The 47,894-nt window shown below is 68.6% G+C and carries 42 protein-coding genes, 5 tRNA genes and 2 pseudogenes; 21 read left to right on the top strand and 28 right to left on the bottom strand.

Going from position 1 to position 47,894, the window contains the following annotated elements:
- Window positions 1-117: 117 nt before the first annotated feature.
- From CSC71_RS13185 to CSC71_RS13160, 6 genes are all read left to right on the top strand, one after another.
- Window positions 118-1,230 (top strand): polyamine ABC transporter substrate-binding protein, encoded by a 1,113-nt coding sequence (locus tag CSC71_RS13185; protein WP_162374840.1) that lies wholly within the window; start codon window positions 118-120, stop codon window positions 1,228-1,230.
- 112 nt (window positions 1,231-1,342) lie between these two features.
- Window positions 1,343-2,491: an ABC transporter ATP-binding protein gene (locus CSC71_RS13180; protein ID WP_162374836.1), complete on the top strand. Its 1,149-nt coding sequence runs from the start codon at window positions 1,343-1,345 to the stop codon at window positions 2,489-2,491.
- Entirely contained in the window at window positions 2,488-3,402 is a 915-nt protein-coding gene (locus CSC71_RS13175) for an ABC transporter permease subunit (RefSeq protein WP_162374835.1), read from the top strand. Before CSC71_RS13180 ends, CSC71_RS13175 begins: the two co-directional genes overlap by 4 nt.
- Complete coding sequence (locus tag CSC71_RS13170; protein WP_162374834.1) at window positions 3,399-4,268, top strand: ABC transporter permease subunit; 870 nt, start codon at window positions 3,399-3,401, stop codon at window positions 4,266-4,268. Before CSC71_RS13175 ends, CSC71_RS13170 begins: the two co-directional genes overlap by 4 nt.
- Window positions 4,269-4,313: 45 nt before the next feature.
- Window positions 4,314-5,675 (top strand): NAD-dependent succinate-semialdehyde dehydrogenase, encoded by a 1,362-nt coding sequence (locus CSC71_RS13165; RefSeq protein WP_162374833.1) that lies wholly within the window; start codon window positions 4,314-4,316, stop codon window positions 5,673-5,675.
- Between the two features lie 90 nt (window positions 5,676-5,765).
- Window positions 5,766-6,626 carry a pirin family protein gene (locus CSC71_RS13160; RefSeq protein WP_162374832.1) on the top strand — a complete coding sequence of 287 codons (861 nt, stop codon included), beginning with the start codon at window positions 5,766-5,768 and terminating at the stop codon, window positions 6,624-6,626.
- A 168-nt stretch (window positions 6,627-6,794) separates the two neighbouring features.
- Here CSC71_RS13160 and aqpZ read toward each other — a convergent pair whose 3' ends face one another.
- The 8 genes from aqpZ to CSC71_RS13120 form a co-directional block, all read right to left on the bottom strand.
- A complete protein-coding gene (aqpZ, locus tag CSC71_RS13155) occupies window positions 6,795-7,517 on the bottom strand; it encodes an aquaporin Z (RefSeq protein ID WP_162374831.1) in 723 nt (240 codons plus the stop codon).
- Between the two features lie 107 nt (window positions 7,518-7,624).
- The gene (locus CSC71_RS13150) at window positions 7,625-8,488 is read right to left on the bottom strand and encodes a pirin family protein (protein WP_162374830.1); all 864 of its coding nucleotides are present in this window, start codon (window positions 8,486-8,488) and stop codon (window positions 7,625-7,627) included.
- Window positions 8,489-8,612: 124 nt separating this feature from the next.
- A complete protein-coding gene (locus CSC71_RS13145; protein ID WP_162374829.1) occupies window positions 8,613-9,437 on the bottom strand; it encodes a SixA phosphatase family protein in 825 nt (274 codons plus the stop codon).
- 63 nt (window positions 9,438-9,500) lie between these two features.
- Window positions 9,501-10,190, bottom strand: a complete 690-nt coding sequence (nfi, locus tag CSC71_RS13140) for a deoxyribonuclease V (protein ID WP_162374828.1) — start codon at window positions 10,188-10,190, stop codon at window positions 9,501-9,503.
- A 49-nt stretch (window positions 10,191-10,239) separates the two neighbouring features.
- Window positions 10,240-13,707: a transcription-repair coupling factor gene (mfd, locus tag CSC71_RS13135; RefSeq protein WP_162374827.1), complete on the bottom strand. Its 3,468-nt coding sequence runs from the start codon at window positions 13,705-13,707 to the stop codon at window positions 10,240-10,242.
- Window positions 13,708-14,005: 298 nt separating this feature from the next.
- The gene (locus CSC71_RS13130) at window positions 14,006-14,278 is read right to left on the bottom strand and encodes a DUF4242 domain-containing protein (protein ID WP_162374826.1); all 273 of its coding nucleotides are present in this window, start codon (window positions 14,276-14,278) and stop codon (window positions 14,006-14,008) included.
- A 19-nt stretch (window positions 14,279-14,297) separates the two neighbouring features.
- Complete coding sequence (locus CSC71_RS13125) at window positions 14,298-15,347, bottom strand: class I SAM-dependent methyltransferase (RefSeq protein WP_162374825.1); 1,050 nt, start codon at window positions 15,345-15,347, stop codon at window positions 14,298-14,300.
- 106 nt (window positions 15,348-15,453) lie between these two features.
- The gene (locus tag CSC71_RS13120; protein ID WP_162374824.1) at window positions 15,454-15,999 is read right to left on the bottom strand and encodes a GNAT family N-acetyltransferase; all 546 of its coding nucleotides are present in this window, start codon (window positions 15,997-15,999) and stop codon (window positions 15,454-15,456) included.
- A gap of 55 nt (window positions 16,000-16,054) precedes the next feature.
- On the opposite strand from CSC71_RS13120, the gene CSC71_RS13115 reads away from it, so the two are divergent.
- Window positions 16,055-16,966 carry a cation diffusion facilitator family transporter gene (locus tag CSC71_RS13115; protein ID WP_162374823.1) on the top strand — a complete coding sequence of 304 codons (912 nt, stop codon included), beginning with the start codon at window positions 16,055-16,057 and terminating at the stop codon, window positions 16,964-16,966.
- A 6-nt stretch (window positions 16,967-16,972) separates the two neighbouring features.
- Here the strand turns inward: CSC71_RS13115 and CSC71_RS13110 are convergent, their stop codons facing one another.
- The gene (locus tag CSC71_RS13110; protein ID WP_162374822.1) at window positions 16,973-17,830 is read right to left on the bottom strand and encodes a 23S rRNA (adenine(2030)-N(6))-methyltransferase RlmJ; all 858 of its coding nucleotides are present in this window, start codon (window positions 17,828-17,830) and stop codon (window positions 16,973-16,975) included.
- 36 nt (window positions 17,831-17,866) lie between these two features.
- On the opposite strand from CSC71_RS13110, the gene creB reads away from it, so the two are divergent.
- From creB to CSC71_RS13075, 7 genes are all read left to right on the top strand, one after another.
- A complete protein-coding gene (creB, locus tag CSC71_RS13105; RefSeq protein ID WP_162374821.1) occupies window positions 17,867-18,583 on the top strand; it encodes a two-component system response regulator CreB in 717 nt (238 codons plus the stop codon).
- A 1-nt stretch (window position 18,584) separates the two neighbouring features.
- Complete coding sequence (gene creC, locus CSC71_RS13100) at window positions 18,585-20,018, top strand: two-component system sensor histidine kinase CreC (protein ID WP_162374820.1); 1,434 nt, start codon at window positions 18,585-18,587, stop codon at window positions 20,016-20,018.
- Window positions 20,019-20,109: 91 nt separating this feature from the next.
- Window positions 20,110-21,414, top strand: coding sequence for a cell envelope integrity protein CreD (gene creD / locus CSC71_RS13095; RefSeq protein WP_162374819.1), 1,305 nt, complete (start codon window positions 20,110-20,112; stop codon window positions 21,412-21,414).
- A gap of 8 nt (window positions 21,415-21,422) precedes the next feature.
- Window positions 21,423-21,809, top strand: coding sequence for a hypothetical protein (locus CSC71_RS13090; RefSeq protein ID WP_162374818.1), 387 nt, complete (start codon window positions 21,423-21,425; stop codon window positions 21,807-21,809).
- 52 nt (window positions 21,810-21,861) lie between these two features.
- Window positions 21,862-22,464 (top strand): GNAT family N-acetyltransferase, encoded by a 603-nt coding sequence (locus CSC71_RS13085; RefSeq protein WP_162374817.1) that lies wholly within the window; start codon window positions 21,862-21,864, stop codon window positions 22,462-22,464.
- Window positions 22,461-23,345, top strand: coding sequence for a carbon-nitrogen hydrolase family protein (locus CSC71_RS13080; protein ID WP_162374816.1), 885 nt, complete (start codon window positions 22,461-22,463; stop codon window positions 23,343-23,345). Before CSC71_RS13085 ends, CSC71_RS13080 begins: the two co-directional genes overlap by 4 nt.
- 203 nt (window positions 23,346-23,548) lie before the next feature.
- Window positions 23,549-25,138 (top strand): M20/M25/M40 family metallo-hydrolase, encoded by a 1,590-nt coding sequence (locus CSC71_RS13075; RefSeq protein ID WP_246192214.1) that lies wholly within the window; start codon window positions 23,549-23,551, stop codon window positions 25,136-25,138.
- 80 nt (window positions 25,139-25,218) lie between these two features.
- Here the strand turns inward: CSC71_RS13075 and CSC71_RS13070 are convergent, their stop codons facing one another.
- Window positions 25,219-25,764, bottom strand: a complete 546-nt coding sequence (locus CSC71_RS13070) for a phosphatase PAP2 family protein (RefSeq protein WP_162374838.1) — start codon at window positions 25,762-25,764, stop codon at window positions 25,219-25,221.
- Entirely contained in the window at window positions 25,748-26,887 is a 1,140-nt protein-coding gene (locus CSC71_RS13065) for a glycosyltransferase family 4 protein (protein ID WP_162374837.1), read from the bottom strand. The genes CSC71_RS13070 and CSC71_RS13065 overlap by 17 nt, the downstream gene beginning before the upstream one ends.
- 155 nt (window positions 26,888-27,042) lie before the next feature.
- Between CSC71_RS13065 and CSC71_RS13060 the strand changes: the two genes are divergently transcribed.
- A complete protein-coding gene (locus tag CSC71_RS13060; RefSeq protein WP_162374815.1) occupies window positions 27,043-28,341 on the top strand; it encodes a M20/M25/M40 family metallo-hydrolase in 1,299 nt (432 codons plus the stop codon).
- A gap of 102 nt (window positions 28,342-28,443) precedes the next feature.
- Here the strand turns inward: CSC71_RS13060 and CSC71_RS13055 are convergent, their stop codons facing one another.
- From CSC71_RS13055 to CSC71_RS13025, 7 genes are all read right to left on the bottom strand, one after another.
- A complete protein-coding gene (locus CSC71_RS13055; protein WP_162374814.1) occupies window positions 28,444-29,052 on the bottom strand; it encodes a DNA-3-methyladenine glycosylase I in 609 nt (202 codons plus the stop codon).
- Window positions 29,053-29,125: 73 nt separating this feature from the next.
- Window positions 29,126-29,791 carry a glutathione S-transferase family protein gene (locus CSC71_RS13050; protein WP_162374813.1) on the bottom strand — a complete coding sequence of 222 codons (666 nt, stop codon included), beginning with the start codon at window positions 29,789-29,791 and terminating at the stop codon, window positions 29,126-29,128.
- A gap of 94 nt (window positions 29,792-29,885) precedes the next feature.
- The gene (ppx, locus tag CSC71_RS13045) at window positions 29,886-31,412 is read right to left on the bottom strand and encodes an exopolyphosphatase (protein ID WP_162374812.1); all 1,527 of its coding nucleotides are present in this window, start codon (window positions 31,410-31,412) and stop codon (window positions 29,886-29,888) included.
- A 92-nt stretch (window positions 31,413-31,504) separates the two neighbouring features.
- Window positions 31,505-33,601, bottom strand: coding sequence for a polyphosphate kinase 1 (gene ppk1 / locus CSC71_RS13040; protein WP_162374811.1), 2,097 nt, complete (start codon window positions 33,599-33,601; stop codon window positions 31,505-31,507).
- Window positions 33,598-34,941 (bottom strand): phosphate regulon sensor histidine kinase PhoR, encoded by a 1,344-nt coding sequence (gene phoR, locus CSC71_RS13035; protein ID WP_162374810.1) that lies wholly within the window; start codon window positions 34,939-34,941, stop codon window positions 33,598-33,600. The genes ppk1 and phoR overlap by 4 nt, the downstream gene beginning before the upstream one ends.
- 103 nt (window positions 34,942-35,044) lie before the next feature.
- A complete protein-coding gene (gene phoB / locus CSC71_RS13030; protein WP_162374809.1) occupies window positions 35,045-35,734 on the bottom strand; it encodes a phosphate regulon transcriptional regulator PhoB in 690 nt (229 codons plus the stop codon).
- 102 nt (window positions 35,735-35,836) lie between these two features.
- Window positions 35,837-37,486: a M48 family metalloprotease gene (locus CSC71_RS13025; RefSeq protein WP_246192216.1), complete on the bottom strand. Its 1,650-nt coding sequence runs from the start codon at window positions 37,484-37,486 to the stop codon at window positions 35,837-35,839.
- A 184-nt stretch (window positions 37,487-37,670) separates the two neighbouring features.
- Between CSC71_RS13025 and grxC the strand changes: the two genes are divergently transcribed.
- Together grxC and CSC71_RS13015 are read left to right on the top strand one after the other, a co-directional pair.
- Window positions 37,671-37,949 (top strand): glutaredoxin 3, encoded by a 279-nt coding sequence (grxC, locus tag CSC71_RS13020; RefSeq protein ID WP_162374807.1) that lies wholly within the window; start codon window positions 37,671-37,673, stop codon window positions 37,947-37,949.
- The gene (locus tag CSC71_RS13015; RefSeq protein ID WP_162374806.1) at window positions 37,946-38,344 is read left to right on the top strand and encodes a carboxymuconolactone decarboxylase family protein; all 399 of its coding nucleotides are present in this window, start codon (window positions 37,946-37,948) and stop codon (window positions 38,342-38,344) included. Before grxC ends, CSC71_RS13015 begins: the two co-directional genes overlap by 4 nt.
- Before the next feature lie 22 nt (window positions 38,345-38,366).
- Here the strand turns inward: CSC71_RS13015 and CSC71_RS13010 are convergent.
- From CSC71_RS13010 to CSC71_RS12980, 7 genes are all read right to left on the bottom strand, one after another.
- A tRNA-Leu gene (locus CSC71_RS13010) sits at window positions 38,367-38,451 on the bottom strand.
- Between the two features lie 458 nt (window positions 38,452-38,909).
- The gene (locus CSC71_RS13005; protein WP_162374805.1) at window positions 38,910-39,494 is read right to left on the bottom strand and encodes a hypothetical protein; all 585 of its coding nucleotides are present in this window, start codon (window positions 39,492-39,494) and stop codon (window positions 38,910-38,912) included.
- 6 nt (window positions 39,495-39,500) lie between these two features.
- Window positions 39,501-39,686 (bottom strand): hypothetical protein, encoded by a 186-nt coding sequence (locus CSC71_RS13000; RefSeq protein ID WP_162374804.1) that lies wholly within the window; start codon window positions 39,684-39,686, stop codon window positions 39,501-39,503.
- Window positions 39,687-40,092: 406 nt separating this feature from the next.
- A tRNA-Lys gene (locus CSC71_RS12995) sits at window positions 40,093-40,168 on the bottom strand.
- Between the two features lie 74 nt (window positions 40,169-40,242).
- A tRNA-His gene (locus CSC71_RS12990) sits at window positions 40,243-40,319 on the bottom strand.
- Window positions 40,320-40,349: 30 nt separating this feature from the next.
- Window positions 40,350-40,426 (bottom strand) — tRNA-Arg (locus CSC71_RS12985).
- 40 nt (window positions 40,427-40,466) lie between these two features.
- A tRNA-Pro gene (locus CSC71_RS12980) sits at window positions 40,467-40,543 on the bottom strand.
- A gap of 154 nt (window positions 40,544-40,697) precedes the next feature.
- Here CSC71_RS12980 and CSC71_RS12975 point away from each other — a divergent pair.
- Window positions 40,698-41,459, top strand: a complete 762-nt coding sequence (locus CSC71_RS12975) for a Bax inhibitor-1/YccA family protein (protein ID WP_162374803.1) — start codon at window positions 40,698-40,700, stop codon at window positions 41,457-41,459.
- A gap of 52 nt (window positions 41,460-41,511) precedes the next feature.
- Here CSC71_RS12975 and CSC71_RS15770 read toward each other — a convergent pair.
- The 3 genes and pseudogenes from CSC71_RS15770 to CSC71_RS12965 form a co-directional block, all read right to left on the bottom strand.
- A pseudogene (locus tag CSC71_RS15770) lies at window positions 41,512-42,117 on the bottom strand (Na+/H+ antiporter NhaC family protein); the annotation flags it as partial.
- A 75-nt stretch (window positions 42,118-42,192) separates the two neighbouring features.
- Window positions 42,193-42,594: pseudogene (locus tag CSC71_RS15765) on the bottom strand (Na+/H+ antiporter NhaC family protein); the annotation flags it as partial.
- A 377-nt stretch (window positions 42,595-42,971) separates the two neighbouring features.
- Entirely contained in the window at window positions 42,972-43,979 is a 1,008-nt protein-coding gene (locus tag CSC71_RS12965; protein WP_162374801.1) for an isocitrate dehydrogenase, read from the bottom strand.
- A 326-nt stretch (window positions 43,980-44,305) separates the two neighbouring features.
- Between CSC71_RS12965 and tig the strand changes: the two genes are divergently transcribed.
- From tig to clpX, 3 genes are all read left to right on the top strand, one after another.
- Window positions 44,306-45,601 (top strand): trigger factor, encoded by a 1,296-nt coding sequence (gene tig, locus CSC71_RS12960; RefSeq protein ID WP_162374800.1) that lies wholly within the window; start codon window positions 44,306-44,308, stop codon window positions 45,599-45,601.
- A 61-nt stretch (window positions 45,602-45,662) separates the two neighbouring features.
- Complete coding sequence (gene clpP, locus CSC71_RS12955) at window positions 45,663-46,289, top strand: ATP-dependent Clp endopeptidase proteolytic subunit ClpP (protein ID WP_162374799.1); 627 nt, start codon at window positions 45,663-45,665, stop codon at window positions 46,287-46,289.
- A 133-nt stretch (window positions 46,290-46,422) separates the two neighbouring features.
- Window positions 46,423-47,706, top strand: coding sequence for an ATP-dependent Clp protease ATP-binding subunit ClpX (gene clpX / locus CSC71_RS12950; protein WP_162374798.1), 1,284 nt, complete (start codon window positions 46,423-46,425; stop codon window positions 47,704-47,706).
- Window positions 47,707-47,894: the final 188 nt, after the last annotated feature.

Here is a 47,894-nt window from a genome sequence, read left to right as displayed (position 1 = left end):
GAGGAGGAAAGAAGGGGGAGTGGAAGAAGGGGGCGGCGGGCCGGGGGGGGGGGGGAGAGCGAAAGCGAGACCGCCGGGGGGGGGAATGGGAGGGGGAAAAGGGACCGGAGAACTGGGCTGGGGGCTGGGGCCGCTGGACCCTGCGCCGCCGGGGGGGGAAAGAGGGGGGGGGGAGGGGGGGGCGCCCCCGCCCCCGCCGGCGGCGACAAGGTCGTCAACGTCTACAACTGGTCGGACTACATCGCCGAGGACACCAACCCGAACTTCGAGAAGGCCACCGGCATCAAGGTGACCTACGACGTGTTCGACAGCAACGAGGTGCTGGAAACCAAGCTGCTGGCCGGTTCCAGCGGCTACGACGTGGTGGTGCCGACGATCAACTTCCTCGGCCGGCAGATCCAGGCCGGCGTGTTCCTGCCGCTGGACAAGACCAAGATCCCGAACTGGGCCAACCTCGACCCGGCGGTGATGAAGAAGCTGGAGGCGCAGGACCCGGGCAACCAGTACGCGGTGCCGTACATGTGGGGCACCACCGGCATCGGCTACAACGTCGACAAGGTCAAGGCCGCGTTCGGCAACACCGACATCGCCGGCAGCCTGGACATCGTGTTCAAGCCGGAAAACATCGCCAAGATGAAGGATTGCGGCGTGACCTTCCTCGACACGCCGGACGAACTGATCCCGCTGGCGCTGAACTATCTGGGCGAGGATCCCAACAGCGAGGACCCGGCGGTGGTCGAGAAGGCGGTGCCGCTGCTGAAGTCGATCCGCCCGTACGTCACCAACTTCCATTCCTCGCAGTACATCGACGGGCTGGCCAACGGCGACACCTGCCTGGTGGTCGGCTGGTCCGGCGACGTGATCCAGGCCCGCGACCGCGCGGCCGAGGCCGGCAACGGCGTCGAGATCGCCTACGCGATCCCGAAGGAGGGCGCGCCGCTGTGGTTCGACATGCTGGCGATCCCGAAGGACGCGCGCCACGTCGATGCGGCCTACGCGTACATCAACTACCTGCTGGATCCGCAGGTGATGGCCAACAACTCCAACTACATCGCCTACCCGAACGCGGTGCCGAAGGCGAAGGCGCTGATGGACAAGGAGATCACCGGCGACCCGACCATCTATCCGCCGGCGGAAGTCGAAGCCAAGCTGTACACCGTGAAGATCCGCCCGCCGCAGATCAACGACCTGTACACCCGGATCTGGACCGACCTGAAGACCGGACACTGAGCGGCCGGCGCTGCACCAGCGGGGCGTGCGGGAAGGGCCGCCCCATCGATCGACGGGGCGCCGCGCCCGCACGGGCCGGCGCCGGAACGGCAACGGGGGACGCATGGCGGCAATGGATGCAACGGGATCCGGCGCGGTGCAGGCGGCCGCGCCGCAGGCGGAAACGTCGGGCGCCGACGAATACGTGCGCATCGTCGACGTGCGCAAGGAGTTCGACGGCTTCGTCGCGGTGGACAACACCAGCCTGAGCATCCGCAAGGGCGAGATCTTCGCCCTGCTGGGCGGCTCGGGCAGCGGCAAGTCGACCCTGCTGCGCTGCCTGGCAGGCTTCGAGAAGCCGACCGCGGGCAAGATCTGGCTCGACGGGCAACTGCTCAACGACCTGCCGCCGTACGAGCGGCCGATCAACATGATGTTCCAGTCCTACGCGCTGTTCCCGCACATGAGCGTGGAGCAGAACGTCGGCTTCGGCCTGAAGCAGGCCGGGATGGCCAGGGACGCGATCGCGGCGCGCGTCGCCGAGATGCTGGCGCTGGTGCAGCTGGGCAAGCTGGCCAGGCGCAAGCCGCACCAGCTTTCCGGTGGCCAGCAGCAGCGCGTCGCGCTGGCGCGCTCGCTGGCGCGCGGGCCGAAGCTGTTGCTGCTCGACGAGCCGATGGGCGCGCTGGACAAGAAGCTGCGCACGCAGATGCAGCTGGAACTGGTCAACATCATCGAGAAGTCCGGGGTGACCTGCGTGATGGTCACCCACGACCAGGAAGAGGCGATGACCATGGCCACGCGCATCGCGCTGATGGAGCACGGCCGCATCCGCCAGGTCGGCACGCCGGACGAGATCTACGAAGCGCCGACCAGCCGTTTCGCCGCCGAGTTCATCGGCTCGGTCAACCTGTTCGAAGGCAGGATCGAGGACGACGAAGTCGACTTCGTCACCATCCGCACGCCCGCGTTCGAGTCGCTGATCCACGTCGGCCACGGCATTTCCGGCTTCGAGGGCCAGGACGTGGCCTTCGGCGTGCGCCCCGAGAAGGTGTGGATCACCAAGGAGGAACCGGAGCAGCGGCACAACAAGGCGCGCGGCACCATCGAGGACATCGCCTACTACGGCAGCCATTCGATCTTCCACGTGCGCCTGCCCAGCGGGGTCAAGGTGCTGTCGAACTTCGCCAACCAGCAGCGCTGGGCCAGCGAGGGCCTGACCTGGGGCGACCCGGTGTGGGTGTCGTGGGACGACAACGACGGCGTGGTGCTGACCTCATGAAGCCGGGCGCGCTGCGCAAATGGCTGCCGGGGCCGCGCTGGGCGGTGATCGCGGTGCCGTACCTGTGGATGCTGGTGTTCTTCGCCATCCCGTTCCTGATCGTGCTGCGCATCTCGTTCTCGATGCGCGACCTGGTCCGTTCGCCGCCGTACACGCCGATCGTCGAGTACGTCAACGGCGCGCTGACCTGGCGGCTCAACTGGGACCACTACATCACCCTGGTCACCGAGTCGCTGTACGTGCAGGCCTACGCCAGTTCGGTGTGGATCGCCGCGGTTTCCACGCTGCTGTGCCTGCTGATCGGCTACCCGATGGCCTACGCGATCTCGCGCATGTCGCCGGCCGCGCGCAACGTCGCGATGATGCTGGTGGTGCTGCCGTCGTGGACCTCGTTCCTGATCCGCGTCTACGCCTGGGTCGGCATCCTCAAGAACAACGGCCTGCTCAACAACCTGCTGATGAAGGCAGGCATCATCGACGAGCCGCTGAAGATCCTGTACACGCCGCTCGCCGCCTACATCGGCATCGTCTACTGCTACCTGCCGTTCATGGTGCTGCCGCTGTACACCAACCTGGTCAAGCACGACCAGCGCCTGCTCGAAGCCGCCTACGATCTCGGCGCGAAGCCGTGGCAGGCGTTCCTGAAGGTGACCCTGCCGCTGTCGAAGGCCGGCATCGTCGCCGGCTGCATGCTGGTGATGATCCCGGCGGTGGGCGAATACGTGATCCCGGAAATGCTTGGCGGCCCCGATACGCTGATGATCGGCCGGCAACTGGTCAACGACTTCAGCGCGTCCACCGACTGGCCGCGCGCGTCGGCGGTGGCGATCGCGATGCTGCTGTTGCTGCTGGTGCCGATCATCGTCTTCAACCGGGTGCGGCAACGCGAGCTGGAGGACAGGCTGGCATGAGCGGCGCCGCCCACGGACGTACCCGCTGGTTCGGCTGGACGGTGCTGGTGCTCGGCTTCGCCTTCCTGTACCTGCCGATCCTGATCCTGATGGTCTATTCGTTCAACGAGAACCGGCTGGCCACGGTATGGTCGCGCTTCTCGTTCAAGTGGTACGTCGCGCTGTTCAACGACCGCGCGATGCTGCAGGCGGCGTGGCTGAGCCTGAAGGTGGCGTTCTGGACCGCGTGCGCGGCGGTGGTGCTGGGCACGCTGGCCTCGCTGGTGATGACGCGGATGCGCAGCTTCCCGACCAAGACCGCGTTCGCCGCGCTGATCACCGCGCCGCTGGTGATGCCTGACGTGATCCTGGGCCTGTCGATGCTGCTGCTGTTCGTCTCCACCGGCGGCCTGGTCAATTCGCTGGGCATGGGCCACTTCGAGGCGAAGGGCGTGTACTCGATCTGGATCGCCCACGTCACCTTCACCCTCGCGTTCGTCACCGTGGTGATCTCCTCGCGCATGGCCGAACTGGACAAGTCGCTGGAGGAGGCGGCGATGGACCTGGGCGCGAACCGGATCAAGGTGTTCTTCCAGATCACCCTGCCGATCATCGCGCCGGCGCTGCTGTCGGGCTGGCTGCTCGCCTTCACCCTGTCGCTGGACGACGTGGTGGTGGCCAGCTTCGTCTCCGGCCCCGGCTCGACCACGCTGCCGATCAAGGTGTTCTCGTCGGTGCGGCGCGGCTTGAACCCGGAGGTCAACGCGGTGGCCACGATCCTGGTGCTGCTGGTTTCGCTGGGCGCCGTCGCCGGGTGGTGGTGGATGCAGCGCGAGGAGAAGCGCCGCCAGCGCGACATGCAACTGGCGGTGCAGGGCAACGGCTGACGCGACAACGATGCGCTAACGCGCGCCGTCGCACACTATCGGACCATGAGCATCGAATCCGTCAATCCCTGGACCGGCCAGGTCGAATACCGCTACGAATGGCGATCCGCCGCCGAAGTCGACGCGACGCTGCAGGCCGCGCGGGAAGCATTCCCCGCGTGGGCCGCGCTGCCGCTGGAGCGGCGCGGCGAACTGCTGAAGCGGGCCGGCGAACAGCTGCGCGCGCGCCGCGACGACATCCAGCGGCTGATGACCGCGGAGATGGGCAAGCTGCGCCGCGAGGCGCTGGCCGAGATCGAGAAATGCGCCGGCGCCTGCGACTACTACGCCGGGCATGCGGCCGCCTACCTGCGCGAGCAGCCCATCGCCACCGAGGCCGCGAGCAGCTACGTGGCCTACGAGCCGATCGGCTGCGTGTTCGCGGTGATGCCGTGGAACTTCCCGATCTGGCAGGTGTTCCGCTTCCTTGCACCGGCGTTGATGGCGGGGAACGTCGCCGTGCTCAAGCACGCGGTCAACGTACCGCGCTGCGCCGACGCGATCAAGGCGGCGCTCGATGCGGCCGGCTTGCCGCGTGGCGTGTTCGACGTGCTGCACATCGACAACGGGCAGGCGGCGGAAGTGATCCGCGACCCGCGCATCGCCGCGGTCACGCTGACCGGCAGTGAGCGCGCCGGCGGGTCGGTCGCCGCCACCGCCGGCAGCGTGCTGAAGAAGTGCGTGATGGAGCTGGGCGGCAGCGACGCCTTCGTCGTGCTCGACGACGCCGACCTCGACGCCACCGTCGCCGCCGCGGTGAAGAGCCGCTTCGACAACGCCGGGCAGACCTGCATCGCCGCCAAGCGCTTCGTCGTGGTCGAGGCGGTCGCCGGCGAATTCGTGCGCCGTTTCGTCGAGGCCGCGTCGAAGCTGCGCGTCGGCGACCCGAACGCCGAGGCGACCCCGCTGGCGCCGATGGCGCGCCGCGACCTGCGCGACGAACTGCAGCGACAGGTGCAGGCCAGCATCGCCGCCGGCGCCAAGCCGCTGCTCGGCTGCGAGCCCGACGCGTCGTATGCCGGCTACCCGGCGGCGATCCTCGACGGCGTCGCGCCGGGCATGCCGGCGTATTCGGAGGAACTGTTCGGCCCGGTCGCCGGCATCCTGCGCGCGAAGGACGAGGCCGACGCGGTGCGGCTGGCCAACGACACCACGTTCGGCCTCGGCGGCAGCGTGTGGACGCGCGACCGCGCGCGCGGCGACCGCGTCGCACGGCAACTGCAGTGCGGCGCGGCCTTCGTCAACGCGATCGTGCGCAGCGACGTGCGCCTGCCGTTCGGCGGCTGCAAGCGTTCCGGCTTCGGCCGCGAACTGGCCGAGCACGGCATCCGCGAGTTCACCAACATCAAGAGCGTCTACGTGGCCTGATGCGCTGCGCCGGTGGAACGGATGGTTGCGCGGCCGGCCGTTCCGGCGCGCCCGTCCGCCGGCATATTGTGCGGACATCCAGGAGGTCCCATGAACGCCATCGCCCAGACGCAACCCGCCCGCATCGTCCGCAAGGTGCGCGGCATGCCCACGTCCGATGGCGCGGGAGTCAAGCTGACCCGCGTGATCGGCGGCCCGGAGCTGCCCGACCTCGATCCGTTCCTGCTGCTCGACGAGTTCGGCACCGACAAGGCCGAGGACTACATCGCCGGCTTCCCGGCCCACCCGCACCGCGGCTTCGAGACCGTCACCTACATGCTCGACGGCCGCATGCGCCACAAGGACAACCACGGCAACGAAGGCCTGCTGACCTCCGGCGCGGTGCAGTGGATGACCGCCGGCCGCGGCCTGGTCCATTCGGAGATGCCGGAACAGGATTCCGGGCGCATGCGCGGCTTCCAGCTGTGGGTCAACCTGCCGGCGAAGGACAAGATGACCGCGCCGAAGTACCAGGAATTCGCCCCGGAGAAGATCCCGGTCGCGCAGCCGAAGCCGGGCGTATCGGTGAAGGTCATCGCCGGTGCGGTCGGCGATGTCGCCGGCCCGATCGCACAGCCGGCGACCGATCCGGTCTACCTCGACATCGCGCTCGACGCCGGCGCGGCGTGGGAGTACGCGCTGCCGGAAGGCCACAACGCCTTCCTCTACGCCTACGAAGGTACGGCGACGGTGGGCGAGGGCGACGACGGCCGCACGCTGGAAACGCGGGAACTCGCGGTGCTCGGCGGCGGCCCGTCGCTGTCGTTGCGCGCGGGCGCGCAGCCCGCGCGGGTCATCCTCGTCGCCGGCCGTCCGATCGGCGAGCCGGTGATGCGCTACGGCCCGTTCGTGATGAACACCAAGCAGGAACTGATGCAGGCCTTCGTCGATTTCCAGGAAGGCCGGTTCTGAAGTGGCTGAATCCCTCTCCCGCAGTGCGGGAGAGGGAAACGCGCGAAGCGCGAGGGTGAGGGTTCGGCTTTTTGAAAGCAGGCTCGCTGCGCTCGCGCCCTCATCCGCCCTTCGGGCACCTTCTCCCGCAAGCGGGAGAAGGGGTGAATACCGCGGCAGGGCCCGCCGTTAGTTCTTGTCGCTACCCAGCCACTTGTAAATGATGCCGCCGACCAGGCCGCCGAGGATCGGCGCGACCCAGAACAGCCACAACTGCGACAACGCGCCGCCCTGCACGAACAGCGCGACGCCGGTCGAGCGCGCCGGGTTCACCGAAGTGTTCGTCACCGGGATGCTGATCAGGTGGATCAGGGTCAGCGCCAGGCCGATCGCGATCGGGGCGAAGCCGGCCGGGGCGCGGCCGTGGGTCGAGCCCATGATCACGATCAGGAAGAACGCGGTCAGCACCACTTCGCACAGGAACGCCGCCGCGGCCGAATAGCCGCCCGGGGACAGGGCATCGTAGCCGTTGGTCGCGAAGGCGCCGGCCGAGGCCGGATCGATGGCGAAGCCGGCCTTGCCGCTGGCGACCTGGAACAGGATGAAACCCGCCGCGATCGCGCCCAGCACCTGCGCGACGATGTACGGCAGCAGGTCCTTGGTCGGGAAGCGGCCGCCGGCCCACAGGCCGAAGCTGACCGCCGGGTTGAAGTGGGCGCCCGAGATGTGGCCGAAGGCGTAGGCGCCGGTCAGCACCGTCAGGCCGAAGGCCAGCGCCACGCCGAGCAGGCCGATGCCCAGCGGATTGCCGTCGCCGCCGAAGTTCGCCGCGAGTACCGCGCTGCCGCAGCCGCCCAGCACCAGCCAGAACGTGCCGAGGAACTCGGCCGCGAGTTTCTTCGCAAGACTCATTGTGACTTCCCCCATCCATGTGCCGCGCCAGTGCGGCGCGGCGAACATAGCCGAAGCCCCCGGGGAAGATGTTGCGGATTCGTTAGCGGCTTCCCGCGGCGCGCGGGTCAGCGATCCGGCAGCGGAATGAACTCGGTCTCGCCGGGGATCTGCCCGAAGCGGCCTTCCTTCCAGTCCAGCTTGGCCTGCTCGATGCGTTCCTTCGAACTGGAAACGAAGTTCCACCACATGTGCCGCGGCGCGTCGAGCGGCTCGCCGCCGAGCAGCATCGCCTTGAGCGGCGTCTTCGCGCGCAGCTTCGGCCTGCTGCCGGGGTCGAGCACGACCAGGTGTTGCGCCGGGATGTCGGCGCCGTCGAGTTGCGCATCGCCTTCGAGCACGTACAGCGCGCGCTCGACCGCGCGGTCGTCGATGTCGAGTTCGGCATCGGCGTCGAGGTCGAGGGCGACGTTGAAGGTGTCGGCGAACACGCGCACCGGCGATTCGAGGCCGAAGCCGCGGCCGGCGATGACGCGGCCGGACACGCCGCCGCGGGTCCAGTGCGGGATGGCGTCGGCGGGGTGGTGGTGGAATTCGGGCGCGACTTCCTCGTGGCTCTTCGGCAGCGCGACCCAGGTCTGCATCCCGTGCGCTTCGTGCCGGCGCGTACGCACGTCGACCGGCGTGCGTTCGGAGTGGGCGATGCCGCGGCCGGCGGTCATCCAGTTGACCGCGCCCGGCGTGATCACCTGCTCGGAGCCGAGCGTGTCCTTGTGCCGGATCGAACCGGACCACAGGTAGGTCACCGTGGCCAGGCCGATGTGCGGGTGCGGGCGCACGTCCATGCCGCGGCCGGGCTCGAAGACCGCCGGGCCCATGTGGTCGACGAACACGAACGGGCCGACGCTGCGCGCCTGGATGCTCGGCACCGCGCGGCGGACCATGAAGCCGCCGCCGAGATCGTGCGTGCGCGGGGGAATGATCGTGGTCATGCGGCTTTCCTCGCTTCGGGGAACCGAGCCAGCATCGCACGGGCCGGGCGTACCTGCATGCCGGCCGCGGGAATGGATTGTTCCGGCTTCCGCAACTCCCTCTCCCCACAAGCGGGAGAAGGAATCACTCGACCTTCAATGTCACGGCCGGCGCGTCGCCGTTCGCCAGCGACTCGAGCGCGAGGGTGCGGCCGGCGAGCATATGGCTGCGTTCGCCCTGGTGGGTATGCAGCGAGAAGGTTTCCGCGTCGTTCGAGCCCTGCGCGCGCCATTCGAAGCGCGCCTCGGCGTCGCCGGCCCAGATGCATTGCACGTCCGGCGGGCAGCGCGAATCGTTGATCGTCCCGACGTAACGCAACGCGCTGCGGTCGGGCAGGGTAACCGACTGGCCGGCCGCGAGGGTGAAGGGCGCTCCGTAGGCGATCGTCGCGGACGCCGGCGTGGCGTCGCCGTAACGGCCGGTTTCCAGCGCCGGTTTCCCGTCGGCGCCGATGCGCACCGTGCTGACGCGGTCGTATTCGCTTTCCGGCATCGGCGCGGCGTCGCAGTCGCACAGCGCGGAAACGATGCCGGGCACGGTATTGCTGTGGCCGACGACCAGTACCGTCCCGCGCCGATGCGCGGCCTTCAAACGCGCGGCGAATTCCACGGCCGGCGACTTTGCTGCGTAGACGGTCACCGGCAGGCGGTGCGCGTCGGCGCCGGGCCGGGCGGTCTGCTGTGTGCGCTTGTATTCGGTGGCATAGACGGCGACGAGGTCCCGCCCCGCAAGCAGGCCGGCGAGTTGCTGCGCGCGCATCCTGCCGGCAACGGACAGGTCCGGATCGCGTTCCGTGTCGCTGGTCTTCTCCGCATGGCGCACGACGACGAAGCTGACGCCGTCGGAAGCGCGGATGCCCGCGCAGCCGGCCAGCGCCAGGGAAAGAAGCAGGAGAAGCGTCGGTTTCATCGGTGAAGGCGCGGCGTGCGGAGGAGGCCTGCCATCATGCCGACAGCGGTGGCCGTCTGTCGATCAGCCGGTCGCCACCGCGCCGCGCCGCGAAGCCAGCCGGTCGGCCAGCCGGGTCGGTTCGGGCAGGCGGTAGCCGGCCAGCGTGCGCAATGTCCAGTGCAGCGCCGACGGCATCGACACGCGATGGCCCGGCGAGACGATCAGCGGCTTGCAGCGCGGTTTGCTGCGCAGGACCCAGCCGATCTGTTCGTCGCCGTGCCACAGCGGCACGTGGTCGCCGCGTAGCGGACCGGGTTCGTCGAAGCGGCCGACCAGCGGCTTCTTCGCCACGCCGATGCTGGGCAGGCCGGTGGCCACGCCGAAGTGCGCGGCGATGCCGAGCCGGCGCGGGTGGGCGATGCCATGGCCGTCGATGAAGGCCAGCCCGGGCCGGCGCGAAAGTTGCGCGAGCGCCTGCAGCAGCGCGGGCAGTTCGCGGAAACTGAGCAGGCCGGGCACGTAGGGCATCGCGGTCGGCACGCGCGCCACCCGGGTCTCGAGCGGCTGCAGCGTGGCCGCGTCGAGCAGCACCGCGGCGGCGCGGGTGGTGGCGCCGGCATCCTCGAAGCCGACGTCGAAGCCGGCCAGCAGGGCCGGCGCTGCCGGCATGCCGTCTTCCAGCACGACCTCGCGCGCGAGTTGCCGTTGCAGCTCGCGCGCCTGGGCAGTGCTGCCATCCCAGCCGGCGAAGGCGGGCATCGCGGTGGACATGGCCGCAGCTTGCCACACCCGGCGCCTCCGCGGCGCCAAGGGCTCGGGCTCAGTCGGGCGACAGCGCCGCCAGCAGGCCCTTCGCCGCGTTGAAACGGTCTGCGGCCTCCGGCATCGGCAGCTTGATCTTCAGCTTGTCCGGACCGTCCATCGCGTAGATCTTCGGCTGCTTCTGGATCATCCGGATCACCGTCATCGGGTCGATGTTCGGCTTGCTCTCGAAGACGATGCGGCCGCTCGCTTCGCCGAGGTCCAGTTTGCGCACGCCCAGCGCGGTCGCGGCCAGCTTCAGTTCGGCGACCGCGAACAGGTGCCTGGCCGCATCCGGCAGCAGGCCGAAGCGGTCGATCATCTCGACCTGCAGGTCGCGCAGCTCGTCCTTGTCGCGCGCGCCGCTGATGCGCTTGTACAGGGTCAGGCGGGCGTGCACGTCGGGCAGGTAATCGTCCGGGATCAGCGCCGGCACGTGCAGTTCGACCTCGGCGCCGCGGCTTTCCTGGCCGGCATCGACGTCCGGCAGCTTGCCCTGGCGGATCGAGCGCACCGCGCGCTCCAGCAGCTCGGTGTACAGGCTGAAGCCGACCTCGGCCATCTGCCCGCTCTGGTCCTCGCCGAGCAGTTCGCCGGCGCCGCGGATCTCCAGGTCGTGCGTGGCCAGGGTGAAGCCGGCGCCGAGTTCGTCCATCGAGGCGATCGCCTCGAGCCGGCGCTCGGCATCCGGGGTCAGGCGCGTGTCCGGGGTCAGCAGGTAGGCGTAGGCGCGGTGGTGCGAACGGCCGACGCGGCCGCGCAGCTGGTGCAACTGCGCCAGGCCGAACTTGTCGGCGCGGTTGATGATGATGGTGTTGGCGTTCGGGATGTCGATGCCGCTCTCGACGATGGTGGTGCACAACAACACGTTGAAGCGCTGCTTCTGGAAGCCCAGCATCACCTGTTCCAGCTCGCGTTCCGGCATCTGCCCGTGGGCGATGCCGATGCGCGCCTCGGGCACCAGTTCCTGCAGTTCGCGCTGCATGCGGCCGATGCTCTCGACGTCGTTGTGCAGGAAGTAGACCTGGCCGCCGCGCGCCAGTTCGCGCTGGAACGATTCCTTCAGCAGCGCGCCATCCCATGGAGTGACGAAGGTCTGCACCGCCAGCCGGTTCGCCGGCGGCGTGGCAATGATCGACAGGTCGCGCAGCCCGGCCATCGCCATGTTCAGTGTGCGCGGGATCGGCGTGGCGGTCAGGGGCAGCAGGGGCACCTCGGCGCGCAGCGCCTTCAGCGCTTCCTTCTGGCGCACGCCGAAGCGCTGCTCCTCGTCGACGATGACCAGGCCCAGGTCGTTGAACTTCACGTCCGGCTGCAGCAGGCGGTGGGTGCCGACGATCACGTCGAGCCTGCCTTCGGCGACCTTCTGCAGTTCCGCCTCGATTTCCTTCTTGGTCTTGAAGCGCGACAGCACCTCGACCCGCAGCGGCCAGTCGGCGAAACGGTCGCGGAAGTTGCGGTAATGCTGTTCGGCCAGCAGCGTGGTCGGCACCAGCACCGCGACCTGCTTGCCGGCGCTGGCGGCGGCGAACGCGGCGCGCACCGCGACCTCGGTCTTGCCGAAGCCGACGTCGCCGCAGACCACGCGGTCCATCGGCTGGCTCGATTGCAGGTCGCGCAACACCGCCTCGATGGCGGCGTGCTGGTCCGGCGTTTCCTCGAACGGGAAGGTCGCGGCGAACGGCTCGTACATCGCGCGGTCCACGTGCAGGGCGAGGCCGGCGCGGGCCTGGCGCCGCGCCTGGATCTCCAGCAGTTCGGCGGCCACGTCGCGGACCTTCTCCTGCGCCTTGCGCTTGGCCTTCGCCCACGCCTCGCCGCCGAGCGAATGCAGCGGCGCGGTTTCCTCCGACGCGCCGGAGTAGCGGCTGATCAGGTGCAACTGCGCGACCGGCACGTACAGGCGGTCGCCCTTGGCGTATTCGATCTCGAGGAATTCGCCGGGCATGCCGCCGACGTTCATCGCGACCAGGCCGCGGTAACGGCCGACGCCGTGGTCCTCGTGGACGATCGGCGCGCCTTCGCGCAGCTCGCCGAGGTCGCGGATGATCGCTTCCGGCTCGCGCCCGGCGCGGCGCCGGCGATGCGGCTGGGTCGCGCGTTCGGGGAACAGCTGGCGTTCGGTCAGCACCGCGATCCGCGGATCGTCGAGGGCGAAGCCGTCCTCGAGCGGCGCGGTGGCGATGGCGAAGCGTTCCTCCGATGCGGCGAAGGCGGGGAATCCGTCCAGCGTCCTCGGCGCCAGTCCGGCCGGCTGCATCACCTCGAGCAGCGCTTCGCGCCGGCCCGGCGAATCGGCGGCGACCAGCACGCGGCCCGGGTAACCCGCGAGGAACGACTGCAGCGCCGCGCCCGGCGCATGGTCCTTCGCCGCCAGCGGCAGCGTCGGTGCCGGCTGGTCGCCCAGCGCGTGCGCGTCGGCGAAGCGCGGATGCTCCCTGCCGCAGACTTCGATGCGGTCGCCGCGGTTCAACCGCTCGCGCAGCGCGTCGGGCGACAGGTACAACTCGTCCGGCGGCAGCAGCGGGCGCTCGAGGTCGTGGCGGCGCTGTTCGTAGCGGTTCGCGGTCTGCGCCCAGAACGCCTCGACCGCGTCGTTGGTGCCGTCGGCCAGCAGCGGCAGCGTGCCGTCGCCGAGGTAGTCGAACAGCGTCGCGGTCCGCTCGAAGAACAGCGGCAGGTAGTATTCGACGCCGGCCGGGGCCAGGCCCGACTTCAGGTCCTGGTACAGCGCGCTGCGCCGGGTGTCGACGTCGAAGCGTTCGCGCAGCGCTTCCAGCGCGCGCTGGACCGCGGTTTCGTTCAGCGGCACTTCGCGGCCGGGCAGCAGCTTCACCCGCTCGACCTTGTCCAGCGAGCGCTGGCTTTCCGGGTCGAACGCGCGGATCGAATCGATGGCGTCGTCGAACAGCTCGATGCGCAGCGGCGTGTCGCTGCCCATCGGGTACACGTCGAGCAGGCCGCCGCGCACGGCGAAATCGCCGGGGTCCAGCACCTGCGGCACGTTGCGGTAGCTGGCCGCCTCGAGGCGGCGCTTCTCGGCGTCGAAGTCGAGCTTCTGTCCGACCTTGTAGTCGAAGCTGCCGCCGAGCACGTGCTGGCGCGGGGGCAGGCGCTGCATCAGCGTCTGCACCGGCACGATCACGATGCCGCGTTCGAGCGCCGGCAGGCGGTGCAGGGTCGCGAGGCGCTGCGAGACGATGTCCGGGTGCGGGCTGAAGCGGTCGTAGGGCAGGGTTTCCCAGTCCGGGAAGGGCAGGACCGGCAGGTCGCCGCCTTCGCCCAGCAGGGTGTGCAGGTCGGATTCGAGCTGGTGCGCGTGCTGGTTGTCGCGGGCGATGGCCAGCAACGGCCCGGCATGCGCCCGGGCGGCACGGATCAGCTGCCACGCCAGTGCGGTCGGCGAAGCCGGCGCGCGCCAGTACGCACGCTGCTGGCCGGCGCGGGGAAGGGGCGGGAAGTCGGGGCTATTCTTCGAATCGTTCATGCGCACAAAACAACAGCAGCGCCGGACACGGTCCGTGCCCAGCGCGAGGGATGCGCAGTTTAGATCAAATGCCCGCGCCGCCCCATTTGCGGCGGAAAAGCAAAGGGCCGGGGCGAGGAGGCGACACGGCGCAAGGCGGGTTCCCCCCTGTGGCGCCACCCCCTCGCCCCGGCCCTTTGCGGGGCGGGGCGGCCGACGCGACGCTGGCGCCGCATCCGCCTTCCCTGCCCGATCCAACGTCCATGGCCGCGCGGACCGGACAGGCCGGCCGGCGCGGCCCGACGAGCGGCCGCCGGGCCTATTCGGCCGTGGTCGGGTCAATCACGGCGACGACCTGCGAAACGCTGTCGGCCGGGAAGCCGCCCTGGCGGGCGTGTTCGCGCACCAGTTCCTCGTTCGGCGCGATGTACACGCAGTAGATCTTGTCGCCGGTGACGTAGCTCTGCTGCCACTGGATCTGCGGGCCGAGGTTGCTCAGCACGCCGCAGGACTTCTGCGAAACGGCGCGCAGTTCGGCCGGCGACAGCTTGCCGGCGCCGGGGATGTTGCGTTCGATCACGTACCTGGGCATCGGAGTCTCCGTTTGCGGGCTAGGGTTTGGCTTCGAGGATGATGTTGAACGGGGTTTCGGTGGCGCGGCGGACGTTCGCGAAACCGGCTTCGTGCAGGATCGCGGTCAGCCTGGCTTCGCCGGCCTGCGCGCCGAGCGCCGGGCCCTTGCGCGCCAGCGACACCGGCACGCAGATCTGCGCGGAGGCGCCGTAGTACATCTGCCCGACCGGGTTGAGGTTGCTCTCGACGCTGTCGCCGGCGAAGGGCTCGACCAGCATGCAGGTGCCGTCGGCGGACAGCGCCGCGCGGGCATGGCGCGCGGCGCCGAGCGGATCGCCCATGTCGTGCAGGCAGTCGAAGAATGCGATCGCGTCGAAGCCGCGTTCCGGGTAGCCGGTGGCGTCGGCCACCTCGAAGCGCGCATTGCGCACGCCCGCTTCCGCGGCATTGCGGCGCGCTGCGTCGATCGACGGCGCGTGGTAGTCGTAGCCGACGAACTCGGATCGCGGGAACGCCTTCGCCATCAGCACCGTGCTGGCGCCATGGCCGCAGCCGACGTCGGCCAGCTTCGCGCCGGCTTCGAGCCTGGCGACCACGCCGTCCAGCGCCGGCAGCCATTCGGTGAGCAGGTGCGCGTTGTAGCCGGCGCGGAAGAAGCGCTCGGTGCCATGGAACAGGCAGGGATGGTGTTCGCCCCACTCCATGCCGGCGCCGCTGCGGAAGTTCTGCAACGTGCGCTGCCTGGCGTGGAAGACCGCCTCTATCACGCTGTAGGCGCCGGGGATGTCGACCGGGCCGCCGGGGTCCGCCAGGCACAGCGCCTGTTCCTCGCTGAGGAAGTAGCGGTCGGCCGCGGGGTCGTATTCGACGTAGCCGCCGGCGGCCTGGTTGCCCAGCCATTCGCGCACGTAGCGTTCATGGGTGCCGGTGGCCTGCGCCAGTTCGGCCGAGGTCATCGGCGCGCGCGCCAGCGCCTTGTACAGGCCGAGCTCGTCGCCGATCTGGATCAGGGTCGCGCTGATCGCACCGCCCATGTCGTCGAGCGCGCGGCCGAGGAACTCGTTGAGTCTGTCTTGCTGGATGGCCATGGGAATCTCGCTGGACGGTACGCGACGTCCCTGTCCGGAGCCCCTGCATCCCGGCCAACGCGGCCGATGCCTCCCGGCGGACACCGTCCGTCGGAAGGCGCCATGCTCATTCGTTCAGATCCAGCACCACCCGCAGCAGCCCCGGCGAACTGCCGGCGTGGTCGTGGCGGAAGCCGAACGACAGCGCCAGCTGCAGCATCGCCGTGTTGCTTTCGGACACGTCGCCGTACAGGTAGTCGAGCTTCTTGGTGCGCGCCCACTTCACCACGCGCTGCAGCAACTTGCGGCCGACGCCCTGGCCGGCGATGAAGCGGCTGATCAGGATCGCGTATTCGGCATCGCGGCTGCGCGGGATCACGGCCGCGCGCGCCAGCGCGCCGACCAGCGCCTCGCCGGGAACCTGGTCTTCGGCCGCGACCAGCACGAATTCGCTGCGCGGATCGGGCTGGCACAGGCGCTGCGCGGCCTGCTCGGTCAGTTCGCCGTCGTCCAGGTGCAGGAAACGCCGGCGCACCTCGTCGGGGCCGAGCAGGGCATAGGCGCCGCGCAACGGCCCGACGTCTTCCGGGCGCACCGGCCGGATCAGCCATTCGCGGCCATCTTCCTGCTGGAAACGCTCGTGCCAGGGGGGAAGTCTTTTCGGCTTGGTCATGGCGGCAGGGATATCCCTTAGACTTTGCGGGCGACGATACGACGAAGGAAGGCCGATGTCGGGTGGTGGGGATTCTACGCGCGCGATCCTTTTCGCGCTGGGCGCGAACCTGGCCATCGCCGTGGCCAAGGGCGTGGCGGCCTTCGTGACCGGTTCCGGCGCGATGCTGGCCGAAACCGTGCACTCCTTCGCCGATTGCGGCAACCAGTTGCTGCTGCTGCTGGGCCTGCGCCAGGCCAGGCGCCCACCGACGCCCGACCACCCGCTGGGCTATGGCCGCGCCATCTACTTCTGGTCGTTCCTGGTCGCGCTGATGCTGTTCAGCGTCGGCGGCGTGTATTCGCTGTACGAAGGCGTCCACAAGCTGCAGCACCCCGAGCCGCTGCAGCAGTGGTGGTGGGCGCTGGGCGTGCTGGCCTTCGCCATCGTCGCCGAAAGCGTGTCGATGCGCGCCTGCCTGCAGGAAGTGGCCAAGGTGCGCGGCGGGCGCGGCATCTGGCAGTGGTTCCGGCAGAGCCGCGAGGCCGAGCTGGTGGTGATCTTCGGCGAGGACCTGGCGGCGCTGGTCGGCCTGGTGCTGGCGTTCTTCGCGGTGGTGCTGTCGGTGGTCACCGGCAATCCGCTGTGGGACGCGCTGGGCACCATCGCCATCGGCGCGCTGCTGATCGTGGTCGCGGTGCTGGTGGCGGTCGAGGTCAAGTCGATGCTGATCGGCCAGAGCGTCGAGCCCGAGCTGGAGAAGAAGCTGGTAGCGTGGTTGCTCGCACGCCGGGAAATCGACCACCTGATCCGCGTCATCCCGATGCAGCACGGCAACGAGGTGGTGCTGTCGGTGCAGGCGGTGATGTGCGAGAAGGCCGACGCCGGCGCATTGCTGGCCGACATCGAGCGGGTCGAGGACGAACTGAAGGCGGCGTTCCCGGCGGTGCGCTGGACCTTCTTCGAACCGGATACGCCGCGCGGCTGACGCGTCTCAGCCGCTTTCGCGCAGCCATTCCAGCCGCGTCGAAGCCCCGGCTTCGCCGAGCAGTCGCTGCAACACCGGCAGCGCCGGCGCGATGGCCCGGTCGAACTGCCACGGCGGGTTGAGCAGCAGCATGCCGCTGCCGTTGAGGCGCAGCGGCGAGTCGTCCGGGCGCACCAGCAATTCCGCGAGCAGGACGGATTTGGCGTCCAGCACGGCGACCTTGCGCAGGAACGGCTGCAGGCTGCGGCGCTGCTTGACCGGGTACCACACCGCGTAGGTCGCGTTCGGCCAGCGCTGCAGGCCCTCGCGCAACGCGGCGGCGACCAGCGGGTATTCGGCGTCCTGCGCCTCGTACGGCGGGTCGATCAGCACCAGGCCGCGGGCGAACTTCGTCGCGCCGAGCCTTGGCGGCAACAACGCCTTCACCGCGGCGTAACCATCTCGCGCATGCACGGCCACGCGCGGGTCGTGCGCGAACAGCGATTTCAGCGCCGCCGCTTCCTCCGGCTGCAGTTCGCAGGCGGCGAGCCGGTCGTTTTCGCGCAGTTCGTTCGCGACCAGCAGCGGCGACCCCGGATAGACCTCGGTGCCGCCTTCCGGATTGAAGGCTGCGACGGCGTCGAGGTAGCGCCGCAACGCCTCCGGCAGGCCGGCCTGGCCGCGCAGCCTGCCGATGCCGGTCTCGGCCTCGGCGGTCTTGCGGCTTGCCTCGGCCGACAGCGCGTAGCGGCCGCGCCCGGCATGGGTGTCGAGCACGAAGAACGGGCCGTCCTTGCGCTTCAGTGCGTCGAGCAGGGCCAGCAGCACCGTGTGCTTGAGCGCGTCGGCGTGGTTGCCGGCATGGAAGGCGTGGCGGTAATTCATGCCGCGCAGCATAGCGGCGGGGCAGGGGCTCCGACTATGCTTCGCACCATGCCCACCATCCTGGTCGCCGAAGACGAACCCGCCATCGCCGACGCGGTGCTGTACGCGCTGCGCAGCGAGGGCATGGACGCGCAGCACTGCCTGCTCGGCCGGGAAGTGGCGCCGCGGGTGCGCGCCGGCGGCATCGACGTGGTGGTGCTGGACGTGGGCCTGCCCGACGCCAGCGGCTTCGACGTGTGCCGTGAACTGCGCGGCTCCAGCGAGGCGTGGGTCAGCGGGGTGCCGGTGATCTTCCTGACCGCGCGCAACGACGAGGTCGACCGCGTGCTCGGCCTGGAACTGGGCGCCGACGACTACATCGCCAAGCCGTTCTCGCCGCGCGAACTGGTCGCGCGGGTGCGCGCGCGGCTGCGCCGCAGCCAGCCGGCGGGGCAGGCCGGCATCGCCGCGCACGGCCTGCTGCAGCGGGGCGATTTCGCCATCGACCGCGAAGGCCACCGCATCCACTGGCGCGGCCAGGCGCTCGACCTGACCCGCTACGAGTACGCGCTGCTCGAGGCGCTGCTGCAGCGGCCCGGCGCCATCCTCAGCCGCGCGCAGCTGATGGACCGCGGCTGGGACAGCGACGCCGACAGCGCCGACCGCACCGTCGACACCCACGTGAAGACGCTGCGCGCCAAGCTGCGCGCGGTCGGCGCCGATCCCGACCCGATCCGCACCCATCGCGGACTGGGCTACTCGCTCGAGGCCTGACGTGCGCCTCGGCCTGCGCCTGGTCCTCGGCTTCTTCCTGATCGTCGGGCTTGCCGCGTTCTTCGTGATGCGCGTGTTCGTCAACGAAGTGAAGCCGGGCGTGCGCCAGTCGATCGAGTCCACCCTGGTCGACACCGCCAACCTGCTGGCGGAACTGGCTGCGGACGACATGGAAAGTGGGCACATCGCCGACGGCCGCTTCGCCGCGCGCGTGGCGAAGGCGCAGCGGCGCGACCCGGACGCGCAGATCTGGCAGTTCAGGAAGCGCGGCATCGATTTCCGCGTCACCGTCACCGATACGCACGGCACCGTGGTCTTCGATTCGGAGGGGCGCGACGTCGGTCGCGACAATTCGCGCTGGAACGACGTGCTGCGCACGCTGCGCGGCGAATACGGCGCGCGCTCCAGCCCGGAGTCGCCCGGCGACGACATCCGCACCGTCATGCACGTGGCCGCGCCGATCCGCGACGACGCGGGCAGGCTGATCGGCGTGCTCAGCGTGGCCCAGCCGAACGCCGCGTTCGAGCCGTTCATCGCCGCCAGCCAGCGCAACATCATGCTGCGCGGGGCGTGGCTGATCGGCCTGTCGGCGCTGATCGGCCTGCTGGTGACGGTGTGGCTGATGCTGCGGATCAACCGGCTGACCGACTACGCGCACGCGGTCAGCGTCGGCGCGCCCGCGCCGCCGCCGCCGCAGGGCCGCGACCAGATCGGTCAGCTCGGCCGCGCGCTCGAGGCGATGCGGGTGAAGCTGGAAGGCAAGGCCTACGTCGAGCAGTACGTGCAGTCGCTGACCCACGAGATGAAGAGCCCGCTGGCGGCGATCCGCGGTGCGGCCGAACTGCTGCAGGAGCCGATGCCGGAAGCCGACAGGCTGCGCTTCCTGCAGAACATCAGCACGCAGGAGCAGCGCCTGACCGAGACCATCGACAAGCTGCTGGCATTGGCCGAGGTCGAGCAGCACGGCTGGCTGCAGAAGCGCGAACGGATCGACGTCGCCGCGCTGCTGGCGCAGGTCGCCGAGGCCGAGGCCGCGCAGATCGAAACGCGCGGGCTGCGCCTGTCGCTGCGGATGCCGGAACCGCCGCTCGCGGTCGAAGGCGACCCGTTCCTGCTGCGGCAGGCGCTGTCGAACCTGCTCGACAACGCCATCGCGTTCTCGCCGCCGGGCGGAACGGTCGAACTCGCGGCCGCCCGCGACGGCGGCGACGTCGCCATCGCGGTACGCGACCGCGGCCCGGGCGTGCCGGATTTCGCGCGGGAACGCATCTTCGAGCGCTTCTACTCGCTGGCACGGCCGGACACCGGTCTGCGCAGCTCCGGCCTGGGGCTGCCGTTCGTGCGCGAGGTCGCGCGCCTGCACGGCGGCAGCGCCAGCCTGCGCAACCGCGACGATGGCGGCACGGAGGCCGTGCTGCGCCTGCCGCCGGCCTGACCGCCGACTTCACCTCCGCTTCAAATTCGCCACAAACCCGGCCCACGCCGGGGGCGCAGGCTTGCCATGTCTCCACAACCGGCGAGCCCGCATGAAATCGTTCCGATTGTTGTTGCGTTTCCTGACCGTCGGCGGCCTGGTGCTGTTGCTGCTGATACCCCTGGCCCTGATCCGCGGGCTGATCGGAGAACGCGAGTCCTATCGCGCGCAGGCGGTGCAGCGGGTCGTGCAGAACAATGCCGGCTCACAGCGTTTCGTCGGCCCGCTGCGGGTCGTGCCGTGGACCGACACGCAGACCGTGACCTATGTCGGCGACGACGGCGTCACCCGCAACCGCGTCGAGCGCAGCAGCGGGTACAGCCTGCAGGTGCCGGTTTCGCTCGACATCGTTGGGCGGCTGGAGCCGAGGCGGCTGAAGTCCGGCCTGTACGAGGTCCCGGTCTACGAATGGAAGGCGAAACTGAAGGCGGAGTTCGACGACAAGCTTCCGCTGGCCGCGAACGGCGTCAGCCGGGAGTACGGGATCCCGTACCTGGCGTTCGGGATCTCCGATGTGCGCGGGCTGGTCGGTACGCCGGTGCTGCGCCTCGACGGCGCGGCGTTGCCGCTGCAGGCGGGGACGAGCGAGCTCAAGGGACTCGATGGCCTGCACGCGATGCTGCCGGCCGCGAGCGACGGCAAGGTCGGCGGGCACCGGGTGGAAATGGATTTCGTGCTGAAGGGGACGCAGTCGCTGTCGGTGGCCCCGGTCGGCAACGGCAACCACATCGTCCTCGGGTCGCCATGGCCGCATCCGAAGTTCGATGGCTATTCGCCGCGCAGCGAAACCGGCCCCGGCGGCTTCAATGCGACCTGGGACATTTCCTCGCTGAGCAGCAACATCCAGTCGCGCATGCAGGCCGGGGACTTCGATGCCGACAGCGTCAAGATCGGCCTGATCGACCCGGTCGACGTCTACACGCTGGCCGACCGCGCCAGCAAGTACGGCATCCTGTTCGTGGTGCTGACCTTCGTCGGCTTCGGCCTGTTCGAGCTGATCAAGCGCCTGCCGATCCACCCGCTGCAGTACCTGCTGGTCGGGCTGGCGCTGGCGATCTTCTTCCTGCTGCTGCTCAGCCTGTCCGAGCACGTCGCGTTCTGGCAGGCCTACCTGGCGTCGGCGGCGGCGTGCATCGGCCTGCAGTTCGTCTACTTGTCCGGGGTGCTGAAGAGCTGGCTGCGCGCCTCCGGCTTCGCGACCATGCTGACCGCGCTGTACGGCGTGCTCTACACCTTGCTGCTGTCGGAGGACAACGCGCTGCTGATGGGCTCGCTGCTGCTGTTCGGCATCCTCGCCACGATCATGTGGATCACCCGCAAGGTCGACTGGTACGAACTCGGTACTTCGCTGCGCTGAGGCCGGCCGTGCTGAACGCCGAAGCCGTGCACAGGCGCGCGCGCCGCGTGCTGCCGGAGGTCCTTGCGACCTCCGGCGTCGCGCTCGAGGACGCCAGCGAAGCGGGGCTGGCGGCGCTGCTGTTCCCGCTGCGGCGTCCGTCCAGCGGTACGGTCGCGTTCCGCCTGTGCGAAGCCAGCGCCCGCGAATTGCAGGCCGACCCCGACGCCTTCCTGCGCAAGGCGCTGGTCGCGCGCGAACCGCTGGGGCGCTTCGCCGCGCCCGCCCGCTACCGCCCGTGGCGCCGCGTGCCGGTGGAGGCCGGCGGCGTGTATTTCACCTCGCGCCACGATGGACGCGGGTTGATCGTGGTCGTGCCCGCCGAACGCATGGTGGTTTACCTCTGGCGCGACTGAACGCCGCGCCGTCGCGGTCGTCGTGGCCGGCGGCGTACGTTAAAGTTCGCGCATGGCCCCCGCCCATCGCATCGAGATCTTCCACGGCAACGAAGTCGAGCCCTGGCTCGACGCCGTGGCGCGGCTGCGCATCGCCGTGTTCCGCGACTGGCCGTACCTGTACGAGGGCGCGCCGGACTACGAGAAGGAATACCTGGCCACCTACGCGAAATCGCCGGGCAGCGTGTTCGTGCTCGCGATCGATGGCGACGAGGTCGTCGGCGCCTCGACCGGCCTGCCGCTGGCCGACGAGACCGATGCATTCAAGTCGCCTTTCATCGGGCAGGACATCGCCATCGGCGACGTGTTCTATTTCGGCGAATCGGTGTTGCTGCCGGGATATCGCGGCGGCGGCATCGGCCATGTCTTCTTCGACGCGCGCGAGGCGCGGGCGCGCGAGCTGGGCCTGGGCATCACCGCGTTCTGTGCAGTCGATCGCGGCGATGACGACCCCCGCAGGCCGGCCGGTTACCGCAGCAACAAGGCGTTCTGGATCAAGCGCGGCTACGCGCGCCGCCCCGGCATGACGATGCGGCTGGAATGGAACGAGATCGGCCGTGGCGAGATCGACCACGAGCTGACTTTCTGGCTGCGCGACTGGAGCGGAAGGCGATGAAGGTGGCGGTGGCCAAGTACCGGATCGGCGAGCCTCGCGACTTCGACGAGTTCGCCGCCGGGGTGGAAGCCGCGATCGGCGCGGCCGCCGCGGCCGGCGCGCGCATCGCGGTGCTGCCCGAATACCTGTCGCTGGAACTGGGCGCGACCTGCACGGCGGACGTGCGCGGCGACCTGCAGGCTTCGCTGGCGGCGATCCAGCCCTATCGCTGCCACTGGCTGGCGCTGTTTTCGCGCCTGGCGATGCAGAAGCGCATGCACATCGTCGCCGGCAGCTTCCTGCTGGCGGCAAACCGGGACGGCCGCTACCGCAACCGCTGCGACTGGTTCACGCCGGACGGTGCGCACGGCTGGCAGGACAAACTGCAGTTGACCGGTTTCGAGAAGGCCGCCGGCGTCATCGAAGGCGGCGACGAACTGAAGGCGTTCGCCGCCGATGGCATCCGCGCCGGCATCGCGGTCTGCTACGACTGCGAGTTCCCGTTGCCGGTGCGCGCGCAGTGCGAGGCGGGCGCGCACCTGCTCGTCGTCCCCAGCTGCACCGATACCGAGGCGGGCGCGACCCGGGTGCGCGTCGGCTGCCTGGCGCGCGCGCTGGAGAACCGGGTCTTCGTCGCGCAGGCGGGGACCGCGGGCGAGGCGGCGTGGAGCCCGGCGCTGGGCGTCAATACCGGCGAGGCGGCGATCTACGCGCCGATGGACCGGGGCTTTCCCGCCGACGGCATCGTCGCGCAGACCCGCGGCGACCAGGCATGGGCCGTCGCCGACCTCGATTTCGACGCCCTCGCGGCCAGCCGCGCCGGGGCGCAGGTCGCCAACGACCGCGACTGGGCCGGCCAGCTGGCGCCGGGCATCGCGCGGGCACGGGTCGAGACGCTGTAGCAGCGGCGGCTTTCAACGGCCGAATGGCAGGCGGGAACCGTCCGCGAACCCGCGGAATTGTCCGCGAAGCGCCGACGGAGGCAGTCGCGGCTTGTGCCGCCGCTGCAAGGCCGACCATGACCAATGGCGGACAGACGCGGCCCCTCGACCCTGTCTAGACTCGGCGCTTTCGTGTCATCGGGAATGCCCGGGGGAGAGAGGACGTGGTCAAGCGGAGTTTGCTGGTGTTGTGCCTGGGCCTGGCCGGCGTGGCCCAGGCAGGGGAACCGGTCGATCTGGACATGGTCGGCCGCATCCGCCAGGAGGCATTCTACCGGTCGCAGGTGATGCAGACCCTGGGCCACCTGACCGAGGACATCGGTCCGCGTCTGACCAATTCGCCGGCGATGGCGCAGGCCAACGAATGGACCCGCTCCAAGTTCAAGGAATGGGGCCTGTCCAACATCCACGACGAGTCCTTCGACGACTTCGGCCGCGGCTGGGCGTTCCGTTCGGCCAGCGTCGAGCAACTGGCGCCGCGCGCGCTGCCGCTGCACGCGCTGCCGAAGGCGTGGACGCCGGGCACCCGCGGTACGGTCGAGGGCGAGGCCGTCGCGGTCAGCGTGAAGAGCAAGGCCGACCTGGACAAGTACAAGGGCAAGCTGAAGGGCAGGATCGTGCTGCTCAGCGAAGCGCGCGAATACAAGCCCGGCACCGAGGCCGACAGCAAGCGCTACGACGAAAAGGGCCTGGAGGAACTGCTCGACTTCGCCGTGCCGAAGGCCCGGGACCCCGCCGAACGCAAGAAGCGGCTTGACGAATACGCCAAGCGCATCGAGCTGGCCAAGGAGATCAACGGCTTCCTGGTCGAGGAGGGCGCATTGGCCGCGCTGAGCATCAGCAGCCGCGACAACGGCATCCTCACCGTGCAGGGCGGCGGTTCGCGCCGCGCCGGCGAATCGGCGGGCATCCCGGAACTGGTCGTCGCCGCCGAGCACTACAATCCGCTGCTGCGCGCGCTGGACCGCAACGAGACCGTGCGCCTGCGCGTCAACGTCGACGCAGGCTTTACCAGCGACGGCAACGATCCCGGCTACAACACCATCGCCGAGATCCCCGGCAGCGGCAAGGGCGACGAGGTGGTGATGATCGGCGCGCACATGGACTCGTGGCACGCCGGCACCGGCGCGGCCGATAACGGCGCCGGCGTGGCGGTGATGATGGAGGCGATGCGCATCCTCAAGGCGGTCGGCGCGAAGCCGAAGCGCACCATCCGCATCGCGCTGTGGAGCGGCGAGGAACAGGGCCTGATCGGCTCGGCGGCCTACGTCGCCCAGCACTTCGCCGCGTACCCGGAACCGACCGACCCCGAGCAGAAGAAGCTGCCGGCGTTCTTCCGCGAGCCGACCGGCGCGCTGCAGCGCAAGCCCGGCTACGAGAAACTGGCCGCGTACTTCAATCTGGACAACGGCTCGGGCAAGATCCGCGGCGTTTACGCGCAGGAAAACCAGGCGGCGATGCCGATCTTCGCGGAATGGCTGAAGCCGTTCAACGACGTCGGCGCGACCATCGTCACCAGCCGCAACACCGGCAGCACCGACCACATCTCGTTCGACCGCGTCGGCCTGCCGGGCTTCCAGTTCGTACAGGACGGCCTGGACTACTTCGCCAACGCCCACCACACCGACCTGGATACCTACGACCACGCGTCGGCCGACGACCTGAAGCAGGCCGCGGCGATAGTGGCCGCGTTCGCCTACAACGCGGCGATGCGCGACCAGAAGCTGCCGCGCAAGCCGCTGCAGCAAAACTGACCGCGGTATTCGCCGTGCGCAGATGCGGCGAGGGCCGGCAGTGCCGGCCCTTATTTTCCCGATGAGCCGTTCGTCCCGAATCAGAACAGCCACGCGCCCGATACCAGCCACAGCGACGCGCCGGCCAAGGCCGTGCCGATCGCGGTCGCGGCCAGCACGTCGCTGGGGTAGTGCAGGCCCAGCACCACGCGCGATGCCGCCACGCAGGCGGTGAACGGCAGCAGCAGCGCAGCCAGCACCGGGTAGTAGGCCAGCGCGACCAGGGTGAACGACACCGCATGCAGCGTGTGCCCGGACGGGAAGCTGAATTCGTCCAGCGGCGCGATCCATGCCTGGATGCGGCCATCGGCGGCGAACGGCCGCGGCCGTTTCGTCCAGCGCTTCAGCAGCTTGTACATCGTCAGCGGGACCACGCCGGTCGCGGCCATGTGCGCCGACGCGGCCAGCCCGGCCATGCCATCGAGCACGACCAGCGCGCCCATCAGCACGTACCAGAACACGCCGTCGCCGAGCCGGCTGATCGCGGCGAAGAAGCCGCGCACGCCGCGCCACGCGCCCCAACGGTTGGCGCGCAGGCACCAGCCGGCGTCGCGGGCATGGATGAAGTGGTTACGCGGTTGCGGCATTCGCATGGTGCCTCCTCGCATTGGCCAGGCCAGCCAGCAATTCGTCGAAATCCGCGGAAACCTGTTCCGGGCGCAGCAGTTGCACGGCCACGTGCGCGGCGCGCCCCATCGACGTGCGCAGCGCATCCTCGCGCGCCAGGCGCACCGCCGATTCGATGAAGGCTTCGTCGCTGTCCACCGCCGCGCCGTGCTCGCCGTCGATCAGGTGCTCGCGCGCGGCGCCGTAGTCGAAGGCCACGGTCGGCACGCCGCTGGCCATCGCTTCCAGGGTCACGTTGCCGAAGGTCTCGCTGTGGCTGGGAAACACGAACAGGTCGCCGCTGGCGAAATGCCGGGCCAGTTCTTCGCCGCGCCTGATGCCGCAGAAGATGAAGTCGGGGTTGTCCGCGGCCAGTTGCGCGCGCGCCGGGCCATCGCCGACGAAGACGAAACGCGCCTTCGGCCGCACGCGCTGGATCTCGCGGTAGGTCTTCACCGCCAGTTCCAGGTTCTTTTCCGGCGCGATGCGGCCCACGTAGATCGCGGCGAAGCCGTCTTCGCCGACTTCCCATTCCTCGCGCAGCCTGCGGTCGCGCTTGTCCGGGCTAAAGTGAGTGGTGTCCACCGCCCGCGCCAGCCGTACCACGTGGCGGAAGTCGTTGCCTTGCAGGAACTCGGCCAGCTCGCGGGTCGGCACCAGCGTGGCCTGCGCGCCGTTGTGGAAACGGCGCATCCAGCGCAGCGCGGTGCTCTGCAGGAACGGAAAGCCGTAATCGCGCATGTACTGGTCGAAGCGGGTATGGAAGCCGGTCGCGGCCGGGACGCCGAGCCGCCGCGCGGCGCGCAGTGCCGACCACCCAAGCGGACCTTCCGTGGCCACGTAGATCGCGTCCGGCGTGTTTTCGCTCCACAGTCTGGCCAGCGCGCGCGGCGCGGGCAGGCCGAACTTCAGGCCGGGGTAGCGCGGCAGACCGACGCCGCGGACCAGCAGTTCGTTGTCATCGGTGCTGTCGGTGTCCTGGCGCAGGCGCACCACGGAAACCTCGTGGCCACGCGCGCGCAGGCCTTGTTCGAGACCCTGCACGGTCAGTGCGACGCCGTTGATCTCCGGCGGGTAGGTTTCGGTGACGATGGCATAGCGCATCGGATGCGACTCCATCTGCCCTTATTCGGCATGGCCCACATGCTGCAGGTCGTTCGTGTAGCGGTTGTTGCGGTCCGGTTGCCGAAAGATGACGCAGGCCGCGTCGCCTTGCTTTAACATCGGTGCGGTCAACGGTTCCTGCATCGAGGTACGAAATGCGTAGCGCTGCCCTGGCTTTCCTGGTGCTGGTCGCGACGGTGCCCGCGGCCCGCGCGGCACTGTCGCCGCAGGAACGGACGATGATCGCGACCGTAGACGCCGAATACGAGCGCTCGATCGCGCTGCTGCAGCGGCTGGTCGACCAGAACAGCGGCACGATGAACCTGGCCGGCGTGCGCGCCGTGGCCGACATGGTGGCGCCGGAATTCGAGCGCCTCGGCTTCCGCGTGGAATGGAAGCCCATGGAACGGGCCGGACGCGCCGGCCACCTGATCGCGACCCATGCCGGCAGGCCCGGCGGCAAGCGCCTGCTGCTGATCGGCCACCTGGACACGGTGTTCGAAGCGGATTCGCCGTTCCAGAAGTTCGTCCGCGACGGCGACCGCGGGCACGGTCCCGGCGCGGCCGACAACAAGGGCGGCGTGGTGGTGGTGCTGGCGGCGCTGCGGGCGATGCAGGCGGCCGGCACCCTGGCCGACGCCGACATCGAGGTAGTGCTGACCGGCGACGAGGAGGACGCGGGCAGCCCGCAGTCGATTTCCCGCGCCGACCTGATCGCGGCGGGCAAGCGTGCCGACGTGGCGCTGGATTTCGAAGGCCTGTCGACCGAAAACGGCCAGGACATGGGTTCCATCGCGCGGCGCTCGGTCGGCGACTGGACGCTGACCACGCGCGGCCGTTCCGGGCACAGTTCGGGGATCTTCTCCAAGGCGGCCGGCGATGGCGCGATCTTCGAAATGGCGCGGATCATCGCCGCGTTCCGCAGCGAATTGCCCGAGCCCAACCTGACCTTCAACGTCGGCCTGCTCGGCGGCGGGCAGAGCGCGGAAGTGGGTGCGGACGGCGCGCACGTCGCGGCCACCGGCAAGAGCAACATCATCCCGTCCATCGCCGTCGCCAAGGGCGATTTCCGCACGCTGAGCCCCGAGCAGACGCAGCGTGTCGCGGCGAAGATGCAGCAGATCGTGGCCGCGCACCTGCCGGGCACCGATGCCGAACTGGTTTTCGAGGAAGGCTATCCGCCGATGGCGCCGACCGCGGGCAACCGCGCGCTGCTGGCGAAATTGAACGCGGTCAACGCCGATCTGGGCCTGGCGCCGATGCCGGCACTGGACCCGTTGAAGCGCGGCGCCGGCGACATTTCCTTCGTCGCCGCCGACGTGGACGGGCTGGTCGGGTTGGGCCCGGCCAGCTCCGGCGACCACACGCCCCGCGAGACCGTCGACCTCGACAGCCTGCGCCGACAGGCCAAGCGCGCGGCGATCCTGATGAGCCGGCTCACTGCTGCACCGTAAGCCTGCGCCTGCGGGCGTTCGAACTTCCTGCGCACGAACGTTTCCGGAGTGGGCGCTGCCGTGGCTTTCCCGCGATCCGCTCGGGAAGCGGCGGGCCGTGCCTTATGCGGGCCGCTTGAACCTGCTGCGCGCCTGCTCGACCCTGGCGTGGACGATGCATTCCCGGGCGTGGTCGTTGACCAGTCCCATCGCCTGCATGAAGGCGTAGACGGTGGTGGGGCCGACGAATTTCCAGCCGAGCTTCTTCAGCGCCTTCGACATCGCGACCGACTCCGGCGATGTCGATGCGGCCTGCGGGTCGGCTTGCCGTTTCGGGTCGGCTTCGTAGCGCCAGGCGAAGGCCGCGAGCGAGCCTTCGCGTTCGACCAGTTCGCGGGCGCGCCGGGCGTTGTTGATCACCGCTTCGATCTTGCCGCGGTGGCGGACGATGCCGGCATCCTTCAGCAGGCGTTCGACGTCGCGTTCGGTGAAGCGGGCGACCTTGTCGAAGTCGAAGCCGTGGAACGCGGCGCGGAAGTTCTCGCGCTTGGCCAGGATGGTGCGCCAGCTCAGGCCGGACTGGAAACCTTCCAGGCTGATCTTCTCGAACAGGCGGCGGTCGTCGGCGACCGGGAAGCCCCATTCGGTGTCGTGGTAGTGCAGGTATTCCGGCGTGGCCGCGCACCAGCTGCAGCGCGGTTTGCCGTCGGGGGCGATGAAGGTGGTACTCATCCGTCGGTTTCTTCCATGCGCAATCAGATGCGATTGTAGGATGGGTGGAGCGAAGCGATACCCATCATCGCGACTACGGCATGTAATCCGGAAGGCGCACGACAGGTAGCCCGTTCGCCTCGGACAGCCATTCCCGGACGGATTCGCGTGCCATCAACCTGTCGTTCCAGGCCGCGACTTGCGGCCATTGGGACAGCCTGTCCCCTGGCGTGTGCGAAGCGAGCCGCAGGGCGGTGGGGACCAGGGCCATGTCCGCCAGGCTCAGATCACCGAAAAGATACGGGCCGCCGCTATGCGACAGTTGCTTTTCGAAAGCGTCGTAGGCCCGGGCGGACTGCGCCTGTTCGTCGAAGGTCATGGCGCGCTTGTCCGGATAGAACGCGCTCTCGAACGACAGGCGCGGACACAGGCCCGACAGCCCGGCGTGTTGCCATGCCAGGAACGAACGCGCACGTGCCCTGAGCCTGGGCTCGCGCGGGAGGAATTTGTTGCCGGCGAGCTCGTTGGCGTATTCCATGATGGCCAGCGAGTCGAAGATCACGGTCTCGCCGTCCACCAGCACGGGAACGGCGGCGGGTGGCGAGAATTCCACGATGCGGTTCAGGTTCTCGAAGCGTTGCGGCTTGCGGATGTCGACTACGCGCTCCTCGAACTCGATCCCGGCCTCGCGAAGCGCGAGCCAGGCCCTGAACGCCCAGCTGGAGGCGTTCTTGGTGCCGGAATAAAGAATGCGGGTCATTGCGCTGCGATCACGAGAATCGAGCTACCAAGTATAAATTCTGCCGGATCCGCTCGACGTGATGGCGTTCGTCGGCCATCGGTCCCGGGGCGTGTCAATCCGCGAACGGCTTGAATGCGATCCCCAGCCCGTCCATGTCTTCCGGTTCGCCCAGCAGGTCGGCGCGCAGCAGTGGTCGCGCGTCGATCCACTTCTTCGAGATCACCAGGCGCAGCGAATCGCCCCGTGCCTCGAGTTCCAGCTTCGGGATCGGGTCCGGGTCGTGCGAACGGTGCAGCAGCACCGCCAGCCGCAGCAGCGCTGCGGTGCGCTTGGCGCGCAGCAGCAGACGGTCGGGCAGGGCATCGAACGCGGTCTTGGGCACGTTGCGGCGGTGCGTGCGCACGATCGCGGCCAGCATCTGCTGCTCCTGCCGCGAGAAGCCGGAGATGTCGGAATTTTCCAGCAGGTAGGCGCCGTGCACGTGGTACTGGCTGTGCGCGATGGCCAGGCCGATCTCGTGCAGGCGCGCGGCCCAGCAGAGCATGCGCGCCGCGTCGTCGTCCAGCTTCCACGCGTCCTCGACCTGCTCGAACAGGCGCATCGCCGTCGCTTCGACCCGCGCCGCCTGGATTTCGTCGATGCCGTAGCGTTCGGTCAGCGCGGCGACCGAGGCGTCGCGCGGATCCTTGTCGCTGCGGCGGCCGAGCATGTCGTACAGGATGCCTTCGCGCATCGCCGCCTTGCTGACGATCAGCCGCTGCAGGCCCAGTGCGTTGAACGCCGCCTCCAGCACCAGCACGCCGCCGGCGATGATCGGCCGGCGCTCCTTCTCCAGCCCCGGCAGGTCGATGTCCTGGATGCGCTCGGCCTGCAGCAGGCGGTCGCGCAGCTGCGGCAGCGCCTCGGCGGTGATCGCGCCCTTGGTCAGCTTCATCGCCGCGCAGATCTCGCCGATGGCCTTGTGCGTGCCGGACGAGCCCAGCGCCTCCTGCCAGCCCAGCGCGCGGTACCGCTGCGAGAACTGCTGGAACTCGGCGCTGATCTCGGTCAGCCCGTCCTTCCAGCGCTTGCGCGACAGCTTGCCGTTGGGGAAGAAGCGGCGCGTGCTGGCGATGCAGCCGGCCTGCAGGCTCTCGCGCTCGATCGGCTCGAAGCCGCGGCCGATGATGAACTCGGTGGAGCCGCCGCCGATGTCGATGACCAGGCGTAGCTGGCCCGGTTTCGGCGGCTGCGCGTTGGCCACGCCCAGGTAGATCAGGCGCGCTTCCTCGCGGCCGGACACCACTTCGATCGGCTTGCCCAGCGCCGCTTCGGCCGGCGCGAGGAATTCCTGCGGCGCGGAAAGCTGGCGCACGGTATTGGTGGCCAGCGCGCGCACCCGCGTCGCCGGGATGTCGCGGATGCGCTGGCCGAAGCGGGCCAGGCATTGCAACGCGCGTTCGCGCGCCGCGTCGTTCAGCCCGCCCTTGCCGTCGAGGCCGTCGGCCATGCGCACGGTTTCTCGCAGGCGGTCGACCACGCGCAACTGCCCCAGCGTGTAGCGCGCCACGATCATGTGGAAACTGTTGGAGCCGATGTCGATGGCGGCGAGCAGGTCGCCATCCTTGAGTGCGGGTGCGGACTGGGGGGGCACGGGCATGCGCTGATCTTATCCCGGTTCGTTCGGTTGTAGGGGGCGGGCCCTGCCCGCGGCGCTTTGATCCGGAACAATGGCGCGGTCGCGGCCGGCCGCTATACCTTCGCCAGCAATGCCGCCTGCGCCGAGTGCGGTTCCTCGCCGGGGCCGGGCGACAGCTGGCGGTAGCTGCCGTCGGCATCGAGCGTCCATGCGTTGCAGTTGTCGTCCAGGTAGTTCTGCAGCGCTTCGTCGAACACGCGCCGGGCCAGGTCCGGGTCGAGGATCGGGAAGGCGACCTCCACGCGGTGCAGCAGGTTGCGTTCCAGCCAGTCGGCGCTGGCGCAGAAGATCTCCGGCTTGCCGTCGTTGCCGAACCAGTACACGCGGCTGTGTTCGAGGAAGCGGCCGACGATCGAGCGCACGCGGATGTTCTCGGAAACGCCGGGCACGCCGGGGCGCAGCGTGCAGGCGCCGCGCACGATCAGGTCGATCCGCACGCCGGCCTGCGAGGCCGCGTACAGCGCGCGGATCACCTGCGGCTCGTTCAGCGCGTTGACCTTGGCGATGATGCGGCCGCGCTTGCCGGCCTCCGCCAGCTTCGCCTCGCGTTCGATCTTCCTCAGCAGCGCCGCGTGCAGGGTGAACGGCGACTGCAGGATGCGCTTGAAACCGGCGGAAGGGGCCATGCCGGACAATTGCTGGAACAGCATGTGCACGTCGTCGCCGATGTCGGGGTCGGCGGTGACCAGGCCGAAGTCGGTATAGGTGCGCGCGGTGCCGCTGTGGTAGTTGCCGGTGCCCAGGTGCACGTAGCGGCGCAGCTTGCGGCCCTCGCGGCGCACGATCAGCAGCATCTTGCCGTGGGTCTTGTAGCCGACCACGCCGTACACGACCTGTACGCCGGCTTCCTGTAGGCGGTCGGCGAAGGCGAGGTTGGCTTCCTCGTCGAAGCGCGCGCGCAGTTCGACCACCGCGGTCACGTCCTTGCCGTTGCGCGCGGCCTGGACCAGCGAATCGACGATCACCGAATCCTTGGCGGTGCGGTACAGCGTTTGCTTGATCGCCAGCACGTCGGGGTCGACCGCGGCCTGGCGCAGCAGTTCCAGCACCGGCGCGAACGAATCGAACGGGTGGTGCAGCAGCACGTCGCCGCCGCCGACCCGCTCGAACATCGCGTCGCCGCCGCGCAGCGCGCGCGGGGTGAACGCGGGGTACTTCAGTTCCGGCCGCTCCACCAGGTCGTAGACCTGGATCACGCGGTTCAGGTTGACCGGGCCGTCGATCGCGTAGACCGCGTTCTCGCTCAATTCGAAGTTCTGCAGCAGCATGCGCACGATCGGCTTCGGCGCGTCCCTGCCGATCTCCAGCCGTACCGCCGGGCGGTAGCCGCGCGCGGCCAGTTCGTCGCGCAGCGCCAGCGCCAGGTTCTCCACTTCCTCCTCGTCGACCACCACCTCGGAGTCGCGGGTCACGCGGAACTGGTAGGCGCCCCTGACCTCCATGCCGGGGAACAGTTCGTCGACGAAGTGCGACAGCACCGACGACAGCAGCACGAAGTCGTGCTCGCCGCCGGACACGCGCCGCGGCAGGTGGATGATGCGAGGCAGCGAGCGCGGCGCGCGCACGATCGCGTGGTGGCCGCTGCGGCCGAACGCGTCCTTGCCCTTCAGCACCACGACGATGTTCAGCGACTTGTTGAGGATCTTCGGGAACGGGTGCGACGGATCCAGTCCCAGCGGCGACAGCACCGGCATGATTTCCTTGCGGAAATACGCGCGCAGCCAGCGCTTGTGCCGTGCGTTCCACTGCGCGCGCCCGAGCACGCGCACGCCGGCCTCGGCCAATGCCGGGCGCAGCGTCTCGTTCCAGAACCTGTATTGCGCCTCGACCAGTTGCGCGGCGCGGTCGTGGATGCGCGCCAGGATCGTCGCCGGCGGCAGCCCGTCGGGGCCGGGCGGCAGGCCGAAGGCCTGCGCATGGCGCACGGTCGCGGCGCGGATCTCGAAGAACTCGTCGAGGTTGGTGCAGCTGATGCACAGAAATCTCAATCGCTCCAGCAGCGGCACCTGCGGGTCCTGCGCCTGCGCCAGCACGCGGAAGTTGAAGTCGAGCTGCGACAGCTCGCGGTTGAGGTACAGCGCGGGGTCGCGCAGCGGGTCGCCGCTGCTCGGCGTTTCGATCTTCGGCAGGGCGGGATGGGGCGAGCTCATGCGGTCTGGCTATGCGCCGCCGGCGCGACGGTGGGGGCCGTGTCGCGCGCATGCACGCGGTCGGCGTTGAAGTGGACGGAGAAGGTGCTGCCATGGCCGACCCGGCTTTCGATCTCCAGCCGGGCCTGGTGCAGGTTCAGCACGTGCTTGACGATCGACAGGCCCAGGCCGGTGCCGCCGCTCTCGCGCGAACGGCTGGCCGAGACGCGGTAGAAGCGTTCGGTGATGCGCGGGATGTGCTGTTCGGGGATGCCGTAGCCGGTGTCGCGCACGCTCAGCATGGCGCCGTCGCCCTCGCGGGCGAAGCGGATCGCGATGCTGCCGCCGGCCGGCGTGTAGCGCACCGCGTTGCTGACCAGGTTGGAGAAGGCGCTGTGCAGTTCCTTGTTCGACCCCCACAGGTCGACGCCGGCCTCGTCCTGCGCCTCGATCCGGTGGCGGCCCTGGCTGAGCGCCTCGGCCTCGCGCTTCAGCGTCGAGAGCATCGGCGCCATCGCCACGCTTTCGTCGGGCAGGCTGTCCTGCGCCTCGAGCCGCGACAGGGTAAGCAGGTCCTCGACCAGCCGGGTCATCCGTTGCGACTGCTTCTGCATCTCGGCCAGCATCGGCGTCCACTCGGGGTGGTCGTCGGGATCGATCATGTCGAGATAGCCGTGGACCACGGTCAGCGGCGTGCGCAGTTCGTGCGAGACGTTGGCGACGAAATCGCGGCGCACCTGTTCCAGGCGCAGCAGCTTGCTGACGTCGCGTGCGACCAGCAGCCAGTATTCGTCCGAATACGGGATCAGGCGCAGGTTCAGGCGCAGGTTCGGGTCGATCGGCGACGGCGCGTCGAGCAGCGGCTCGGCGTTGCGCCCGGCGGCCAGCCAGTGCGCCAGCGACAGCGGTTGCAGGCGTTCGCCGACCGGCTTGTCGATGTCCGCGGGGTACTGCAGCCCCAGCAGCGCGGTCGCGGCCTCGTTGAACCAGAGCACGCGCTGGCTGTTGCGATCGACCACGACCACCGCATCGGGCAGCGCCGCGGCGGCGGCGCGGTAGGCGCGCAGGATGCCGAGCAGGCGGCGCTTGCGGCTGCGCATCTCCGCCTGGCCGCGGTACAGCAGGCGGTCGAGCTCGTTCCACACGCCGCTGCCCTGCGCCGGCGCCAGCCGCTGGCGCGCGGTCAGGCGCAGCAGCACCTTGCGCAGCCGCCAGTAGTGCCAGGCGACGACGCCGAGCGCGGCCAGGGCGAGCACGGGCCATGGATGGCCGGCCAGCCAGCCGAGCAGCGCGGCCGCGGCCAGCGCCGCGACCAGCTGGCCGAGCGTCTTGAACCAGGCGGGGCGCAAGTAGCGGGGCATGTCCGGGATTGTCGCAGAAGGCGGCGAGGGGAGAGGCGGGTCGGCGGTCGCTGGCTCGGGGCCTCGCTGCCGGCCACGAACCGCCAACCGCCGACTTCGCGTTTCAGACCGAGGCCGAGAACCGGTAGCCCGACCCGCGCACCGTCTGCACCATGTGCTCCACGCCATGCGGTTCCAGGGTCCTGCGCAGGCGGCGGATGTGCACGTCGACGGTGCGTTCCTCGACGTACACATTGCCGCCCCAGACGTGGTCGAGCAGCTGGGCGCGCGAATACACCCGCTCCGGATGGGTCATGAAGAAGTGCAGCAGGCGGTATTCGGTGGGGCCGATCGGCACCGCCGCGTCGTTGGCGAACACGCGGTGCGCGGCGCCGTCGATGCGCAACGGGCCGATGCCGACGCTGCCGTCCTCGTCGTCCCCGCGCGCGCGGCGCATCACCGCGCGGATGCGCGCCAGCAGTTCGCGCGCCGAAAAGGGCTTCACCACGTAGTCGTCGACGCCGGCCTCGAGGCCGCCGACGCGGTCGTTCTCCTCGCCGCGCGCGGTCAGCATGATGATCGGCACGTCGCGGGTGAGGGCGTCCTTGCGCCAGCGCCGCGCCAGTTCCAGGCCGCTGGTGCCGGGCAGCATCCAGTCGAGCAGGATCAGGTCGGGCACGCGGTCGGCGATCTTGCCCTGCGCCTCGCGCGCGTCGCCGGCGTGGACCGGCTCGAATTCGCCCTTGCGCAGGGCGAAGGCGACCATGTCGCGGATGGCGGGTTCGTCGTCGACGATCAGGACGTGCTTCTGCACCGGAAGTCCGCTGTCTCCAAGGGGGCGGCGACAGTAGACGACATTTTCATGACGGAAACATGACAGCCGCGGAAACCGCCGGCCGCACCGCCGCGGACCTGCTCAGCGCCGCCCCAGGTCCGGGTCCTTGATGCCCTGGCGATGCAGTTCCAGCACCTGCGGGGTGATCGCGGCGATGCGCGCGTCGATCCGGGCGCGGGCGTAGTAGTCCAGGTCGTCGCGCTTCTTCAGGTTCTGCAACTGGACCAGGGCCTGCTCGGCGCGCCCGCTCAGGAAGGCGGCCTCGGCGTAGGCCTCGCCGGCACGGATCTGGTCGCCGGCCAGCTCGTAGGCGCGGGCGAAGCTGCGCTGGAACACCGGATCGTCGGCGGAAGCGGCCAGCAGCGGCCGCAATATCGCCTGGGCACGCAGGCCGGCTTCGCGGCCGCCCTGTTCGTTCAACGCCTGCGCGTAGGTCAGGGCGATCGCGCGGTGGTGGGGGTGGCGGCGCAGCAGGTCGGCGAAGCGGCGTTCGGCATCGGCGCCGTGGCCGCTGCGGGATTCGGCCTGGGCCAGGGCCAGGGCGATCCACAGGTTGTCCGGGTCCTGCTTCAGCAGGCCGGCAAGGTCGCTGGCGGCGCGCGCGGGCTCGCTGCCGAGCATCCGCGCCAGCGCCAGGCCGTATTGCTGGGCGTCGCTGAGGCCGCCCGGGGTGTTGCGGCGGATGCTTTCGTATTCGCGCACCGCCACCGCCGGCGTGTCGGCGCTGAGCACGCGCAGGCGTTCGCGCGCCCAGTCGAACTGGCCGGTGTCGCCGCCGACCGGCGCGCTGGGGGGCAGGCGCAGCGAGGACGGCAGCAGCGGGTTCAGCGTGCCCGGCGCGGAACCGGCGTAGTCGGGCTGGCGCACGAATTTCTCGGTGCGGACGTTGCCGGGCGTGGCGGTGGTGGAAGTGACGACCGTGCCGCTGCGCTTGAGCTGTTCGGCGCGATCGTGCGCCTCGCTGATGCGGGTGGTGGTGACCGGGTGGGTCTGCAGGTAGTCGGGCACCCGGCTGCGCTCGTCGCCGCGGTTGCCGCGCATCGCCAGTTGCAGGCGCCCGAAGAAGCCGGCCATCGCATCGACGTCGTAGCCGGCGCGCGACAGGGTGTGGATGCCGACGCGGTCGGCCTCGGCCTCGTTGGAACGGGTGTAGTCGATCTGGCGCTGCTGCATCAGGCCCATGCCGCTGGCCATCGCGGCCATCGCCGCGTCGTCGCTGGAGTTGCCGCCGGCGCTCTGCGCCAGCGCGATCGCGGCGAGCATGCCCAGCAGGATCGGCACCTGGTCGCGTTGCGCGCGCTCCACCGCGCGCAATACGTGTTGCTGGGTCACGTGGGCGATCTCGTGCGAAAGCACCGCGGCAACCTCGTCCTCGCTCTCGGCGGTCAGCACCAGCCCGGAATTGACCGCAATGTAGCCGCCGAGGGTGGCGAAGGCGTTGATCTGCCGTTCCTTCAGCATGAAGAAGGTGAACGGCTGGCGCGGATCGTCGCTGTTCGCGCCCAGGCGCCGGCCGACGGTGTCCAGCCACTGGTCGATCAGCGGGTCGTCGAGCAGGTAGCCGTAGTTGCGCAGCTCGCGCATCACCATGCTGCCGTACTCGGCCTGCTTGGCCGGGGTCAGTACTTCGCCGGCCGAGGAGCCGATGTCCGGCAGCTTTGCCTCCTGCGCCGGGGCCGGCGGCGTGCCGGCCGCGAAAGTCAGGGCGGCGGCGAACAGGAAGATGGGCAGGCGGTGGCGCAAGGCGATCTCCGTCGAGTCAGGCGGGCAGGATGACGCCTGCCCATGCCGGGCGAGTGAACAGGCGGTTAAGGGACGGGCGTCCGGCCCGCACTGTTCCACCGGTTGCCGGATTGGGCATCGGCCATCGTGCCACCATATTGTCCTCAGACCGCACGACTCCGCGAGAATTCCCATGAACGACACCGCCGTCCCGAAGATCACCATCTACTCGACCGCAGTCTGCCCCTACTGCGTGGCGGCCAAGAATTTCCTCAAGAGCAAGGGCCGCTCGTGGACCGAGGTCCGGATCGATGCCGACCCGGCCGAGCGCGAGAAGATGGTCGCCCTGACCCGGCGCACCAGCGTGCCGCAGATCTTCATCGGCGACACCCACGTCGGCGGCTACGACGACATGATGGCGCTGCACCGCGAAGGCAAGCTCGAGCCGCTGCTCGAAGGCGGCGCCGCGTGAGCAGCGACCGCATCGGGGAGGCAAACCGCGTCGAGGAATTTGCCGCGTTCCGCCGGCGCTTGAACGAACGCATCCTGGCCGAACCGAACCAGGTGGTGCGGCGTTTCTTCGCGCTCGACACGCAGACCTACCAGGCCGGCGCGCTGGACGTGAAGACCAAGGAACTGCTGGGGCTGGTTGCCTCGCTGGTGCTGCGCTGCGACGACTGCATCAGCTACCACGTCGCCCAGTGCAAGGAAGCCGGGGTGGGTCGCGACGAGTTCTTCGAGGCGTTCTCGGTGGGCCTGGTGGTCGGCGGATCGATCGTGATCCCGCACCTGCGCCGCGCGGTGGATTTCCTGGATCGGCTCGAAGCGGGCGAGGGGATGGCGCCGGCGGCGCACGACCACGGCTGACCGGAGGCGCGCGGCCGGGAGGTGGTGCGAAAGGGGGGACTCGAACCCCCACGCCTTGCGGCACTGGAACCTAAATCCAGGGCGTCTACCAATTCCGCCACTTTCGCGTCGCGGCCATTCTAGCGGCAGCAGGCAACGAAAAAGCGCCCGGGGTTACCCGGGCGCTTTTGTGTTTGGTGGGCCGTCAAGGATTCGAACCTTGGACCTATTGATTAAGAGGCAACGCAAGTGATGCCTTAGATCAACAGGTTAGGCCGCGCCAAATTTCCAAAACCATCAACATCAGGCGGCGCACATTCAAGCACTTGCGAGGAATTTTTCCAAGTTCCCATAGCGTGATGGTGCTGCTGGGGCATGAACACCCAACTAGCAGCGGCAAAGGAGCTGAACGCAACCAAGGATGACCCCTCCGTTGTGATCTTCACCGGTACTGGAGAGCAGGAGCACCATCCGCTCCCGGGCAAAAACGGAATAGCCCCATCAACGGACGTCAATGTGTAGCTCAAGGATTTCCAGACGCAAACAAAAACCCCGCCGAAGCGAGGTTTATAGGAGGCCGCCAAGTTCAGTCAGTAAGGCTTGCCAGCAAATGCTTGTATCTCGGATTGAAGAAGTTCGGAACATAAACCTCAGGAACTTTCAGGTAATCCGCGATCTGGTAGTCAGTTAGCTCCCCAGCATCCCTCTTTTGCTGAAGCTCGACTCGAGTCCTCTCTGGACAAAGCACGCCGACGGCCATCCAGAAGCACTTAACTTCGGATTTCATCTGCGGGCAGATTTCCCCACTTGTGTCAGCACCGCCGTAGAAATTGGAAAGCAGCAGATCCAAGTCAGCTTCCGAATTGGTGCACTCCAGCACTTCATCGAACACATGCATCATTTCTTTGACGGTGACGAATCTCTGCCAGCACCGATTCAGGCCTTGGGCATAGGCGATGACGTGCCTGCCGTTCGCTTGGCGAGCGAACTGGCTATCCTCATTTGACGGCGACACGTAGTACCCGCTCGTAATGTTTGGATCCAGACCAGGATCGACAAAACATCGAAAGCCGGCAATACCGGTCAGCTGGATTATCTTGTCTCGGATCAAATTCCGGTTGACAACCGGAGCAAGACTTTGCGCGTACTGATACAGATCCCCATAAGGCATGCAATATCAGTCCTCGAAGTCTTCGACGACTTGAAGCTCACCTTTTTCGATCCGTTCAATTGATCCGACAATTTGTTGAGCGACCTGCTCAGCCGTCGCGTCCCTAGAACGACCCGGGAACAGCTTGAAATTGGACGCGCGCAGCCCCGCTTCGCCAAAAAGCTTATCTTTGGCAATCTGTTGAGCGTTCATTTGCGTCTCCATTAGTACCTCAATGCATACACGATTGGCCTGCACGTGGCAGGCCGACAGTGGCGTTTTTTCGCCACGACCAGAATTACAACAAATCTGTTAGGAGATTGTTAAAAAAGCCCCCGATCCCCTGACCGGCTATCGGCTTTGTTTAGCCTTTCGGCAGCCGGCGTTAAGGATTGTACAACGTTGTCTAGGCGTTAATGAGACGCCCTAGGCAATTTGGTCATGCCCCTTACCCCCGCCAAAGCGCCGTCTAGAGCAATTGATCACCCTAACTCCATCAACTCCCCTGAGACCATTCCACATGGCTTTGAAGGGCTTCATTTTTCCAGAGTTTTTCCAGGAATTTTTCCAATTTCCAAAGAAAAAGGACCCAGGTTTGCACCTAAGTCCTTGTCTTTATTGGTGGGCCGTCAAGGATTCGAACCTTGGACCTATTGATTAAGAGTCAACTGCTCTACCAACTGAGCTAACGGCCCGATTTAATTCGGTCGCATAGTGTAACGGCTACCATGCGGCCCGGCAATCCCGTCGTGACGGAACGCCTGTGGAGTGGGGTGGCTGAGGGGACTCGAACCCCCGACAACTGGAATCACAATCCAGTACTCTAACCAACTGAGCTACAGCCACCACTGGAAAACCTTGTCCGCCATCGACCGATGGCGCGCCCGGCTGGACTCGAACCAGCAACCGCCGGCTTAGAAGGCCGGTGCTCTATCCGGTTGAGCTACGGGCGCGGATGCTGCCCATGATAGCGGCACCGGACTTGAACCGAGCTGGTCGGGGTAGAGGGATTCGAACCCCCGACCCTCTGCTCCCAAAGCAGATGCGCTACCAGACTGCGCTATACCCCGGCGGGTTCGAGTGGTCGTTGCGGACGCCCCGGGCGCCTTGCGGTGCGCGGGAGGTGCATTGTCCGGAGCGTCGCCGCGACTGTCAACACGAGGCCGCCGGAACCGGCCGGTGTATCCTGCGGCGCAGGCAACCATCGACTCACAGGGGATATCCATGCGCAGCGGCAACCCGGTACTCAAGGAATCGACCTTCCTCGACCTCGGCAGCGGCGCCGTCGTCGCCCGCGATGCCGGGGCGATGACCCTCAACGGCACGGTCAACAAGACCGGCTTCCTGCTGCTGCTGACCGTGCTGACGGCGGCTTTCGCCTGGTCGCGCGCGTTTGGCGCCGATGGCGAAATCGCGCCCGGTTTCGCCGTGTACGTCTGGGGCGGTGCCATCGGCGGGCTGGTCCTGGCCATGGTCACCGCGTTCAAGAAGCAGTGGGCGCCGGTCACCGCGCCGCTGTACGCGCTGGTCGAAGGCTTCTTCCTCGGTGCGATCTCGGCGCTGTACAACCACCTGTACCAGGGCATCGTGTTCCAGGCCGTTCTGCTGACCTTCGGCACCCTGTTCACGCTGCTGTTCGCCTACCGCAGCGGCCTGATCAAGGCCACCGAGAACTTCAAGTTGGGCGTGGCCGCGGCCACCGGCGGCATCTTCCTGGTGTACCTGGCGTCGATGGCGCTGCGCCTGTTCGGGGTCAATATCCCGTTCATCCACGACTCGGGCCTGATCGGCATCGGTTTCAGCCTGTTCGTGGTGGTGATCGCGGCGCTGAACCTGGTGCTGGACTTCGACTTCATCGAATCGGGCGTCGAAGAGGGCGCGCCGAAGTACATGGAGTGGTACGGCGCGTTCGGCCTGCTGGTCGCGCTGGTGTGGCTGTATGTCGAGTTCCTGCGCCTGCTGTCGAAGCTGCAGTCGCGCAACTGACGGTTTCCGCCGTTCCCGGAGGGTGGGGCAAGGGGCGCGAATGCGCCCTTCTTCATGTGCCGGTGGCGGCTTTTTCCCGGCGTCCCGGCCACAGCATGAAGGCGATCGTGACCGCCGCCAGGATCCAGCAGTAGTACACCTTGCCGCTCAGCGCCAGCGGCGACACCGAGGACAGCGACGCCGCCAGCAGGATCTGCGCCCCGTACGGCAGCAGGCCTTGCGGGATGCAGGCAAAGATGTCCAGCACGCTGGCGGCGCGGCGCGGGGAGATGCCGTGCTGCGCGGCGATGTCGCGGGCGACGCCGCCGCCCACCAGGATCGCGACGGTGTTGTTGGCAGTGAACACGTCGGCGGTGGCCGACAGCGCGGCGATGCTGAATTCGCCGGTGCGGCGGCCCTTGTGCCCGCGCGCGACGCGGTCGATCGCCTGCGCCAGCCAGGCCAGGCCGCCGGCTTCCTTCATCAGTGCGCCGAGGCCGCCGATCAGCAGCGATAGCAGCAGGATTTCGGTCATGCCCTCGAAACCGGTCCAGGCATCGGCCGCGAATTCGACCGGGCCATAGTCGGCGGCGAACACGAATCCGAACAGTCCGGCCAGCGCCAGGCCGAGGCCCAGCACCACCAGCACGTCCAGTCCGAGCAGCGCCAACGCCAGTACCAGCACGTAAGGCAGCAGCAGCCATGGCGAAGCGTCGGTTTCGGTGGCGACCGGCGCCGAATCGCCGGCGAGGCCGAGCAACAGCGCGGTGGCCAGCGCCGCCGGCAGCGCGATCCTGAAGTTCTCGCGGAACTTGTCGCGCATCTCCGCGCCCTGGGTGCGGGTGGCGGCGATCGTGGTGTCGGAGATCACCGACAGGTTGTCGCCGAACATCGCCCCGCCGATCACCGTGCCGACCACCAATGCGGTGTCCAGCCCCGCCGCCTCGGCCACGCCCAGCGCGATGGGCACCACCGCGGCGATGGTGCCCATCGACGTGCCGATCGCCAGCGAGATCAGCGAAGCTAGCACGAACAGCCCGGGCAGGAGCAGCGCCGACGGCAGCGCGCCCACGCCCAGCTGCACCACCGCATCGACCGCGCCGATCGCCTTCGACACGGTGGCGAAGGCGCCGGCGAGCAGGAAGATCAGGCACATCAGCACGATGTTCGCGTCGCCCATGCCGCGCAGCAGGATGTCGCCGGCCGGCAGGCCGCGCCGCTTCGCCAGCCACGCCGCCCACGCCAGCGCCGGCAGGATCGCCACCGGCGCGCGCAACTGGTAGAAGCCCATCGCTTCGCCGTGCAGGGTGAAATACACGCCGGCGCCGAAGAACAGCGCCAGGAACAGCGGCAGTGGGGTCAGCGCCAGTGCGCTGGGACGGACGGACATCGAACGGGTTCCTGCCGGGGGAGGGCGCCGGGAATTCTGCGGATTCCGGCTCGGCCGTCCAAGCCCGCCGATGGGACAGGCACGAACAAAAACGGGACGCTGCGGCGTCCCGTTTCCGGTGGATCGCGATTCCGCCGCTGCTTTTACAGGCGGCTGGCGATGGCCTTGGCGAACGTCATCGTGGTGCCGCTGCCGCCGAGGTCCGGGGTCAGCGAATCCTTGGCTTCCAGCGTGGCGACGATGGCCTTGCGCAGGCGCTCGGCGTTCTGCGGCTGGCCGATGTGGTCGAGCATCTGCGCCGCGCCCAGCAGCAGCGCGCACGGGTTGGCGATGCCCTTGCCGGCGATGTCCGGGGCCGAGCCGTGCACGGCCTCGAAGATCGCCGCGTCCTTGCCGATGTTGGCGCCCGGCGCCAGGCCGAGGCCGCCGACCAGGCCGGCGCACAGGTCGGAGATGATGTCGCCGAACAGGTTGGTGGTGCAGATGATGTCGAACTGCTCCGGCCGCATCACCAGCTGCATGCAGGTGTTGTCGACGATCATCTCGTTGCACTCGATGTCCGGGTACTGCGCGGCCACCTCGCGCCCGACCTTCAGGAACAGGCCTGAGGTGGTCTTCAGGATGTTGGCCTTGTGCACCAGGGTGACCTTCTTGCGCCCGGTCGCGCGGGCCAGGTCGAAGGCGTAGCGGACGATGCGCTCGGAGCCCTTGCGGGTGATCTTCTGCATCAGCGTCGCGGTTTCGCCGTCCTCGGTGATCGACTGGCCTTCGCCGATGTAGGCGCCCTCGGTGTTCTCGCGCACGGTGATCAGGTCCACGCCCATCGGGAAGCGCGACTTGGTGTTCGGGAACGACTTGGCCGGGCGCACGTTGGCGTACAGGTCGAAGGCGCGGCGCAGGGCCACGTTGATCGAGCTGAAGCCTTCGCCGACCGGGGTGGTCAACGGGCTCTTCAGCGCGACCTTGTTCTTGCGGATCGAATCCAGGGTGGCCTGCGGCAGCAGCTCGCCGTGCTTCTCCAGCGCGACCAGGCCGGCGTCGGCCTCTTCGTAGCTCAGGCCCGGTTTCAACGCTTCGAGCACGTACAGGGTGGCGTCCATGATCTCCGGGCCGATGCCGTCGCCACGGATGACCGTAATCGTCTGGGTCATTGTCTGATTCCGAACAGGGGGAGGTGCGCAGAGGCCGGCAGGCCGGGCGCGGGAACAAGTTTCAGGCGCAATTATGCCCGAACGGCCGTTGCCGGCCCAAGCGACTTTGGTCGCGCCCGCCTTGCGGGGCGGGCGGCAAAGCGCTCCTGCGGCGGGGGAAGCGGAGGCCGGCCGCTTCGCCGCGGCGCAGCCTTCTACTGGCAGGCCGGGCCATAATCGGCCAAAATATCAAGTTCAGCCGAAGCCGGACCGGGGGTCCGGCCGGGGCTGCCGAACACCATTCAACACAGGCCGCGGCCGCGCCGCGGCGGCAGGAGTCAGGTTTTATGCAAGTTTCGCTGGAATCGCTCGGCAGCCTCGAGCGCCGCATGAGTTTCACCCTGCCGGCCGAGCGGCTGGACACCCACATCGGTGGCCGCCTGCAGGAAATCGCCCGCACCGCGCGGATCAAGGGCTTCCGCCCCGGCAAGGTCCCGCCCAAGGTCATCGAGCAGCGCTTCGGCAAGCAGGTGCGCGCCGAGGCCCTCGACGGCCTGCTGCGCGAGACCTTCGACACCGCCGTGCGCGAGAACGAGCTGCGCCTGGCCGGCAACCCGCGCCTGGAGCCGGTCGCCGGCAGCGAACTGGAGTGGGTCGCCACCTTCGAGGTGGTGCCGGACTTCGGCGACATCGACGTCGCCAAGCTCAACGTGATCCGCCATACCTCGGAAGTCACCGAGGCCGACATCGACCAGATGATCGAGAACCTGCGCCTGCAGCGCCGCGAGTACAAGAGCGTCGAGCGCGCCGCGAAGGAAGGCGACCGCGTCGCGCTGGAGACCTGGTCGCAGGCCGGCGATGAGCGCCTGCCCGCCGAAGGCGTGGAGAAGGGCGCGACGATCATCGGTTCCGGCGTGATGTTCCCGCAGATCGAGAATGCGCTGGTCGGCCTGGCCGCGGGCGAGGAGAAGGAGATCGACGTCGACTTCCCGGCCAACTGGCGCGTGCCGCAACTGGCCGGCCGCCAGGTCAAGGTCTACGTCAAGGTCACCGACGTGGCCGAATCGGTGCTGCCGCCGGTCGACAAGGCCTTCATCAAGAGCTTCGGCGTGAAGAGCGGCGACCCCGAGCAGTTCCGCGCCGACATCCGCAGCAACCTCGAGCGCGAACTGAAGGGCGCGCTGGCCAACCGCCTGCGTCGCGAGGTCGGCGAGCAGATCATCGCCACCTGGGCGCACGTGGAAATGCCGCCGCGCCTGGTCGAGAACGAGGCCCGCGCCCTGCTGGCCAACCAGGTCGAGCAGGCGCGCCGCGCCGGCCAGCCGGTCGGGCAGGTGCCGGCGGACGCGCACCAGGGTTTCATGGACGCGGCCCGCAAGCGGGTTCTCGTCGGCCTGCTGGTCGGCGAGGTCGCGCGCCGCAACCAGCTGCGTCTGGATCCGAAGCGCCTGAACGAAACCCTGCGCCTGATCGCCTCGACCTACGAGGAGCCGGAGCAGGTCATTGAGTTGTACCGCAACGATCCCCAGTTGATGTCCGGGCTGCAGTCCCGGGTGATGGAAGAGCAGGTGATCGACTGGATCGCCGAGCGCGCCCAGCACACCGAGCAGGCGCTATCCTTCCAGGACGCGATCCGCCAGTAAGCGGATCGCGTACCGGCGACCAGGTCGGCGCGGCGGCACGAACTCGACAACAGGAACGCAAATGAGCATCGAAACCAAAGCCCTGAACCTGGTCCCGATGGTGGTCGAGCAGACCAGCCGCGGCGAGCGCGCCTACGACATCTACTCGCGCCTGCTGAAGGAGCGGGTGATCTTCCTGGTCGGCGGCGTCGACGACCACGTCGCCAACGTGATCGTCGCGCAGATGCTGTTCCTGGAAGCGGAGAACCCGGAGAAGGACATCAGCTTCTACATCAACTCGCCGGGCGGCATCGTCACCGCGGGCATGGCGATCTACGACACCATGCAGTACATCAAGCCGGACGTCAGCACCATCTGCGTCGGCCAGGCGGCGAGCATGGGCGCGGTGCTGCTGGCCGCGGGCGCGAAGGGCAAGCGTTACGCCCTGCCGAATTCGCGGGTGATGATCCACCAGCCGCTGGGCGGCTTCCAGGGCCAGGCGACGGACATCGACATCCACGCCCGCGAGATCCTGAAGATGCGCCAGACCCTCAACGAGATTCTGGCCAGGCACACCGGCCAGGCGCTGGAAACCATCGAGCGCGACACCGAGCGCGACAACTTCAAGAGCGCCGCCGAGGCGCAGGCCTACGGCCTGGTCGACCAGGTGCTGGAGCGGCGCCCGGAAGAGTCGATCCAGGCGTCCTGAGCCTGCCGATCATTCCAGCGGAATCAACAGGTTGCACACCCCCCGGGGCGGCGCTGGCGTCCCCCGGAGCCTGTGCTATTCTCGGACCCGAAACCCCCGCCGGCTACCCGGCGAACCAGTGGCAAACAAAGCAATGAGCGAAGACCGTCAGGGCCGTTCCGGCGACAGCAACAAGATTCTGTACTGCTCGTTCTGCGGCAAGAGCCAGCACGAGGTGCGGAAACTGATTGCCGGCCCCAGCGTGTTCATCTGCGACGAATGCGTTGAGCTGTGCAACGACATCATCCGCGAGGAGCTCGAGGAGAAGGCGCAGTCGGCGCGCAGCCACCTGCCCAAGCCGCGCGAGATCCTCGAGGTGCTGGACCAGTACGTGATCGGCCAGCAGCGCGCCAAGCGCACCCTCGCGGTGGCCGTGTATAACCACTACAAGCGCATCGAGAGCCGGCAGAAGAACGACGACGTCGAGCTGGCCAAGTCGAACATCCTGCTGGTCGGCCCGACCGGTTCGGGCAAGACCCTGCTGGCGGAAACGCTGGCGCGGCTGCTCAACGTGCCGTTCACCATCGCCGACGCGACCACGCTGACCGAGGCCGGCTACGTCGGCGAGGACGTCGAGAACATCATCCAGAAGCTGCTGCAGAAGTGCGACTACGACGTCGAGAAGGCGCAGCAGGGCATCGTCTACATCGACGAGATCGACAAGATCAGCCGCAAGAGCGAGAACCCGTCGATCACCCGCGACGTGTCCGGCGAAGGCGTGCAGCAGGCGCTGCTGAAGCTGGTCGAGGGCACCATCGCCAGCGTGCCGCCGCAGGGCGGCCGCAAGCACCCGCAGCAGGAATTCCTGCAGGTCGACACCAAGAACATCCTGTTCATCTGCGGCGGCGCCTTCGCCGGGCTGGACAAGATCATCCAGCAGCGCAGCACCGAGGCCAGCGGCATTGGTTTCGGCGCCAAGGTCAAGAGTTCGAGCAAGAAGGTCGAGGTCGGCAAGATCCTGTCCGAGGTCGAGCCGGAAGACCTGATCAAGTTCGGCCTGATCCCCGAGTTCGTCGGCCGCCTGCCGGTGGTCGCGACGCTGGAGGAACTGGACGAGGCCGCCCTGGTCAAGATCCTGACCGAACCCAAGAACGCGATCACCAAGCAGTTCAAGAAGCTGTTCGACATGGAAGGCGTGGAACTGGAGTTCCGCCCCGACGCGCTGTCGGCGATCGCGCGCAAGGCGCTCAAGCGCAAGACCGGCGCGCGCGGCCTGCGCACCATCGTCGAATCGGTGCTGCTGGACACCATGTACGACCTGCCGTCGCTGGAAAACGTCGGCAAGGTGGTGGTCGACGAGTCGGTCATCGAGCACAAATCCGAACCGTACCTGATCTACCAGAATCCGCCCCAGGCGAAGATCGCGGCGGCCGAATGAACCGCCGGGACCCGCGAGCCGCCCCGGTTCAAGGTTGTGCGGACAAACGCTTGCATCCTCCCGCCAATGGCCCCATAACGGGGCCATTGGCCTTTCCGGCTCGCCCGTTTCCCCGCAGGAGCCCCCATGCCCCGGATCCCCGCCACTGCGCCCCTCCATACGCCGGTGCGGCCGCTGCGCGCTGAGGG

Origin of the sequence: Pseudoxanthomonas sangjuensis (assembly GCF_010211755.1) — a bacterium.
In the GTDB taxonomy this organism is placed as follows: Bacteria; Pseudomonadota; Gammaproteobacteria; order Xanthomonadales; family Xanthomonadaceae; genus Pseudoxanthomonas_A; species Pseudoxanthomonas_A sangjuensis.
This window is presented reverse-complemented; position numbering and strand designations above follow the sequence as displayed.

What these genes read in the sequence shown, in the direction of transcription:
- CSC71_RS13180 (WP_162374836.1), top strand. Translation starts at nt 1,343, where the DNA reads ATGGATGCAACGGGATCCGGCGCGGTGCAGGCGGCCGCGCCGCAGGCG.
- CSC71_RS13175 (WP_162374835.1), top strand. Translation starts at nt 2,488, where the DNA reads ATGAAGCCGGGCGCGCTGCGCAAATGGCTGCCGGGGCCGCGCTGGGCG.
- CSC71_RS13170 (WP_162374834.1), top strand. Translation starts at nt 3,399, where the DNA reads ATGAGCGGCGCCGCCCACGGACGTACCCGCTGGTTCGGCTGGACGGTG.
- CSC71_RS13165 (WP_162374833.1), top strand. Translation starts at nt 4,314, where the DNA reads ATGAGCATCGAATCCGTCAATCCCTGGACCGGCCAGGTCGAATACCGC.
- CSC71_RS13160 (WP_162374832.1), top strand. Translation starts at nt 5,766, where the DNA reads ATGAACGCCATCGCCCAGACGCAACCCGCCCGCATCGTCCGCAAGGTG.
- aqpZ (WP_162374831.1), bottom strand. Translation starts at nt 7,517, where the DNA reads ATGAGTCTTGCGAAGAAACTCGCGGCCGAGTTCCTCGGCACGTTCTGG.
- CSC71_RS13150 (WP_162374830.1), bottom strand. Translation starts at nt 8,488, where the DNA reads ATGACCACGATCATTCCCCCGCGCACGCACGATCTCGGCGGCGGCTTC.
- CSC71_RS13145 (WP_162374829.1), bottom strand. Translation starts at nt 9,437, where the DNA reads ATGAAACCGACGCTTCTCCTGCTTCTTTCCCTGGCGCTGGCCGGCTGC.
- nfi (WP_162374828.1), bottom strand. Translation starts at nt 10,190, where the DNA reads ATGTCCACCGCGATGCCCGCCTTCGCCGGCTGGGATGGCAGCACTGCC.
- mfd (WP_162374827.1), bottom strand. Translation starts at nt 13,707, where the DNA reads ATGAACGATTCGAAGAATAGCCCCGACTTCCCGCCCCTTCCCCGCGCC.
- CSC71_RS13130 (WP_162374826.1), bottom strand. Translation starts at nt 14,278, where the DNA reads ATGCCCAGGTACGTGATCGAACGCAACATCCCCGGCGCCGGCAAGCTG.
- CSC71_RS13125 (WP_162374825.1), bottom strand. Translation starts at nt 15,347, where the DNA reads ATGGCCATCCAGCAAGACAGACTCAACGAGTTCCTCGGCCGCGCGCTC.
- CSC71_RS13120 (WP_162374824.1), bottom strand. Translation starts at nt 15,999, where the DNA reads ATGACCAAGCCGAAAAGACTTCCCCCCTGGCACGAGCGTTTCCAGCAG.
- CSC71_RS13115 (WP_162374823.1), top strand. Translation starts at nt 16,055, where the DNA reads ATGTCGGGTGGTGGGGATTCTACGCGCGCGATCCTTTTCGCGCTGGGC.
- CSC71_RS13110 (WP_162374822.1), bottom strand. Translation starts at nt 17,830, where the DNA reads ATGAATTACCGCCACGCCTTCCATGCCGGCAACCACGCCGACGCGCTC.
- creB (WP_162374821.1), top strand. Translation starts at nt 17,867, where the DNA reads ATGCTTCGCACCATGCCCACCATCCTGGTCGCCGAAGACGAACCCGCC.
- creD (WP_162374819.1), top strand. Translation starts at nt 20,110, where the DNA reads ATGAAATCGTTCCGATTGTTGTTGCGTTTCCTGACCGTCGGCGGCCTG.
- CSC71_RS13085 (WP_162374817.1), top strand. Translation starts at nt 21,862, where the DNA reads ATGGCCCCCGCCCATCGCATCGAGATCTTCCACGGCAACGAAGTCGAG.
- CSC71_RS13080 (WP_162374816.1), top strand. Translation starts at nt 22,461, where the DNA reads ATGAAGGTGGCGGTGGCCAAGTACCGGATCGGCGAGCCTCGCGACTTC.
- CSC71_RS13070 (WP_162374838.1), bottom strand. Translation starts at nt 25,764, where the DNA reads ATGCCGCAACCGCGTAACCACTTCATCCATGCCCGCGACGCCGGCTGG.
- CSC71_RS13065 (WP_162374837.1), bottom strand. Translation starts at nt 26,887, where the DNA reads ATGCGCTATGCCATCGTCACCGAAACCTACCCGCCGGAGATCAACGGC.
- CSC71_RS13060 (WP_162374815.1), top strand. Translation starts at nt 27,043, where the DNA reads ATGCGTAGCGCTGCCCTGGCTTTCCTGGTGCTGGTCGCGACGGTGCCC.
- CSC71_RS13055 (WP_162374814.1), bottom strand. Translation starts at nt 29,052, where the DNA reads ATGAGTACCACCTTCATCGCCCCCGACGGCAAACCGCGCTGCAGCTGG.
- CSC71_RS13050 (WP_162374813.1), bottom strand. Translation starts at nt 29,791, where the DNA reads ATGACCCGCATTCTTTATTCCGGCACCAAGAACGCCTCCAGCTGGGCG.
- ppx (WP_162374812.1), bottom strand. Translation starts at nt 31,412, where the DNA reads ATGCCCGTGCCCCCCCAGTCCGCACCCGCACTCAAGGATGGCGACCTG.
- ppk1 (WP_162374811.1), bottom strand. Translation starts at nt 33,601, where the DNA reads ATGAGCTCGCCCCATCCCGCCCTGCCGAAGATCGAAACGCCGAGCAGC.
- phoR (WP_162374810.1), bottom strand. Translation starts at nt 34,941, where the DNA reads ATGCCCCGCTACTTGCGCCCCGCCTGGTTCAAGACGCTCGGCCAGCTG.
- grxC (WP_162374807.1), top strand. Translation starts at nt 37,671, where the DNA reads ATGAACGACACCGCCGTCCCGAAGATCACCATCTACTCGACCGCAGTC.
- CSC71_RS13005 (WP_162374805.1), bottom strand. Translation starts at nt 39,494, where the DNA reads ATGCCTTATGGGGATCTGTATCAGTACGCGCAAAGTCTTGCTCCGGTT.
- CSC71_RS13000 (WP_162374804.1), bottom strand. Translation starts at nt 39,686, where the DNA reads ATGAACGCTCAACAGATTGCCAAAGATAAGCTTTTTGGCGAAGCGGGG.
- CSC71_RS12975 (WP_162374803.1), top strand. Translation starts at nt 40,698, where the DNA reads ATGCGCAGCGGCAACCCGGTACTCAAGGAATCGACCTTCCTCGACCTC.
- CSC71_RS12965 (WP_162374801.1), bottom strand. Translation starts at nt 43,979, where the DNA reads ATGACCCAGACGATTACGGTCATCCGTGGCGACGGCATCGGCCCGGAG.
- tig (WP_162374800.1), top strand. Translation starts at nt 44,306, where the DNA reads ATGCAAGTTTCGCTGGAATCGCTCGGCAGCCTCGAGCGCCGCATGAGT.
- clpP (WP_162374799.1), top strand. Translation starts at nt 45,663, where the DNA reads ATGAGCATCGAAACCAAAGCCCTGAACCTGGTCCCGATGGTGGTCGAG.
- clpX (WP_162374798.1), top strand. Translation starts at nt 46,423, where the DNA reads ATGAGCGAAGACCGTCAGGGCCGTTCCGGCGACAGCAACAAGATTCTG.